Source organism: Belliella kenyensis, assembly GCF_022549675.1.
GTDB classification, from domain to species: domain Bacteria; phylum Bacteroidota; class Bacteroidia; order Cytophagales; family Cyclobacteriaceae; genus Belliella; species Belliella kenyensis.
In genome coordinates this window covers 1-57,671 of record NZ_JAKZGR010000010.1, presented here as the reverse complement: position 1 = coordinate 57,671, position 57,671 = coordinate 1, and the positions used below count along the sequence as shown (strand labels likewise).

The 57,671-nt window shown below is 38.2% G+C and carries 58 protein-coding genes and 2 tRNA genes; 20 read left to right on the top strand and 40 right to left on the bottom strand.

The genetic code is table 11. The annotated features are described in order from the left end of the window. Positions 1–17 precede the first annotated feature (17 nt). Together glmM and MM214_RS11730 are read left to right on the top strand one after the other, a co-directional pair. The gene (glmM, locus tag MM214_RS11735; protein ID WP_241295671.1) at positions 18–1,406 is read left to right on the top strand and encodes a phosphoglucosamine mutase; all 1,389 of its coding nucleotides are present in this window, start codon (positions 18–20) and stop codon (positions 1,404–1,406) included. A gap of 66 nt (positions 1,407–1,472) precedes the next feature. Continuing rightward, positions 1,473–2,615, top strand: a complete 1,143-nt coding sequence (locus MM214_RS11730; RefSeq protein WP_241295669.1) for a cysteine desulfurase family protein — start codon at positions 1,473–1,475, stop codon at positions 2,613–2,615. Between the two features lie 129 nt (positions 2,616–2,744). On the opposite strand, the gene MM214_RS11725 is transcribed toward MM214_RS11730, so the two are convergent. From MM214_RS11725 to MM214_RS11630, 20 genes are all read right to left on the bottom strand, one after another. Continuing rightward, on the bottom strand, positions 2,745–3,455 hold the full coding sequence (locus MM214_RS11725) for an SAM-dependent methyltransferase (RefSeq protein WP_241295667.1): 711 nt from the start codon (positions 3,453–3,455) through the stop codon (positions 2,745–2,747). 389 nt (positions 3,456–3,844) lie between these two features. Then, complete coding sequence (locus MM214_RS11720; protein ID WP_241295666.1) at positions 3,845–4,264, bottom strand: outer membrane insertion C- signal; 420 nt, start codon at positions 4,262–4,264, stop codon at positions 3,845–3,847. Positions 4,265–4,331: 67 nt separating this feature from the next. Beyond that, a complete protein-coding gene (locus MM214_RS11715) occupies positions 4,332–5,360 on the bottom strand; it encodes a Gfo/Idh/MocA family oxidoreductase (RefSeq protein WP_241295665.1) in 1,029 nt (342 codons plus the stop codon). Positions 5,361–5,365: 5 nt separating this feature from the next. Continuing rightward, complete coding sequence (locus MM214_RS11710) at positions 5,366–5,992, bottom strand: response regulator (protein ID WP_241295664.1); 627 nt, start codon at positions 5,990–5,992, stop codon at positions 5,366–5,368. Positions 5,993–6,021: 29 nt separating this feature from the next. Next, positions 6,022–6,786: a sensor histidine kinase gene (locus MM214_RS11705; protein ID WP_241295662.1), complete on the bottom strand. Its 765-nt coding sequence runs from the start codon at positions 6,784–6,786 to the stop codon at positions 6,022–6,024. 580 nt (positions 6,787–7,366) lie between these two features. Next, positions 7,367–7,564: a hypothetical protein gene (locus MM214_RS11700; protein ID WP_241295660.1), complete on the bottom strand. Its 198-nt coding sequence runs from the start codon at positions 7,562–7,564 to the stop codon at positions 7,367–7,369. A gap of 476 nt (positions 7,565–8,040) precedes the next feature. Next, entirely contained in the window at positions 8,041–8,439 is a 399-nt protein-coding gene (locus MM214_RS11695) for a hypothetical protein (protein WP_241295658.1), read from the bottom strand. A gap of 892 nt (positions 8,440–9,331) precedes the next feature. Further along, on the bottom strand, positions 9,332–12,313 hold the full coding sequence (gene secDF / locus MM214_RS11690; protein ID WP_241295656.1) for a protein translocase subunit SecDF: 2,982 nt from the start codon (positions 12,311–12,313) through the stop codon (positions 9,332–9,334). Positions 12,314–12,415: 102 nt separating this feature from the next. After that, positions 12,416–12,778, bottom strand: a complete 363-nt coding sequence (locus MM214_RS11685) for a hypothetical protein (RefSeq protein WP_241295654.1) — start codon at positions 12,776–12,778, stop codon at positions 12,416–12,418. Between the two features lie 89 nt (positions 12,779–12,867). Further along, positions 12,868–13,482, bottom strand: a complete 615-nt coding sequence (udk, locus tag MM214_RS11680) for a uridine kinase (RefSeq protein WP_241295653.1) — start codon at positions 13,480–13,482, stop codon at positions 12,868–12,870. A gap of 19 nt (positions 13,483–13,501) precedes the next feature. Next, positions 13,502–14,071, bottom strand: a complete 570-nt coding sequence (locus MM214_RS11675) for a non-canonical purine NTP diphosphatase (protein ID WP_241295652.1) — start codon at positions 14,069–14,071, stop codon at positions 13,502–13,504. Between the two features lie 355 nt (positions 14,072–14,426). Continuing rightward, positions 14,427–15,011 (bottom strand): precorrin-2 dehydrogenase/sirohydrochlorin ferrochelatase family protein, encoded by a 585-nt coding sequence (locus MM214_RS11670; protein ID WP_241295651.1) that lies wholly within the window; start codon positions 15,009–15,011, stop codon positions 14,427–14,429. Between the two features lie 489 nt (positions 15,012–15,500). Next, positions 15,501–16,280, bottom strand: a complete 780-nt coding sequence (cobA, locus tag MM214_RS11665; protein ID WP_241295650.1) for a uroporphyrinogen-III C-methyltransferase — start codon at positions 16,278–16,280, stop codon at positions 15,501–15,503. Next, entirely contained in the window at positions 16,277–18,379 is a 2,103-nt protein-coding gene (locus tag MM214_RS11660) for a HEPN domain-containing protein (RefSeq protein ID WP_241295648.1), read from the bottom strand. The genes cobA and MM214_RS11660 overlap by 4 nt, the downstream gene beginning before the upstream one ends. A 143-nt stretch (positions 18,380–18,522) precedes the next feature. Continuing rightward, entirely contained in the window at positions 18,523–19,779 is a 1,257-nt protein-coding gene (locus MM214_RS11655) for a sulfate adenylyltransferase subunit 1 (protein WP_241295646.1), read from the bottom strand. A gap of 249 nt (positions 19,780–20,028) precedes the next feature. Then, positions 20,029–20,928, bottom strand: a complete 900-nt coding sequence (gene cysD / locus MM214_RS11650; RefSeq protein WP_241295874.1) for a sulfate adenylyltransferase subunit CysD — start codon at positions 20,926–20,928, stop codon at positions 20,029–20,031. A 55-nt stretch (positions 20,929–20,983) separates the two neighbouring features. Continuing rightward, positions 20,984–21,688: a phosphoadenylyl-sulfate reductase gene (locus MM214_RS11645; protein WP_241295644.1), complete on the bottom strand. Its 705-nt coding sequence runs from the start codon at positions 21,686–21,688 to the stop codon at positions 20,984–20,986. Then, on the bottom strand, positions 21,663–21,935 hold the full coding sequence (locus tag MM214_RS11640; protein WP_241295642.1) for a DUF2061 domain-containing protein: 273 nt from the start codon (positions 21,933–21,935) through the stop codon (positions 21,663–21,665). Before MM214_RS11640 ends, MM214_RS11645 begins: the two co-directional genes overlap by 26 nt. Positions 21,936–22,011: 76 nt before the next feature. Then, a complete protein-coding gene (locus tag MM214_RS11635) occupies positions 22,012–22,428 on the bottom strand; it encodes an RrF2 family transcriptional regulator (protein WP_241295640.1) in 417 nt (138 codons plus the stop codon). A gap of 73 nt (positions 22,429–22,501) precedes the next feature. Continuing rightward, positions 22,502–22,900, bottom strand: a complete 399-nt coding sequence (locus MM214_RS11630; RefSeq protein ID WP_241295638.1) for a hypothetical protein — start codon at positions 22,898–22,900, stop codon at positions 22,502–22,504. Positions 22,901–23,136: 236 nt separating this feature from the next. Between MM214_RS11630 and MM214_RS11625 the strand changes: the two genes are divergently transcribed. The 3 genes from MM214_RS11625 to MM214_RS11615 all read left to right on the top strand — a co-directional run bounded on the left by MM214_RS11625 (position 23,137) and on the right by MM214_RS11615 (position 26,565). Beyond that, positions 23,137–25,317, top strand: coding sequence for a S9 family peptidase (locus MM214_RS11625; RefSeq protein ID WP_241295636.1), 2,181 nt, complete (start codon positions 23,137–23,139; stop codon positions 25,315–25,317). 292 nt (positions 25,318–25,609) lie between these two features. Next, on the top strand, positions 25,610–25,987 hold the full coding sequence (locus MM214_RS11620) for a hypothetical protein (RefSeq protein WP_241295634.1): 378 nt from the start codon (positions 25,610–25,612) through the stop codon (positions 25,985–25,987). Between the two features lie 83 nt (positions 25,988–26,070). Then, positions 26,071–26,565 (top strand): Clp protease ClpB, encoded by a 495-nt coding sequence (locus tag MM214_RS11615; protein WP_241295632.1) that lies wholly within the window; start codon positions 26,071–26,073, stop codon positions 26,563–26,565. A 494-nt stretch (positions 26,566–27,059) separates the two neighbouring features. Here MM214_RS11615 and MM214_RS11610 read toward each other — a convergent pair whose 3' ends face one another. From MM214_RS11610 to MM214_RS11590, 5 genes are all read right to left on the bottom strand, one after another. After that, positions 27,060–27,722 (bottom strand): phosphatidylserine decarboxylase family protein, encoded by a 663-nt coding sequence (locus MM214_RS11610; RefSeq protein WP_241295630.1) that lies wholly within the window; start codon positions 27,720–27,722, stop codon positions 27,060–27,062. A 92-nt stretch (positions 27,723–27,814) separates the two neighbouring features. Next, positions 27,815–29,092: a Glu/Leu/Phe/Val family dehydrogenase gene (locus MM214_RS11605; protein ID WP_241295628.1), complete on the bottom strand. Its 1,278-nt coding sequence runs from the start codon at positions 29,090–29,092 to the stop codon at positions 27,815–27,817. Positions 29,093–29,169: 77 nt separating this feature from the next. Next, positions 29,170–30,027, bottom strand: coding sequence for a phosphatidate cytidylyltransferase (locus MM214_RS11600; RefSeq protein WP_241295626.1), 858 nt, complete (start codon positions 30,025–30,027; stop codon positions 29,170–29,172). Then, positions 30,011–30,217: a putative signal transducing protein gene (locus MM214_RS11595; protein ID WP_241295624.1), complete on the bottom strand. Its 207-nt coding sequence runs from the start codon at positions 30,215–30,217 to the stop codon at positions 30,011–30,013. Before MM214_RS11595 ends, MM214_RS11600 begins: the two co-directional genes overlap by 17 nt. Further along, positions 30,201–31,151 carry a CPBP family intramembrane glutamic endopeptidase gene (locus MM214_RS11590; protein ID WP_241295622.1) on the bottom strand — a complete coding sequence of 317 codons (951 nt, stop codon included), beginning with the start codon at positions 31,149–31,151 and terminating at the stop codon, positions 30,201–30,203. The genes MM214_RS11595 and MM214_RS11590 overlap by 17 nt, the downstream gene beginning before the upstream one ends. A 38-nt stretch (positions 31,152–31,189) precedes the next feature. On the opposite strand from MM214_RS11590, the gene dusB reads away from it, so the two are divergent. Next, positions 31,190–32,179, top strand: a complete 990-nt coding sequence (gene dusB, locus MM214_RS11585; RefSeq protein WP_241295621.1) for a tRNA dihydrouridine synthase DusB — start codon at positions 31,190–31,192, stop codon at positions 32,177–32,179. Positions 32,180–32,243: 64 nt separating this feature from the next. Beyond that, on the top strand, positions 32,244–33,143 hold the full coding sequence (locus MM214_RS11580) for a DMT family transporter (RefSeq protein ID WP_241295619.1): 900 nt from the start codon (positions 32,244–32,246) through the stop codon (positions 33,141–33,143). Between the two features lie 118 nt (positions 33,144–33,261). Here MM214_RS11580 and MM214_RS11575 read toward each other — a convergent pair whose 3' ends face one another. The 9 genes from MM214_RS11575 to MM214_RS11535 form a co-directional block, all read right to left on the bottom strand. Then, a complete protein-coding gene (locus MM214_RS11575) occupies positions 33,262–34,338 on the bottom strand; it encodes a DUF3810 domain-containing protein (RefSeq protein WP_241295617.1) in 1,077 nt (358 codons plus the stop codon). 6 nt (positions 34,339–34,344) lie between these two features. Beyond that, the gene (locus MM214_RS11570) at positions 34,345–34,926 is read right to left on the bottom strand and encodes a NifU family protein (RefSeq protein ID WP_241295615.1); all 582 of its coding nucleotides are present in this window, start codon (positions 34,924–34,926) and stop codon (positions 34,345–34,347) included. A gap of 67 nt (positions 34,927–34,993) precedes the next feature. After that, positions 34,994–35,656, bottom strand: a complete 663-nt coding sequence (locus MM214_RS11565) for a porin family protein (RefSeq protein WP_241295613.1) — start codon at positions 35,654–35,656, stop codon at positions 34,994–34,996. Positions 35,657–35,663: 7 nt separating this feature from the next. Next, on the bottom strand, positions 35,664–35,867 hold the full coding sequence (locus MM214_RS11560; protein WP_241295611.1) for a hypothetical protein: 204 nt from the start codon (positions 35,865–35,867) through the stop codon (positions 35,664–35,666). 42 nt (positions 35,868–35,909) lie between these two features. Further along, positions 35,910–37,448, bottom strand: a complete 1,539-nt coding sequence (gene gltX / locus MM214_RS11555) for a glutamate--tRNA ligase (protein WP_241295609.1) — start codon at positions 37,446–37,448, stop codon at positions 35,910–35,912. Between the two features lie 227 nt (positions 37,449–37,675). After that, positions 37,676–38,047: a 50S ribosomal protein L19 gene (gene rplS, locus MM214_RS11550; protein ID WP_241295607.1), complete on the bottom strand. Its 372-nt coding sequence runs from the start codon at positions 38,045–38,047 to the stop codon at positions 37,676–37,678. 97 nt (positions 38,048–38,144) lie between these two features. Then, complete coding sequence (gene trmD / locus MM214_RS11545; RefSeq protein WP_241295872.1) at positions 38,145–38,825, bottom strand: tRNA (guanosine(37)-N1)-methyltransferase TrmD; 681 nt, start codon at positions 38,823–38,825, stop codon at positions 38,145–38,147. A 6-nt stretch (positions 38,826–38,831) separates the two neighbouring features. Beyond that, positions 38,832–39,362 carry a ribosome maturation factor RimM gene (rimM, locus tag MM214_RS11540; RefSeq protein WP_241295605.1) on the bottom strand — a complete coding sequence of 177 codons (531 nt, stop codon included), beginning with the start codon at positions 39,360–39,362 and terminating at the stop codon, positions 38,832–38,834. 14 nt (positions 39,363–39,376) lie between these two features. After that, the gene (locus MM214_RS11535; protein ID WP_241295603.1) at positions 39,377–39,937 is read right to left on the bottom strand and encodes a 30S ribosomal protein S16; all 561 of its coding nucleotides are present in this window, start codon (positions 39,935–39,937) and stop codon (positions 39,377–39,379) included. A gap of 213 nt (positions 39,938–40,150) precedes the next feature. On the opposite strand from MM214_RS11535, the gene MM214_RS11530 reads away from it, so the two are divergent. From MM214_RS11530 to MM214_RS11520, 3 genes are all read left to right on the top strand, one after another. Next, positions 40,151–40,222: transfer RNA gene (locus MM214_RS11530), tRNA-Arg, on the top strand. 34 nt (positions 40,223–40,256) lie between these two features. Beyond that, positions 40,257–40,508, top strand: a complete 252-nt coding sequence (locus tag MM214_RS11525) for a GIY-YIG nuclease family protein (RefSeq protein WP_241295601.1) — start codon at positions 40,257–40,259, stop codon at positions 40,506–40,508. Continuing rightward, positions 40,499–40,598: transfer RNA gene (locus tag MM214_RS11520), tRNA-Arg, on the top strand. The genes MM214_RS11525 and MM214_RS11520 overlap by 10 nt, the downstream gene beginning before the upstream one ends. Positions 40,599–40,626: 28 nt before the next feature. Here the strand turns inward: MM214_RS11520 and MM214_RS11515 are convergent. Continuing rightward, positions 40,627–41,316, bottom strand: a complete 690-nt coding sequence (locus MM214_RS11515; RefSeq protein ID WP_241295600.1) for a potassium channel family protein — start codon at positions 41,314–41,316, stop codon at positions 40,627–40,629. Between the two features lie 33 nt (positions 41,317–41,349). Next, positions 41,350–43,155, bottom strand: coding sequence for a TrkH family potassium uptake protein (locus MM214_RS11510; protein ID WP_241295598.1), 1,806 nt, complete (start codon positions 43,153–43,155; stop codon positions 41,350–41,352). Between the two features lie 277 nt (positions 43,156–43,432). On the opposite strand from MM214_RS11510, the gene MM214_RS11505 reads away from it, so the two are divergent. Both MM214_RS11505 and MM214_RS11500 read left to right on the top strand, forming a co-directional pair. Further along, positions 43,433–43,789 (top strand): RDD family protein, encoded by a 357-nt coding sequence (locus tag MM214_RS11505; RefSeq protein WP_241295596.1) that lies wholly within the window; start codon positions 43,433–43,435, stop codon positions 43,787–43,789. 12 nt (positions 43,790–43,801) lie between these two features. Beyond that, positions 43,802–44,041 carry a hypothetical protein gene (locus MM214_RS11500; RefSeq protein WP_241295593.1) on the top strand — a complete coding sequence of 80 codons (240 nt, stop codon included), beginning with the start codon at positions 43,802–43,804 and terminating at the stop codon, positions 44,039–44,041. A 72-nt stretch (positions 44,042–44,113) separates the two neighbouring features. Here MM214_RS11500 and metK read toward each other — a convergent pair whose 3' ends face one another. Beyond that, positions 44,114–45,367 carry a methionine adenosyltransferase gene (gene metK / locus MM214_RS11495; RefSeq protein WP_241295591.1) on the bottom strand — a complete coding sequence of 418 codons (1,254 nt, stop codon included), beginning with the start codon at positions 45,365–45,367 and terminating at the stop codon, positions 44,114–44,116. Positions 45,368–45,719: 352 nt separating this feature from the next. Between metK and MM214_RS11490 the strand changes: the two genes are divergently transcribed. Genes MM214_RS11490 through MM214_RS11480 form a run of 3 tightly spaced genes read left to right on the top strand, consistent with a single transcriptional unit; the run spans position 45,720 to position 47,573 of the window. Then, positions 45,720–46,166, top strand: coding sequence for a hypothetical protein (locus tag MM214_RS11490; RefSeq protein ID WP_241295589.1), 447 nt, complete (start codon positions 45,720–45,722; stop codon positions 46,164–46,166). 2 nt (positions 46,167–46,168) lie between these two features. Further along, the gene (locus MM214_RS11485; protein WP_241295587.1) at positions 46,169–47,362 is read left to right on the top strand and encodes a GTP-binding protein; all 1,194 of its coding nucleotides are present in this window, start codon (positions 46,169–46,171) and stop codon (positions 47,360–47,362) included. A 37-nt stretch (positions 47,363–47,399) separates the two neighbouring features. Beyond that, positions 47,400–47,573 (top strand): hypothetical protein, encoded by a 174-nt coding sequence (locus MM214_RS11480; RefSeq protein WP_241295585.1) that lies wholly within the window; start codon positions 47,400–47,402, stop codon positions 47,571–47,573. A 47-nt stretch (positions 47,574–47,620) separates the two neighbouring features. Here MM214_RS11480 and MM214_RS11475 read toward each other — a convergent pair whose 3' ends face one another. Then, on the bottom strand, positions 47,621–48,487 hold the full coding sequence (locus tag MM214_RS11475; RefSeq protein ID WP_241295583.1) for a mechanosensitive ion channel family protein: 867 nt from the start codon (positions 48,485–48,487) through the stop codon (positions 47,621–47,623). A 363-nt stretch (positions 48,488–48,850) separates the two neighbouring features. On the opposite strand from MM214_RS11475, the gene MM214_RS11470 reads away from it, so the two are divergent. After that, complete coding sequence (locus MM214_RS11470) at positions 48,851–51,370, top strand: zinc-dependent metalloprotease (RefSeq protein ID WP_241295582.1); 2,520 nt, start codon at positions 48,851–48,853, stop codon at positions 51,368–51,370. A 133-nt stretch (positions 51,371–51,503) separates the two neighbouring features. After that, positions 51,504–51,926, top strand: a complete 423-nt coding sequence (locus MM214_RS11465; protein WP_241295870.1) for a Fur family transcriptional regulator — start codon at positions 51,504–51,506, stop codon at positions 51,924–51,926. A 58-nt stretch (positions 51,927–51,984) separates the two neighbouring features. On the opposite strand, the gene MM214_RS11460 is transcribed toward MM214_RS11465, so the two are convergent. Next, positions 51,985–52,215, bottom strand: coding sequence for a hypothetical protein (locus MM214_RS11460; protein ID WP_241295581.1), 231 nt, complete (start codon positions 52,213–52,215; stop codon positions 51,985–51,987). Positions 52,216–52,383: 168 nt separating this feature from the next. Here MM214_RS11460 and MM214_RS11455 point away from each other — a divergent pair, with 168 nt between their 5' ends. Next, positions 52,384–52,863: a YcxB family protein gene (locus tag MM214_RS11455; RefSeq protein WP_241295580.1), complete on the top strand. Its 480-nt coding sequence runs from the start codon at positions 52,384–52,386 to the stop codon at positions 52,861–52,863. A 199-nt stretch (positions 52,864–53,062) separates the two neighbouring features. On the opposite strand, the gene MM214_RS11450 is transcribed toward MM214_RS11455, so the two are convergent. Beyond that, complete coding sequence (locus MM214_RS11450; RefSeq protein ID WP_241295579.1) at positions 53,063–53,566, bottom strand: fasciclin domain-containing protein; 504 nt, start codon at positions 53,564–53,566, stop codon at positions 53,063–53,065. Positions 53,567–53,946: 380 nt separating this feature from the next. Here MM214_RS11450 and rlmH point away from each other — a divergent pair, with 380 nt between their 5' ends. Further along, the gene (rlmH, locus tag MM214_RS11445) at positions 53,947–54,420 is read left to right on the top strand and encodes a 23S rRNA (pseudouridine(1915)-N(3))-methyltransferase RlmH (RefSeq protein WP_241295573.1); all 474 of its coding nucleotides are present in this window, start codon (positions 53,947–53,949) and stop codon (positions 54,418–54,420) included. A 182-nt stretch (positions 54,421–54,602) separates the two neighbouring features. Beyond that, entirely contained in the window at positions 54,603–57,395 is a 2,793-nt protein-coding gene (locus MM214_RS11440) for a M16 family metallopeptidase (protein ID WP_241295571.1), read from the top strand. The last annotated feature ends 276 nt before the right edge of the window (positions 57,396–57,671 follow it).

The window sequence follows — 57,671 nt, the reverse complement described above, 5'->3', positions numbered from 1 at the left end:
CTTTAAAAATCACCCTTGTGACTTTAATCAAATCAATTTCTGGTATCCGTGGTACCATAGGAGGGAAACCTGGAGAAGGCTTGACGCCATTGGATGTAGTGAAATTCACCTCAGCTTATGGGGCATGGGTTATTCAAAAGACTGGTAACGCAAAAGTAGTCATCGGTAGAGATGCCCGTATTTCTGGAGAAATGATCAACAAGCTGGTGTCAGCGACTCTCCAAGGCTTGGGAATTGATGTCATAGACCTTGGTCTTAGCACAACTCCTACTGTAGAGCTTGCAGTTCCTCTAGAAAAAGCTGGTGGCGGTATTATTTTGACTGCTAGCCATAACCCAATTCAATGGAATGCTCTGAAACTATTGAATGATAAAGGAGAATTTATCTCTGATTCAGAAGGTAAAGATATCTTAACAAAAGCTGAGCAAGATGATTTCAAATTCGCTGAAGTAAAAAAACTAGGGTCATATACCTTAATAGAGGATTACATCGACAGGCATGTGGCGCATGTATTAGATCTAGAGCTAGTAGACAAGGAAGCTATAGCTGCGAGAAATTTCAAAGTAGTAATCGACTGTGTCAATTCTACGGGAGGTATTGCCTTACCAAAGTTATTGAAAGCATTGGGTGTGGAGCATGTGGAAGAAATGTACTGTACACCAGATGGGCACTTTCCTCACAATCCGGAGCCTTTACCTGAAAACCTTCGAGATATTTCAGAGAAATTGAAAAAAGGAAAGTTTGATTTGGGAATTGTAGTAGATCCAGATGTAGATAGACTATGCTTCATCAATGAGGATGGATCTCCATTCGGTGAAGAATACACGCTAGTAGCAGTAGCCGATTATGTGCTTTCTCAGACTCCTGGCAATACCGTGTCCAACATGAGCTCAACCAGAGCACTTAGAGATGTGACTGAAAAAAGAAAAGGACAATATCAAGCAGCTGCAGTGGGAGAAGTCAATGTCGTGAACAAGATGAAAGAGACCAATGCTGTAATCGGAGGAGAAGGAAATGGTGGAGTAATCTATCCAGAGTCTCATTATGGAAGAGATGCTTTGGTAGGTATTGGTTTGTTTCTAAGCCACCTAGCGAAGTTTGGGAAATCGATCTCAATGCTTCGAGCAAGCTATCCTAACTATCATATTTCGAAAAATAAAATCGAGCTGACTCCTGAAATAGACGTAGATCAGGTCCTAGAAGCAATCAAAAAGAAATATGCCAAACATCCTATCAATGATATAGACGGTGTCAAAATAGAGTTTGACAAAGAGTGGGTTCATTTAAGAAAATCAAATACTGAACCTATTATCCGTATCTACTCGGAATCCGAAAGCTTAGCAACTGCCGAGCATCTAGCAAATAAAATAATATCAGATATCAAAGAAGTAGTCACTGCTTCATAACAATTGGGTTAGGTTTCGAAACCTAGCCCAATTAATCATTTATACCCAGCCCAAATATTACATATCATGAGAGTATATTTCGACAATGCTGCTACCACAGCTATGGATGAAAGGGTGATAGAAGCCATGATCCCATACATGAGAGAGCACTATGGTAATCCGTCCTCTGTGCATAGTCACGGAAGAGAAGTGCGAACAGCCATAGAGCGATCAAGGAAAAAAGTAGCAGAATTACTAAATGCTAGCCCAGCTGAGATTTTTTTCACTTCAGGAGGCACAGAAGCAGACAATACGGCTTTGATCTGTGGCATTCAAACTCATGGTATACAACACGCCATCACCACCCCTATGGAACATCATGCGGTATTGCATACTTTAGAGGAATCCGCAAAGAAAGGCATGGTAAAATTAAGTCTTGTAGAAGTAAATAATCAAGGAGAGATCAACTTAGACCACCTTGAAGATTTGCTCAAATCAAACCCACGAAGCCTGGTCTCTGTGATGCATGCTAATAATGAAATTGGGAACATCAATGATATTCATGCAATCGGAACATTAGCTCAAGAGTATGATGCATTTTTCCATTCTGACACTGTACAGACCATGGGGCATTATGCTCATGATTTGAAAACATTACCCGTAGACGCAATCGTAGCAGGGGGGCACAAGTTTCACGGACCAAAAGGATCAGGATTTCTATTTGTAAGAAAAGAGAAAAAGATCACGCCTTTCATATATGGAGGTGCTCAAGAGAGAAACATGCGTGGAGGGACTGAAAATGTCATCGGCATAGTTGGTGTGGCCAAAGCATTAGAATTAGCCTATGAGGACATGTCTAGCCACCGTAAGCATGTTGAAACGCTAAAACAAAGATTTATTGATCAGCTCAATGAAAATATACCTGGCGTAGCGTACAATGGACTTTCTGCCGATATGGATAGAAGTTTGTACACGGTACTGAACGTAAGCTTTCCGCCTTCTGAAGAAAACAGTGGCATGCTGCTATTCAACCTTGATCTCAATGGTATATCAGCATCAGGTGGGTCTGCTTGTAGCAGTGGGGCGACTGTCGGATCTCATGTATTGAGAGCTTTGGGAGCCAAAGCAGAGAGAGATTCTGTAAGATTTTCTTTTAGCAGGTTCAACACTACCGAAGAAGTAGATTATACAATCACAAAGCTTAAAGAGCTCTACAGTGTCATCGCTTGACTTGGTAAATTCAAAAAATAGATACTCATAAAACCTGACAGGTCATTTGATCAGAAAGTCAATGGTTACTTCTGTGTAATAAACACCTGTCAGGTTTTGATTCTTTAATATTTACTTTCATAGGCAATTCTAATTGCCAGCATAGATTACAAAAACAGTTGGAACTTTGTGAAGGTCTAGGTTTGCTTTTTTCCATTGTTGAATTGTTTTTGTCTGAATCATTTCATCCGAACCAGTCAAATTTTTAGCAATACAAAGTCGGGTATTGGGGTGTAGGTTGTTTTTCAAATCATCAAAAAGGGGGTTATTCCTGAAAGGAGTCTCCATGAATATTTGTGTTCGATTACTTTTGACAGAATCTGACTCAAGTGCCTTTATGGAGGCAATCCTACTTTTTTTATCAATTGGAAGATACCCGTGAAAGGCAAAAGATTGCCCATTGAATCCCGAGCCCATCAAAGCTAAAAACATAGAACTTGGGCCTGAGATTGGCACCACTTGAATACCTTTTTCATGAGCCCAAGCTACAGCAATGGCTCCAGGATCTGCAATTCCCGGGCATCCAGCCTCTGAAATTATTCCCATATCCTTACCCTCCAGTATTGGCTTCATCAATTCTTGAAGCTGTGGGGCACGTGTCTTCTTATTCAAGATTTCAAAATGCAAATCTTCTATAACTACTCCTATTCTCAGGCTACTGATGTACCTTCTTGCTGTACGAAGTTCTTCTACCAAAAAATATTGGGTGTTTTTGACGACTTCTTTGACCTGAGGCGACATGATATACTGAGAGGTATCCTCTGCCAGGCTAGAAGGTATGAGATAAAGCTTGCCTTTCATGCTACAAAGATGCGGATAAAATGCTCATAGATCAAATATTGATCCCTCTACTTGAAGTCTCCAGAAAACCTTAAATCTCTAATAATAGCTGATTTAAAATAACCCTTAGTTGACACTGATAATGTGAAAAAATACCAACACGCTTCTTTTACCGTGATATCCATTCATGAGCCAAATCGGATGGTTTAAGTCAATAATCATCAGTAATTAATAGAACAAATATCCAAACCAAGTTAAAAACACATGCTTTAATTACTGGTAATGCTCAGTATATACATTAAAAAAAGGTATTGAAATAACTTAACTATAATTCATCAAATAACCATAGCTAAGATATCTCAACACCAAATTGGAGACAATAAAACAATCTAAGTGTGTAATTTAGAAACTTACCTGAAAGTATATTTCATACCTATACCCGCCCTGAAGTAATTACCATATTCGGTAGGGAAAATAGGGGATGCTTCCAATAAAAACCCAAAGTTTCTTGTATTGGAAAATGGCTTTACAAGCACTCCCAAAGGAATACCAAGGTAAACTCCATCCCTGTTGCCCTCTGTACCTAAATGAAAACCACTGTAGAAGTTCACCTCATCCTTCTGGACAAAGTTGTACCCAAATGTACCTTCAATTCCGACTCTTCGACCTGTCGAAACCCTAGCCTCTCCAAACATTTTATTGTCTGGATCTGTACCGATAGATGCAAAAGTAGCAGAACTCAACTGTTGAACACCAGCGCTTATCTGGGCCCTGGATTCAGATACCACTGCAAAAAACAGTAGCATTGAAAAGAACATTAATTTTTTCATTGTGTTTGAATAATTAGTATGAACATCCCCTTTTCAAACACTTTGCCAAAAATGATCTTATTTTACATTAAATGACTATTTTTTGCCCTGATTCATTACTTTCAAAGGCAGACTCAATGATTTTGAGCACATTAATGGCCTCGTCCATCTTCACCATCAATGTCTCCTCACCTCGAATTGATTTAGCAAGATTGGAATAAAAATCCCTATAATCTCCTCTTTCAGTCTGAATAGGTTCAATTTTGTCAGCAAAGTAAACTTTACCCCATGCACTTGCATCCTCTACTCCCCAGTCATCACCTTTTGGCGCTATACCTGCCTTCAGTGCTTTTTCTTGTACATCAAGACCATACTTTATGTATGAGCCTTTATATCCTTGAAGCAAAAACTTAGGCATTGGAGCATTACTCAAAACAGATGCCGTCAATCTGACATAGGGCGAATCATAACCCAATATGATATCAAAAAAATCATCAGCTATGGCATTGGCTCTTTGGACCCTGATTTCAGCCTTTACCCACTTCGGCATTCCAAAAAGACACACAGCCTGATCGATCAAATGAGTACCCAAATCATAGGTTATCCCATTGCCTAGATTATCTTTTTCTCTCCAATTATCACTTATTTGAGGTCTAAATCTATCAAAGTGAGACTCAAAATGAACTAGCTTTCCCAATTTCTCTTCATAGATAAGCTTCTGAACTGTCTTGAAATCCCCATCGAGCCTCCTATTTTGAAACACAGACAAGACCCGCCCATTCTCTTTTGCGATGCGCTTCAAAATCATAGCTTCTTGGCTTGAAATGGTAACAGGCTTGTCTACCAAGACATGCTTGCCTCTTTCCAAACACAGTTTTGCTTGCTCAAAATGAAGGTCATTCGGTGTTACGATAACCATCAAGTCAGCTGCATCTGCCTCCAGAAGCGCTTCAAGGCTTCTGTACACTTCCACATGAGGATACTTTACTTTAGATTTTTGCTGAGAACGCTCCACTACAGCACAAAGCTCTAAATAAGGACATGCTTGAATTAAAGGAGCGTGTGTTTTTTCACCAACATTACCAAAGCCAACCAAGGCTGTTCTAATAGGATTCATAAAAATCAAATTACCATATCTGAAACTTTATTCAACAACTCCACTACAGAGTTGACTTTCAGTTTACTATAAATTTTTTTCCTGTGAGACTCAATCGTCAATTGGCTTAAATGCAGACTTTCAGCCATGTCCTTATTGGTCATTCCACTTTTGATGAGCTTTAAGATTTGCATTTCACGTTTTGTAAGTTCATAGCGCATCTTGAAAAGATCATCTACCGGATCTTCGACATTCTGCTTTATCGCCTTCTGAAAATTCATCACGTGGGAATTTTCATAAACCTCACGTATGGTATACTTCAACTCGTCAGGGTCTGCATCTTTGAGTACGTAGGCATCCGCTCCTGCTTTTTGACATTTTTTGAAGATAGGTTCTTCATCATACATGGAGAGCACTATGACTTTTGTGTTTGCAAACTCATTCTTAATAGATTTAATCACATCCTCTCCATTCATTATTGGCATATTCATGTCAGTAATGACCACATCTACAGTATTGGTTTTTAAGAAATTCATAAGCTCTTGACCATTAAAAAACACGCCTTCTACATGGAAGTCTTCCTCATCGTATAGGATACTTTCTATACCTTTTACAAACATTCTATGGTCATCAGCTAAAGCTAATCTAATCATTGGGTGATCAATTTTATCCAAAAGATAACTTAAATCATTGAACTTGGCAATTTAAGTTTGATTTGAGTACCTTTTTGTAATTCGGAGTTGATTAGTATCGTACCTCCTATCATCTCCATTCTTTTGCTCAAGTTGAGTAAACCAGAACCTTCACAGGAAGATCCTATTTCAAAACCTAGTCCATCATCTGAAACCAGTATTTGAACATGATCAGGAAAATAATGGATCTTCAAAATGATTAATGAAGGCTTGGCATGTTTGATTGCATTGTTGAGACACTCTTGAATCACTCTGATAAGCACGAGTTTTTTCGAATTATCAATTTCAAAAGCATGACCAATATTTTCGAATTCTACTTTGCAAAAGTCAAGTGCTTCTAGCTTAGCAAGTTCCCTCTTAATAAAATCATCAATACTAACATGGCTCACCCAGTCAAGGTTGAGAGATTTTGACAATCCTCGTACTTCCTTGATCACTTGATTGAGCAATGATTTAGCTTCTATAGATTTCTCGGGCTTGTTGCTACTGAGCGTCAGTTTGGTCAAAGAAAGCAATTGACCAATATTATCGTGAAGTTCGCGCCCTACATGGGTTAATGTATCCTCTTGGATTTCCTTCTCTACACGCAGCATAGTTTTGTCAAACTCCGATTGTAATGCGTCTATCTTTTGAATATGTTCTAGTTGACGTTTTCGATGAAGCAGAGCCATCAATACTATAAATGAACCCATCAGTAGCGTCAGGACAAATCCCAAAAGAATAATAAGAAATATACTCGGTGCTCCTTCTGTCATGATTGGTAATAAAGCTGCAGGTAAAAATACCTAATTTTTGCTTTGATAACAATTTCCCTAATTCAAAGTATCATTTGAATTCTTTTTTGAGAATAAAGGAAGGTATAATGCTATCCCCATACCTAGGTACATTGTCACTGACATGAATTGCACTAGACGGGTTAATAAGTAACTGAGAGACCTATCTAACTCTATTACAAAAGTTAACGAGGAAAAGTATAAAAACGTAGTCGTATAAAAAAGTAGGATCATTACCATAATCCAAAATACAGGATCAAACGAAAGCCTTTCCGAACTATAATTATCCAAAACAGAAACTCTAAAAAAATAGAGAAATGAAAAGAAAATAATCATCAAACTACCCAATGAAAATGATAAGGAATGAAAAGTATAAATACTCTCAAATAAAACAGTATAAAGAGTTCCCCAAATACCAAAAGCAACCATTCCTATTTTGATCAACAACTTTTCTCTCAATGAATGGAACACAACTAAGAAAAAAGTAAGAATCAAGAGTGTCTCTACATAGACAAAGAAAACATTGTATAAATACTGGTTATTGATTTTCCTTTACACCAATTTAAGTCAGCTGCCTATTGTTGATTCTAGACAGAATGGGCAGATAAAATACCAAACCCATACCTAAATACATTGTCATCGCCATGATCTTCACTAAATATCCTAGTGTAAAGCTAAACTCCTTATCTAATTCGATCACCATTAGAAATGATGAAAAGTAAAGAAATGTAGTAGCATAGAACAAAAAAATTAAAACCATCAGCCAAAATATGGGATTCAATGAAAGCCTATCCAAATTCTGTATTTCAAAAATAAAAATCCTGAAAAAATAATAGATTGAAAACAAGATGATCATAAAGCTCCCTATCGAGAAAGATATAGAATGAAAGGTATAAATATTCTCAATAAATAAAGCATAAACTAATCCCCAAGTAGCGAAAACAAGCATTGAAGCTTTTATTATTATCTTTTCTTTTTCTGAGTGAAATACTTTTAAGAAAAAAAACAGGATCAAAAGTGTTTCGAGGTAAACAAAAAAAATATTGTACAAATGAACATTGATCTTACCATTTCTTGCCATTAGAAACCCTGTAGTCTCTAATGAAATAGCCAAGCAAAGAATTGTAAAAATTGATTTGTGTTCTTTAACATAGTTGTGTCTTCTGAAGAAATGGGGGATGCTCAAGAGAAAACCCAACAGAATTAATCCAATATACAATTCAATTATTGACATCTTTACTCATTATCTTCTACAGTGCAATCAGGTGGGCATATCACGCCACCATTCCAGCCACCATCTTCTTCTGAAAACTTAACTTCTTCCAGACCTTTCTCTACCTTATTAGCTGGAACCAAAACTAGCGAAATTCTACCAATGTATGCTTCTTTTTTCTTGCAATCTTTAGGTAAGCAATTTATCGTTTCTTCATCGTATTGTCCAAAATACATCTTAAGACCACCGACTTTCCCACGCGGATCTGCATGAGCAAGAGCCGCTTCGATGGTCTCTCTATCAAACCAAACCCAATTAGTTTGTTCATTTATGGATTTCCCGTGAGAATTTATACCAGGATTATTGATTTTCCCGTGCTTTCTGTAATATGCTCTAAATTTTTTAAATGTTACTTTTTTCATTTTACTCTACTTTAGTGGTTTCAAGAAATACTTCTTGATTGATATTGAAACTTGATGAGCGGAACTAAAAAGGAGAACCCAAATGATAAATACATGAGAGATGCAATAAACCTATTGAACCCGAACAAGAGCTTTACATTTGCAACAACAATTTCTGGATAAAATTGGTAAGTACCAAATAGAACAATCGCCTCTATGTAAAAAAACAAAATAGTAGTAACTATCCAAAAATGTGGCACTTCAAGTAGATTCCTGTCTGCATACATTTTCAATGTCAATACCTTATATAAAAAATACATGGACAAAAACACTATAAATATGGCAAAAGGCAAAAAACTAAAATATTGAAAGGTGAAAATAATATTCTGGTAAAAAATCGAATTAAATAAACCCCAAGAAAAAAATAAAATAGTCACCCATCGAATAAGTTTCTTTTCACGCTGGGTAAGTTGAAAAGAATAAAAATAAAAAATCAATAAAAGCGATTCGACATACACCCACCCTATGTTATACAACAACGAATTATTGATACTTCTACGAGAAGTATAATATCCTGCAACTTCCATTATTGATACTAAAATCAATATGATCAAAATAACATTGTGATTTTTGAATTTTGGTTTGTTTTTGACTCCCCAATAAAAAAGTGAAGCAAAAAGGCCCATGCCTATGCAGATAAGATAAAAAACCATAGTTCATATGTTTATTACCTCAAAGGTACGAGCAATCGACAGCCTAAAAAATACCCTGATCAGGGTATTTTTTTAAGGATATCGTAACAATTTCAAGATTTCTTACTTGAAAATTGACATAAATCAAGAAAGGGAGTCCTTCTGGACTCCCTTTCTACTGTCTAATATCTTTGACCTGATAAGATCAAAACTTATAATTTTTACGCTGGTTTTTTAGCACTTTCAGCATTTTCACTTTCTATCTCTCTCTTCATCAAATCCACCACTACTGGAGTAGCGATATATATAGAAGAGTAAGTACCCACAACGATACCGACCAACAAAGCAAATGAGAATCCTCTAAGCACTTCTCCACCAAAGATCAATAGTACAAGTACTACGACCAAAGTAGTGAACGATGTAATCAATGTTCTAGCCATGGTCTGATTGATGGCATCGTTGAACATTTTCACGAGCTTAGATGTACCTCTATTCTCAATATTTTCCCTGATTCTGTCAAATACAATCACCGTATCATTGATAGAGTAACCTACTACTGTCAAGACTGCTGCAATAAATACTTGGTCGATCTCAAAAGTGGCACCTAATGCACTTGCAATAGCAAAAGCTGCAATCACAAAGAACACATCGTGGATCAAGGCAATGATCGATCCTAAAGAGAACTGCCACTTACGGAATCTTAACAAAATGTATAAGAAGATTGCAATCAAAGCGAAGAACATCGCTTCTGCCGATGAATTTTTGATATCATCAGCAACTGTAGCGCCTACTTTAGAAGTACCTGTAATAGAAAACTGTCCATCACTCATGTTTTCGGCATCTCTAGTATAGCTCAATCCAGTAACTGTAGCTATACCTTCTCTTACTTTCGTTTCTACTTCGGCATTTGAAGCATCATCATCTTCATTGATCAAGTAAGAAGTAGTTACTTTCAAAATATTGTTTCCACCAAAGGTCTTCACTTCAACAGATCCATCAAACTCACCATCCAAACCTACTTTCAAATCTGAGGTAGCGACTGGCTGTGTAAACTCAACGATGTACGATCTACCACCTGTAAAATCTACCCCAAACTTAAGCCCATTGATCAAGGCTACCGCCATACCAATGATGATGAAACCAGTAGAGAAGAGGTAAGCAACTTTACGCTTACTCAAGAAATCAATGTTCAACTCACTCAAGACATTTTTCGCCAATGGTGAAGAGAAAGAGATACTTGCTTTGTCACCTTTTCCTTTGCTCATCCAGTACACAATCACTCTTGTGATAAATACCGCTGAGAAGAAGGAGGAAGCTATACCGATCATTAATACGATTGCAAAACCTTTCACTGGACCTTGACCCAAAGCATATAGGATAGCACCAGTCAAGAATGTAGTCACATTTGAATCTAGAATTGCAGAGAATGCTTTTCCATAACCTTCGTTGATCGCTGCTAGCAAGCCTGAACCATTACGTAGCTCTTCTTTGATCCTCTCAAATATCAAGACGTTTGCATCAATCGACATACCTATGGTCAATACAATACCTGCAATACCCGGAAGGGTTAGTGCAGCGCCAAGCTGTGCCAAGATACCCAAGATAAAGAATACGTTGAATACCAACGCTGCAATAGCCACAAATCCACCTTTGGAGTAGTAAGCTACCATGAACAACACTACCAATACCAAGCCCGCGATCATAGAAATCACACCTTGGTTACTTGCTTCTTTACCTAATGTAGGCCCCACAAACGCCTCTTCTACAATCTTGGTAGGTGCAGGCAAGCTACCTGACTTAAGGATGTTCGCCAAATCTTTAGCTTCATCCAAACTGAAGTTACCTGTGATTTCAGATTGACCAGAAGGAATTTCACCTTGTACAGTGGGTGCGGTATATACATAATCATCAAGTACCACTGCGATTCTTTTACCAATGTTCTCACCAGTAACTTTTCTCCATTTTCTAGCACCATCTGCATTCATTTGCATGCTGACAGCTGGTCTAGATGTCTGATCCAAAGTTTGTCTAGCATCTGTGATCACATCACCTTCCATTAGGGCTTGGTCAGAGTTACGCGGTACTCTAACACCGTAAAGCTCCAATAACTCCATGTTATCACTTTTGGTAGGCTTCACTGCCCATAGGAATTTCACATCTCTAGGAAGCAAAGACTTCACATCCTCTCTCGCTAGGATTCTATTGATAGTCACAGTATCCCTCATTTCATAGACTAAGGCATAATTAGCTTTGGTCAATGCAAAGATTGGTGATACTTCAGATGAGAAATCTAAATCCTCATTGTCTGACAATTGTCTTTCAAGCTCTGAAGCACTGTCTTCAGCAGCCTCAGCATCGTCTGAATCCTCTTCTGTTTTTTCTTGAACAGGGGTTGTTTCACCTTTCTTGGCTTTAGTTTCAGCCACTAGCATTGAGTTCACAGCTTCAAGCTCACCTAAGTAATCATTGATCTCAGCAACTTCCCAAAACTGTAGCTTAGCCACTCCTTGAAGCAAGTTTCTCACACGTTCCTGATTATCCACACCTGGAAGTTCGATTTGAATTCTACCAGTTCCTTGGATTCTTTGGATGTTTGGCTGCGATGTACCAAATCTATCTACCCTTGTTCTCAAGATATTGAATGACCTTTCGATTGCATTCTCAATCTCTGCATCGATGATCCCTAAGATATCAGAGTCAGAAGATTCTAGAGAGATTCTTCCTCTATTAGCAGCGGTAGCAAATACTGTGTTAAGCTTTTTGCCTCCAGATTTAGCTTGCCAAGCATTATTGAAAAGATCTACAAATTTTTGATTCGAGGTTTTAGCAGCTTCAGTTGCTTCCTCTAGGGCAGCATTGAACATTGGGTCTTTACTGTTACCAGCAAGTCCTTTGACAATCTCCACTGGGGAAACCTCAAGGGTGACGTGCATACCACCTTGAAGATCAAGACCAAGACCAAGCTCAGTTTCTTTGATTTCTTTGTATGTGAATTTTGCACCCAAGAAGTTGTACACTGGCTCTCTGTAAATGGAGTCCAAGTAAGCTTGCTTCTTGTTGAAATCGACATTACCCACTTCATCAGTGGCATATTCAACAGCCTTTTGCTGGATGTTGCTTGATACAAATGTGAATGACAAGTAGTAAAGGCAGAGCGCCGTCACAATGACTGTCAAAAACACAATAACACCTTGGTTACGCATAGTAATAGTATAATTATAGATTGATTTTTTGAAATGGATAAATAGACTTAAAGCTACATCATGCAGATGAAGCTACAAAAGTAAAATGGAGAAGGTTGTTGCTTAGGGTGCGTTGGTAGAGATGATTCTTTCAAAAAGTACTTCCCTAAATGTAAGGTTACTTACAATGCTTAAATTTGAATTGAATGTGGAAATCCTCTCAAAATCAAGGATCTCATATATAACATAAAAAGTAGATTGGGCTATTGTGGTCACAAATGGAACCACTGCATCTACCGCTACATCTAAAAACGTTTGATTTGGATTAGATTCTTTGGATTCTTTTGATGACTCAGTCTTTGTTTGATCATCGCGAACATCACTAGGAAAATATTCCATTCCAGATACCAGCATGCAAAAAAACAGAACCATCACCAAGGTGATTCGCTGTCTAATTAGGCTGTATTTCTGATCTGATTGCTTCATTGAGGAACAAATATATGAAAAATTGTATATTTCAATCACTCCTAGGTTTTAAAATTAAATTAAATGCTTATTTAAACCCCTCAAAATGATCACATTCTAGCCCTCATGTAAGTTTTGATTACATCTAGTGCTTTTTCAAAACTCCTGTTGTTTGGCACAATGATGTCTGCATCATGCTTGAATGGTTCGATGTATTTTTCATAAGTTGGCATCACATGGCTCTCGTATCTGTACAAAACATCATCCAAATCATAGCCACGCTCTACTTTATCCCTTACGATTCTTCTTTTGAGCTTGATGTATTCTTTGGCATCTATAAATACTTTTAGATCAAGTAAATTGGCAAGCTCTGGGTAGTATAGTACAAAGATTCCCTCCACTACCACCACAGGGGAAGGAGCAAACTCTAATGTTTTTGGCTTTTTGTTGGGATTGTTAAAAGTATACTCTTGCCTGTAGACAGTCTCTCCAGCTTGAAGTTTTTTGATATCAGCAGCATATTCTTCAAAGTCAATTGAATTTGGGGTATCAAAATTATGTACTCCTTTATCATCAATTGGTTGCTGATGTCTGGGCTTGTAATAATTGTCCTGTGAAATCAGGCACACTTGATTGGGTTCAAATGAATGGAGAAGCTTGTCTAGAAAAAGTGTCTTCCCAGAAGCACTTCCTCCAGTAATTCCAACAATAAACGGTTTACTCATAAGGGACAAAATTAATGAATTATTTCAAAAACTTCACCAAAGCCTCTACAGCTTTACCTCTATGGCTTATTTTATTCTTTTCTGCCAAGCTCAATTCGGCAAAAGTTTTATCATATCCTTCTGGCCTAAAAATAGGATCATAGCCAAAACCTCCATCTCCTGTCCGCTTATCCAAAATAACCCCATCTACCTGGCCTTCAAAGCTATGCTCTTCACCATCCAAGATCAATGCTATCACAGTCCTAAATCTAGCCTTGCGATTTGAAACTCCCTCCAAGTTGCTAAGTAACTTGTCGATATTTCTCTCATCACTTCTAGGCTCACCTGCATACCTTCCTGAATATACTCCAGGAGCACCATCAAGTGCTTCTACCTCAAGACCTGTATCATCTGCAAAACAATCTACCCCATAATTATCCTTTACATATCTCGCTTTTTGGAAGGCATTGTGATCCAAAGTGTCCCCAGTCTCTGGTAATTCCTCTTGACAACCTATCTCTTCGAGCGAAACTATTGTAAAAGACGAACCTAAAGCAGCCTTTACTTCTTCTATCTTTTTCTTGTTATTGGTAGCAAAGCATATTTTCATTCGGTAAATTTAAATACAAAATCTTCGAGAGACAACTTAAAGCTTGACTCGTCCTAACCGATGACATCAAAACAATCATCTCAACTATCGAATTTTGAATCTCTTCTTGTCTTGACACTTGCCTCTTGCCTCTTGTGTCTTGTATCTTGTTTCTTGTGCCTTGTATCTTGTTTCTTGTGTCTAATCTCTCTGGGTTAAAACCCAGCACTAAGATGTCGGTAGTTCTTACAGGACTCATCAATTTGATTGTTTCTTTAACATATCTGACACTTGCTTCTGGGCTTGTCTTGCATCTTGGCTCTTAGCTTTTGTTTCTCACTCGTTTCTCGTCTCTAATCTCTCGCCTCTTCTCTCACTACCCTTTCTTCTCCACCAGCAAACCGGTAATTTCATTCATGGCTTTCACTTTATATTCAAAATCACCTTTGAGCGTATCGCGATATGCATTGAGATTCTCAAGCAAGTCGTCTACTTCTTCTGGGAGTACTTCTTCCAGAAGCTGTCTAAGTCTTTTGGCTGTTGTAGGAGATTTGCCATTGGTGCTTATGGCAATCTTCAGGTTTCCTTTTGTCACAATTCCCCCCAAATAAAAATCACATAGATTCGGTGTGTCGGCCACATTTACGAGAAGGAACCTCTCTTTAGCTTCATCACGAATTTGCTTATTGATTTCAGGAAAATTTGTGGCCGCAATCACAATGTGTTTGCCTCCAAGGTATTTTTCTTGATACTCATCCTGAATCAAAGTGACATTGGGTGCTGACTCCGCTATCTCCAAAAACTCATCATTGAATTCCTTAGAAACTGCTGTCACCTGAGCTTTAGGACTACTTTTGAGTAAAAAAGTCAATTTTTCAGTCCCCACAAACCCTCCACCAACTAGCAGAAAATTGAGTTCATGCGCTTTAAGGAAGATTGGATATAATTGATTTTTAGACATGAGATATGGGATGCTTGATAACTTGTCCGCTGTGGCGGTTGGGACTTTAGATTTTAGATGCTTTGCAAAGAGAGATCATTCTTAGAAATATCTGATTATACGCTTTTTTGCCAGTAACTTCAATTCATTGGCTCAATCGGTTCTTAATGGTCAATATCCATAAGTATCCAATATCAATTTATATCGGAAGTTAGATAAATCGGAATTTTGTAATGTTATTGGCAAAGTTCCGTATATCCATATAGAAATATGCCTTTGGCGAAATTTTTTGAAATAGAAATCGATGAATATTTGCCCTGGGATATTGAAATACAATCCAAGAAACTGGATAGAAATAAAAAAGCTTGAGAGCTAGGGTGAAGTATTTCTATCTTATTTCAATTTATTTCTACTGTATTCCAATAATATACCCCCCTAGGTTTGTGTCCTCACAAACCAAAACATCCACATATTGAAGAAATCGTATTTCCAGAAAATATTGCCAATATATCAAATTCTATTGACTTCAACGTTTACCACTTCACCATAAATCTCCTTCAGTCTATAGCTTTCTTTGACAACTTCACCAATGATGATAATGGCTGGAGCACCAATGCCTTCGCTCACTGCTTTTTCTTGGATATCACTGATAGTACCTGCGACAAGTTTCAGGTCTTTGGTAGTGCCACTTTGAATGATTGCTATAGGGAGATCAGCTTTGAAATTTTGCTTGTAAATTTGGACAATTTCAGCCAGTTTCTTTGTGCCCATCAGAACTACAACAGTTGCCGTGGATTGAGCTGCAAGTGCGATGTCTCTAGAGATCTCTCCTGAAGAAGTCGTACCTGTGATCACCCAAAAGCTCTCCGAAACACCTCTTTTGGTCACTGGTATGCCTACAGATGCAGGCACAGCTACAGAAGAACTTATCCCCGAAACAACCTCTGTGGGGATTCCGAAAGCTTCAATGTAATCTATCTCTTCAGATCCACGCCCAAATACAAATGGGTCACCACCTTTTAGCCTAACCACATGGCCATATTTTAAGGCGTATTCTACGCAAAATCTATTGGTATCTTCCTGAGGGCAAGAATGCTTACCTACTCTTTTGCCTACATATATTTTGATAGCCTTGTCGGGAGCATGCTTGAGCAAAGCTGGATCTATCAAGGCATCATAAAGGACCACATCGGCTTTGTTGATCGCCAAAATCCCCTTTAGCGTGATCAGTTCAGGATCACCAGGTCCAGCTCCTACTAGGGTTACTTTAGGTTTGATTTCATTTCTCATGCTTGTACTTCTTTGGCCCTGTAATCACTGATTGTGTCAAAAACCTGCTGTGCTTGAGCAAAATAACTCAAAGCAAATGTCTCTGAAGGTTCATTTTCTTTTATCTGATAGGTGATAGCTTCAATTGAAGCTCCCAAATCAATCTTTCCTGATTCAGTAAACACCTCATCATATTGTTTCAATATACTCGCATGTGAGTTGGTACTCACTCCTTCAGCGAGTAGGATAGCTTTTGCTGTATTTACAAGACCGGCATAAGTATGATAAATGGCATCCGACCAAGCTTTGGCTTGAAGACTCTCTTCAGCATTTGCTATCTTTTCTCTTGCTTCTAGCAAAAGGGTAGACACCAAATCTATAATCACTCCAGCACATTCACCTACGCCGATTTCTTTTACGTAAGGATCATTATTTCCCCAATCTATAAAATCACTCTCTACTACATCATCGATGCTAGCTATGTCTTTGAGAATTTCATAGAAATACATCTGACCTTGTCTATCATAATATGCCAAAAACGGCTCTGCTTCTTGTGCATTCGATTCAAAATCATCCAGTAAAATCCTCAAGGCTTGAGGACCTCTTTTACTTGGAATCTTGATCACTTTATCAGCAAATCTTCCCGTACCATCTCCGAGAGTTCCTCCACCTAGGAGAACTTGCAAAGCTGGAAGCACATTTTTACCGGCCTTGATAGACATACCTTGAAATCCAATTGAAGCCATATTATGCTGACCGCAGGCATTCATACACCCAGAAATCTTTATGGTAAGGTCTTTATTGTTGAGATATTTTGGATATTCTTTGAATATCACCTCCTCCAATATGGCTGCTGCTCCAGTACTGGAAGCGATACCTAGGTTACAGGTATCTGTACCAGGACATGCTGTGATGTCTCCGAGTGTATTATAACCCCTTTCTACGAAACCTAACTTTTTCAATTCCTGATAGAAAAATGGAATTTGCTCAATCCGCACGTCCCTTATCAAGATGTTTTGTCTTAAAGTAAACCTGATCTCATTATTTGCATGGTTTTTCACTAAATCAGCCAAGAGTCTAGCTTTGTCAGTATAAAAATCTCCCAATTTCACTTTTATACCTATCGCTACAAACCCTTCCTGTTTTTGCGGAATGATATTGGTCAATTTCCATTGCTCATAAGCCAATTCTACTGGCTCATCGACCTGAATGATTTCATTAGAAGGAAGTGCCTGAGCCGATTCATAGGCTGTGTGATCAATGGGGTAGGTTTTGAAAGGTAGGGATTTTTCTTCTTCTTGAACTAAGCTCAAAAAAGCATCCAGCCCAAGATCCTTGACCAAAAACTTCATCCTTGCCTTCATTCTTTTGGCTCTTTCACCAAACCTATCGAAGATTCTAATCACACTTTCTATAAAAGGGATTAACTTATCTGTTGGTAAAAACTCATATACTGCATCTGCATGTCTTGGCTGTGAACCAAGCCCTCCACCAAGAAGCACTTTGAAGCCTCTGACCTCCTTACCGTCAATATTTTTTATCTTAGGAATCACCCCAATATCATGAAGGTATGCAAGTGCTGTATCTTCGTCACTTGATGAAAATGCGATTTTAAACTTTCTCCCCATCTCTTGAGAGATAGGGTTTCTCAAGAAATACTTAAAAGTAGCATCAGCATAAGGCGTCACATCGAATGGCTCATTAGGATCAATCCCTGCCATTTCTGATGCTGTCACATTTCTTACTGTATTGCCACATGCTTCTCTGATGGTCACATCGTCTTTTTCAAGCTCTGCCCATAGTTCAGGGGTCTGATCTATTTTCACATAATGGATCTGAATATCCTGACGTGTCGTAATGTGTAGTCTTCCTGTAGAGTACTTATCTGATACTTCTGAGATTCTATGCAACTGCTCCGAACTCACCCTTCCATAAGGAAGCTTGATCCGAATCATCTGAACACCTGGCTGTCTCTGCCCATATATCCCACGGGCAAGCCTCAAGCTTCTGAATTTTTCATCATCAATCTTCCCATCCTTGAAAAGAGCGATTTTCTTTTCCAATTCGATGATATCTTTCTCTACTACTGGATTTTCTATTTCTGTTCTAAAGCTTTGCATCGTATTTTATTCAATAGGTTTTTTTGTTGTACAAAGTACTAGAGTACGATGTACTAAGTATTGTCAAATTGCTGTAGTAATTGATTTGTCAATTTGTAATCGAAATTTCGACGTCACAATCCAATATCTACCTTCTCAAATCCTCAATCAATAAACCCAACACTCACTGTATCAAATGATCCCTCATCGATAAGAATGAAGCTACCAGTTGATTTGTTCTGTAAATATGGGTCGAAGTGAATTGGCTTACTTAACTTGAAAGTTACCTTTCCAATGTCATTTAGTCTGAGCTGATCTACGGCTTCTTCACCGGAGAAGTCTGTATGAATCTTGGCTTGGATTTGATCCACTTTTGCCAAGACACTATTGACGCCATGTTGCAAGGTATATTTATCCCCTACTCTGAGAGGCTTGTTGTTCACTTGACAAATAGTTGCGATAATAGACTTCTCTGATTTTGGTAGCTCTGAAGACCTCACGATCATATCACCTCTACTTACATTCACTTCATTTTCTAAAGTTATCGTAACAGCTGAACCAGCTATGGCTTCTTCAATCTCATTTTCGAAGAAATGTATAGACTTGATTTTAGATTCAGTAAATGAAGGCAAGACAGTGATCAGGTCTCCCTTTTTCAGGTTGCCACCATATACTTTGCCTGCAAATCCTCTGAAGTCATGATATGCCTCCGTCTTTGGCCTGATCACAAACTGTACAGGGAATCTTGCAGTACTACTTTCTTGCAAATCGCTCGGCTCTAACACTTCCAAATGGTCTAGCAAGGTGTTTCCAACATACCAGCTCATCATTTCCGATTTTTGAGAGACATTTTCTCCCTTTAAGGCTGAGATAGGAATGAAGGTAATCTGATCTGCACTAAAATCACTTTTCTCTACCAAAGCTTCAAAATCTGATCTGATTTTCAAGTACACCTCTTCATCATAATCCACTAAGTCCATTTTGTTCACAGCAACGACTACGTGACTTAACCTTAGTAAATTACTGATGAAAAAATGTCTGTAAGTCTGCTCAATCACACCTTTTCGGGCATCTATAAGGATGATTGCTACTTGGGAAGTAGAGGCGCCAGTCACCATGTTACGCGTATATTCAACATGCCCAGGGGTATCTGCTACGATGAAATTGGTCTTATCAGTATTGAAATAGATATGAGCAACATCTATCGTAATACCTTGCTCACGCTCTGCTACAAGCCCATCTGTGGCCAAAGAAAAATCAAGGTAATCATAGCCTTTTTGCTTGCTATTTCTTTCTATCGCCTCAAGCTTATCCGTAGTCAATGAGCCTGTGTCATACAGCAACCTTCCGATGAGTGTACTCTTGCCATCATCCACAGAACCTGCTGTAGCTATTTTTATCAATTTTCTATTTTCAGTCATCTTAGTATCTTTTTCTAGCAAAACCCACAGAGAAGTAAAGTCTTGATTTTTGTAACACTTTACTTTCTATTTTTTGTGAGTCTTACATCCTTGTCTATCTTGATTGGATCTGTACCATTGTCACTTTGTCGCGTACTCTTGTTTCTTGGCTCTTGATTCTTGTTTCTAATCTCTCGTCCCTAATCTCTCGCTTCTCGTCTCTCGTCTCTCGTTTCTCGTTTCTAATCTCTCGCTTCTCGTATCTCGTTTCTAAAAGTACCCTACTTTCTTTCGCTTTTCCATGGCTGCTTCTGAGCGCTTATCGTCGATCCTAGCTCCTCTTTCCGAAATGGTCGATTGCCTGATTTCTTCAACGACAGCCTCCAAAGTATCGGCTTCAGACAGAACTGCTGCGGTACAAGTCATGTCTCCCACCGTTCTGAATCTCACCATTCGCTCTACTACTTCTTCCGAATGATCTCTATAGACATGCTGGTTTGCAGTCCATACCATACCATCCCTGAAGAAGACCTCTCTCTTGTGTGCAAAATATATGGAAGGAATCTTGATTTGTTCATTTTTTATGTATTCCCATACGTCCAATTCAGTCCAGTTAGAAATTGGGAACACACGTACATTTTGTCCTTGATGAATTCTACCATTGAGCATGTCAAATAACTCAGGTCTTTGGTTTTTTTCATCCCATTGACCAAAGTCATCTCTTACAGAAAAAACTCTTTCTTTGGCTCTAGCCTTTTCTTCATCTCTTCTTGCACCACCTATACATGCATCGAACTTAAATTCTTCTATAGCATCAAGCAATGTCGTAGTCTGCAAAGTATTCCTACTAGCATATCGACCTCTTTCTTCAGTGACTTTACCTTGATCTATAGAGTCTTGCACATTTCTCACAATCAGCTCTAAACCAAGCTCCTCAACTAATTGATCTCTGAATGCTATCGTTTCAGGAAAATTATGCCCTGTATCTATGTGTAAAAGTGGAAAGGGAATTCTTGCTGGATAAAAAGCCTTTTGAGCCAACCTCACTAAAGTGATAGAATCCTTTCCTCCTGAAAAAAGCAATACTGGTTTCTCAAACTGAGCCGCCACTTCTCTTAAAATGTGTATCGATTCAGCTTCTTTAGGGTTTGGTATATATTGATTTGACATGATAGCTAGTTTAATGTTTCGTTTCGGTTTGTTTAAATCCATTTCTCGGAAATTGTCATCTCGCATGAAGTCCGCACTCTTTTTTGGAATCTTCCCACCACCACCTTCCTGCTCTAGGATCTTCTCCTTCTGAGATCGCTCGTGTACAAGGCGCACATCCAATGCTGATGAAGCCTTTGTCATGAAGCGGGTTGTAGGGTATCTTTTTTTCATCAATGTATTGAAGCAGCTGCTCATAACTCCAATCTAGCAATGGATTATACTTGATGATACCATTAGTTTCATCCCATTCAAGTTTTTTCATATCGCTTCTGTTGGGGCTTTGCTCAGCTCTGAGTCCAGTGACCCAAATACTGTTACCCTTCAGTGCCCTTTGAAGGGGTTCTACTTTACGGACAAAACAACATGACTTTCTCTTTTCAACCGATTCATAAAACCCATTAATTCCTTGCTCTTTTACCAAGTGCTCCACTGAGCTTCTCTCTGGATATTTCAGATCTATCCTTTTTTTAAATTTGGTCTCGGTCCTTGCCACTAAGTCTAATGTCTCTGGAAACAATCTTCCAGTATCCAGTGAAAAAATATGGACAGGAATAAGGTTATCAGCAATCATCTGTGTGATCACTTGATCCTCCTGACCCAAAGAAGTAGAAAAAACTACTTTGCCCCGGAATAAGTCTGAAAGAAATAGTAGGCCTTCCTCTGGGGTTAGTCCGTCTATTTTTTCTCTTAAATCATGCAAGTTCTCTTGTAAGCTCATCTTTTTTAGGTTTTGTCAATTTCTCCCATACACGCTCATGGAAGTAATAAAGAATGATCTTGCTCATCACTTCTATAGATCCTATAGATACAGCCATCTTTAGCTGTCCGGTGATAAAATAGGATATCACGATCGTGTCTATCGTACCTACTAACCTCCATGAGATTGACTTCACAATACTCTTGAAGTTACTGTCCTTTCCTGTTTTATCTTCAAACCACTTTTTGATCGGTTGATCCAGAATCATAAGTATTTTAATTCATGATGAATTACAAAAGTATGTAAAGTCTATAAATAAAGTAGGGTAAATAGGTAAAAAAATTTTACTCTTTATCAAGAATATCTGCTAATGATTTGTTTTCCAGAACATTAAGCATTTCATCTCTTACTTGAATCATCACTTTATTTAAGCCGCATTTCCCTTCATCTTGACACTCAATACATGGTTCATAGTAATTCAAGCTTACGCAAGGTAGTAAAGCAATAGGACCATCTAGTAGCCTTATCACTTTCGATAGCGCAACATCCTTGGGTTCTTTGATCAGGTAATAGCCCCCACCTTTTCCTTTCTTTGAGCCAAGTATACCTGCCTTTTTCAACTCAAGGAGAATATTTTCTAAGAACTTATGGGAAATACCATATTCTGCTGCAATGTCTTGAATCAATACAGTCTTTTGATCTCTATTTTTACCTAAATAAGTTAAGGCATGAAAAGCATATTTGGTTTTTTTGGATAGCATAGTTACAAAAATAGTTTTTTTCTCTGAATTCAAAAGTAGGTTAAAAACTTGAAAACTTTACATTTAAATCATCCTACTTTATATTTGGCTTGATCGTAGGTTTACAAAATACAAGATACTTTTCCGGAAGATATTCTCTACCATACGATTTGATATCAATTGGATTACTTACATTTTTGAAGAAATCCAAGACAGACTCCTTCAAAAGCTGAATATCTCTATCCGATCCGATGCTTGAGGGGAGTACTTTAATGATACTACACTCGTCTTGATTCAAAAACAAAATGGTGTCTTGCTCCTCACAGAATTGATTCAAGCTACTTAGAGTAACATTTTCATCCAAATCAAAGGTCGCAACAAAATAAATCTCAGGGTAAAGTAAAAGAGATTGATTTATATCAAGTTGAATTTTTTCCTGTGAAAACGCCAAAAAACTTGAAAACACGAATAAAATCACCAAACATATCCTCATAATAAGATCCATTTGAAATTAAGACGATACTCGAGTTAAGAATGTCCCAAACTATTGGAAATGAATATAGTGGAAAAGTGCAGAAGTTGATCAAAAAATTTGATAAACGGACATAACAAAGACAATCCAAATTACAAATCACCCTCCCAAATGAATTGAGTTGGTTAAATTGAGGAGAATTCACTTTTTTTACATTGATTTAAGAATTGAACAAAATGTAAACTCAAATATTCAATATGATTCAAATAAATAAAATCTGGGCATTGGTACTGATGATTATGCTTTGCCATTCGACTATTGCACAACAGAAGAAAAAAGTAACGCTAGAAGATGTTTTCAAGTCAAATACATTTTCAGCGAAAGGAGTATATGGTATCAACTGGATGAAGGATGGACAGTACTATAGCTCATTAACTCGTACAGCAACTGGGCCTGTGGTAGTAAAAATCAATGTAGCCACAGGAAAGCAAGAAGAAACTCTAATAGATGGAGGGAAACTTGGTGTGGACTTTTCAAGCTATAGCTTCAATGCGGACGAATCTAAGGCATTGCTTGCCTCTGATATCGAAAGGATATACAGAAGATCTAGCAAAGCAATCAATCACGTCGTAGATCTCAAATCAGGCGACGCACAACTCCTTGTCAATGGAGAAAAAATCATGTATGCCACACTTTCTCCAGACAATGATAAAGTTGCCTATGTTCAAGACAACAACTTATTCATTGTCAATCTTTCTGATCAAAAAATCACTCAAGTTACCGAAGATGGAAAATGGAACCATATCATCAATGGTGCTGCCGATTGGGTTTATGAGGAAGAATTCTCTATGGCAAAAGCCTTCGAATGGTCTCCTGATGGAAAAAAAATCGCATTTATCCGATTCGATGAGTCAGAAGTGCCTGAATTCAATATGCAAACTTGGGGAAAACTTTATCCAGAAGACTACAAATTCAAGTACCCAAAGGCTGGAGAAAAAAATGCCGAAGTTAGTATTCATATCTACGATCTTGCTAGTAGCAAAACTGTAAAAGTTGATAGTGGTAAAGAGACTGATATTTATTTACCAAGAATCTATTGGACTGCAACCTCAAACACTCTGGCTTATATCAGACTCAACAGGCTTCAAAATCAACTAGATTTCCTAGCTGCAAATGCATCTTCTGGAGAGAGTAAACTCATCCTTCAAGAAAAGTCTGACACCTATGTGGATTTAGACTTCAACGACAATTACCATTTTCTCAAAGACGATAAGGGCTTTATCCGTACATCTGAACAAGATGGTTACAAGCACATCTATCACCACGACATGACAGGGAAATTGATCAAACAAATCACCGCTGGTAATTGGGAAGTAAGTAATCTTGTTGGTGTGGATGAAAAAGGAAAAAAGATATACTTCACTTCTACTGAAGCTTCACCTCTTGAAAGGAATCTCTATGTCATCAATCTAGACGGAAAAAATAAAAAGATCCTTACTCCAGCATCAGGTACACATAATATCAACATGAGCAAGGATTTCAAATATTATATTGCTACACACACTGAAGCTAATCGACCGGCTAGGATCACTTTAAATAACACAGCGGGAAAAGAACTTCAAGTACTAGAGGACAATCAAGAATTGATAGACAGACTGAGGAATTTTGCTATGTCTAGTAAAGAATTTTTCAATTTCGAAACTGTAGATGGCACTCCTCTCAATGCTTACATGATCAAGCCAGCTGATTTTGATGAATCTAAGAAGTACCCAGTGCTCATGTATGTGTATGGAGGCCCTGGCTCCCAAAATGTCACTAATAGCTGGGGAGGCTTAAGAGACTTCTGGCATCACCATCTTGCAACAGAAGGCTATATCGTAGTATGCGTGGACAATAGAGGCACAGGCGCAAGAGGAAGAGCTTTCAAGCATGCCACATATGCAAACTTAGGTGCATTAGAAACAGAAGACCAAATTGCAGGTGCAAAACACCTCGGCACCTTACCATTTGTAGATAAAGGAAGGATAGGAATATGGGGATGGTCATATGGTGGCTACATGTCTTCGCTTGCCCTGATGAAAGGAAACGAAGTTTTCAAATCGGCAATATCAGTGGCCCCTGTGACGACGTGGAGGTACTATGACTCAATCTATACTGAGAGATATCTACAGACTCCACAGCTGAATCCCTCGGGGTATGATGATAACAGTCCGATCACACATGTCAATAAACTGAAAGGCAATCTTTTGCTCATTCATGGTACAGGTGATGATAATGTACACTTTCAAAATGCTGTAGATCTGGTCGATGCTTTGATCAAAGCAGACAAACAGTTTGAGTCATTTTACTACCCCAATAGAAACCACGGAATATCAGGTGGAAATACGAGCTGGCACCTATATAGCATGATGACAGACTTTATCAAAAGAAAACTATAATCCTGTGAACCCTCGCAAACCTTTTGAATAGATAAATTCATTTTTGTCAATACATGTACCTTGGTGTCACATTTGGTCAAACTGACAGCATGTTTGCCCAAGACACCAAGGCACATTTTTTTGTTATTTTAAGTTTTATCCATATATTAAACAGTCAAATAAACATCCATGCTATACAAATGTTCCTCTGAATATAGGCAAGAATTGAAATTTGAGCTTTTTTTATTTAGTAATTTGATAAGAACCAAATACTTCAAAATCGCATAAAACAACAACCCAAAAGTAAGAACCAATGAGAGAGAGACTAAACACTTCCATACAGTCCATCAGCCTAGTACTTGTCATTGCAGGTTTAGCTTGGGTAGTATGGTCAGCAAGTACTACTATGCCTCAGATGCTAAAGTACTTACTGATCATCGTGGCACTCATTGAAAGTTTAAGTCTCTACTTAGTTGCAAAGGTATATCCAGAGAGCCACACCTCATTTAAAATGGGGATAATTGCTGCATTTTTGATTCTTATTGGCATCAAGACCATGCTACCTAGTATGTTTGTACCTCTTACCATTACTGCTTTTGCGATTAACTTTTTGTATAATTTCTACACCAACAACAAACGTAGACAAGGAGCATTCAAGAGAAGAGCTGGCAAAAGGATGAAAATCAGATAATTTTTTGTGCTGAAAAGTGCCAAAATTATTCTCGGCACATTATTTGATTTTTTACTTAAAATCAAATAAATATACCTGTCACTATGAAGCGACTCATCACCCTGATTTTATTCCTTTTTCCTATGATGCTGTTTGGCCAGGCCAAATTGGAAATGCTCATGCAAGAAAGGCAAAGTTTGCACCAACAATGGCAGCAATCTGAAAGTAAAAAATCGGGCATCTTTGGTAATAGAACAAAAAAAGACATGATCGAAACCAACAATTGGATGGAAAGGATCATTAGAAAAGATAATCAAATCATGGATGAGCTGAAAATGCTCAGTGAGATTCAAAAAACAGAAATCACTTACGAAAAAAACGATTATAAGTACATTGCTTCTAAGCAAGAACGTGAGATCGCATCATTGAAAAGAGCACTTGAAGACAAAGATTCAAATATACAAACAGGCAAATCTGGAAAAAGAACCTACGAATGGACTACTTTTATTTTTTTCCTGAGCACCCTTACCCTCGGGATTTTGTACTGGAAACAAGTGCTTAGTAAAAAGACTTTTCCAAATTGGCTTTCAAGGAAGTAAAAAATGGCAGGTGATTGGTTTGCAGAGTCACAAGCATTTCGATGATTTTGGCTTGTGGGGACACAAGCCAAGGAGAGAAAGGCACAAGCCAAGGCAACAATCAAATATCTAAATCTGATTATACGCTTTTTTGCCAGTAACGTCAATTCATTGGCTCAACAGGTTGTTAATGGTCAATATCCATAAGTATCCAATATCAATTTATATCGGAAGTTAGATAAGTCGGAATTTTGTAAGGTTATTGGCAAAGTTCCGTATATCCATATATCTAAAACTCGCAGACCTTTCTGGTTCTATTGACTACCAATAAATTATTAGAAATAATGGAGCGAAACCTGGAGGTCAATTAGCAGTATTAATTAACCGATTACAACATTCTCTTGCGGATTTTAGGAAAAAAAATCCCTCTTTAGATCATTTCTGACTAAAGAGGGATTTTAATTTTTTATGATTCAGGCTTTAGTTTAAATATGCCGAAAGAAAATAAAAAAAACTTAATTCTTAAGTTTGGCAATTGCTGTATGGCCGCCTTTGGTCTTTTGATCAATATCGACAAGTATCTCTGCATCTAGTGGTAAAAATACATCAACCCTAGAGCCAAACTTGATAAACCCAAATTCGCCACATTGCTGTAACGGACTACCTGCATCTACGTACCATTTGATTCTTCTAGCCAAAGCACCTGCTATTTGTCTTACCAAAAGTTCTGTCCCATTTTTTCCTTCAATCACCATGGTTGTCCTTTCGTTCTCTGTGCTTGACTTAGGGTGCCACGCCACCAGGTACTTTCCAGGATGATATTTAAAAAACTTTACAATCCCTGCAATCGGAGACCTATTGACGTGAACATTTATAGGCGACATAAAGATCGAAACCTGCCTTCTGCTTGAATTGAAATATTCATCTTCAATTACCTCTTCGATCACTACGACCTTACCATCTGCTGGAGCATATACCACGCCATCATCATTTCGTATTGGGACAAAGGGATTCCTGAAAAACTGCAATACAATCAAGTAAAGTATAACACTTCCTAATAGTACTACATTCAGCAACACCTCCTGCGAAGGCAAGTAGTAATACAGTCCATAATTCAAGATTGCTAAAATAATCAGCATCCAAAATAAAAGGGATCGTCCTTCTTTATGTATAGTCATGGTCTTATCGTAGATTTCAACGCTTAAAGAAAAAGGTGTGAAAGCTATACTTTCACACCTCAAATATAAGTAAACTTTCTATTTTTTTGATTTTAGAAGCCTCCCCTGAAAGTATAAGTCTTAGCAACTTTATCTATAGCCACGATATACGCAGCTATTCTCATGGGGACATCATATTTCACAGAAGCTTCATACACATTATCAAAAGCATCTTTCATAATCCTATCAGATCTTCTATTGACACGTTCAGCTGTCCATTTGTAGCCAAGTCTATTCTGCACCCATTCGAAATAAGAGACAGTCACACCTCCTGCATTTGCCAAAATATCTGGAACGGCCATGATGCCTTTTTCATTAATGATCGCATCAGCTTTGGCAGAAGTTGGTCCATTTGCACCTTCTACGATTAGCCTAGCTTTTATTTTATCTGCATTGGAGGTAGTAATCACATCTTCTACAGCAGCAGGGACCAATACATCTACATCTAGTAATAGCAATTCCATCGGATCAGATAACTTCTCTGCACCCTTGAAGCCTTCTAGGGTTCCATTATTATTATCTCTATATGCTATTGCTTCTTGGATATTGATACCATTCTCATTGTGATAAGCTCCAGAAATGTCAGAAACTGAAACTATCTTGAGACCTCTCTCCTCCAAAAGTAAAGCTGCCCATGAACCTACATTTCCAAATCCTTGTACAGCACAGGTGGCTTGAAAAGGATTGATTTTAAGCTTTTGCATCGCTGCTAGGGCAGAAACCATCACTCCACGACCTGTAGCTTCAGTTCTCCCCAAAGATCCTCCTAAAACCAGTGGCTTACCTGTAACTACTGCATTTACAGTCATTCCATGAGCTTTGGAGTATTCATCCATAAGCCAAGCCATTTCTCTAGGGCCTGTACCCATATCTGGAGCAGGAATATCCTTATCAGGGCCAAATACATCGATCATCGCAAGGGTATAAGCTCGCATCAATCTTTCGATCTCACCTTTTGACATCTCTCTAGGATTGCATCTTACACCTCCTTTTCCACCACCATAGGGGATATCTACTACGGCACATTTCCAAGTCATCCATGCGGCCAATGCTCTTACCTCATCAAGATGTACATCTGGAGCAAATCTAATCCCTCCCTTTGCAGGGCCTAGGATATTGGAGTGAATCACTCTAATTCCCTCAAACACTTTGATTTTTCCATTGTCCATCGTGATCGGTAGCGATACGATTACTTGCTTAGCTGGATTCTTCAAAACATTGTAAACTTCGTCAGAAAGTCCAAGTTTTTCAGCTGCGAGGTTAAACCTCTCCATCATTGACTCCAACGGATTCTCTGCATCCTTGATCGGAGCCGGTTCAATGTAAGCCATATTTGGGTTATTTATAGTTTAGCTTTTTGAATTACAACACAATATTAACGAGTATTTTCAATAAGATATAGGCATTTTTAAAAGATTTTCAAAAATGCTGCAATAAATGGGGCAGATAATAACAATCCATCAAATCTATCCATAAATCCACCATGTCCTGGCAGCATCCTACTGGAATCTTTGATCTCTATACTTCGCTTGAAAAGAGATTCTATGAGATCTCCATAAGTGCCAGCTATGATGATGATGGTCGAGATACAAAACCATTCCCAAACGGCAAGTGACATGAAATACAATCCAAGAAAGTAAGCAACAGCAAATGCAGCGGCAGCTCCACCTAAGAAACCCTCCCACGACTTCTTAGGAGATACCCTTTCAAAGAGTTTTGTCTTTCCAAATTTTGTTCCTGCAAAATATGCGCCTGAATCTGATGCCCACAAAATAAATAGAGAACCTATAATTACTTCATAATGGAAAGTACCATCTACCGAAAAAGCGGCCAAATTCAGCAATGCAAAAGGAACTGCCACATAGAATATCCCCAGAAACGTAAATGCCACTCCAGTGAAGGGTTTTTTATCGGACTTTCTGTAGAGTTTGATGAAAAAAACCAAGGAAGATAATGGGAAAATCAAGAAGTAGTATTTGTCTTGTAAATGTTGCATTTCTATCAGAAAAGATAAAGAAAATATCAGAATCCCAAGAAATGTCCCGAATGTTTTTAATGGCAGCATCCCATCAAGTCCTGAAAGCCGGTAGAATTCCATTTGGGAAAAGGCTAATATGACACCGAAAATTATAAAATACAGCCATTCACTATATACAGATCCAAAAACTATCAATGTCGCCCCTATCAATGCAGTAATAATGCGCTGAGCAAGGTTGCTGTAATTATTAATATTAAATCTTGATCTTAGCTTAAAAGGTGATCTCATTCTGGATAATTTTGGAAGCTTCGTGAAAATCTTGCTCAGGAACCATTACTTCTGAATAGCCATGGATTTTGTAAGCAGACTCTGTCTTATTGAGGATGTAAGCAGGAATGCCATGCGACTCCAATACACCTTTTACAATCTCAGCCCGCACTGGCGAGCTATCTTCAAATACTTTATTCCAGTTTTTCATGAGTTAAATTGGGTTTGTTTTTCTCAGAAAATAATTTCAAACTAATCACCAAAAGGGCCAAACCTCCAAGTGCCACAGGCCATGATGCTTGATCCACTTCCTCTATGTCAAAGTCGATTTTGCCCAGTTTGCCTAAATATACCAACACTATAGTGAAAGTATTGTTGAATATATGTGCTATAATCGGATATATCAAGCTTCCAGAATAACAATAAAGATAACCAAATATCGCTCCCAACAACATTCTTGGTAAAAAACCATAGAACTGCATGTGTATAGCTGAGAAAATAAAAGCTGTCAACCAAACACCAACGTGCATATTGCCAGTGTATTGGTGAAGTTTAGGCTGTAAAAGGCCTCTAAAGAAGAGCTCCTCTCCCAAACCTGCCAAAACTCCAATTACCAACACACCCATCATCAACTCTTGGATTGAATCAAAATCGGTAAGGTATATCGTCAGTGCCATCAGTTCGGCTTCCTTTTGTTGAAGCATCTTTTCAAACTCTGCCATGAACGAAGGGAATTGAAAATTGCCATTCAGATCGATCAAAAGGGTGTTGAACATCATTCCTCCGAGGATAACGAAAATCATGATGAGAAATGGGATGAACTTAAAGTTATCAAAATGTTGTTTGAATCCCATGTCAGCTTTGTCTACTAGCTTCGCTATGAGCAATGTGGCTGCTATAAACCCAAAGCCTGTTCCAATCCCTTGAATGAACAATATGGCCATTCGTCCATTAGGTGCAGTACTTTGACCAGTCATGACTTGGATGATCTCGGTAATTGATACTTGAAACAAAGGTATCACTAGTATCAAAGATAGTCCCTGAAGTAGAAAGAGGACTCCAATAGTAACCAATAAAGTAACGACCATGGACAATAACCAGTTACTTTTCTTGGCAATTGTAGATTGTGTTTTATAAATCTCCATAATTGCGGTAAATTTACACCATTAAATAGAATTGAGAAGTGGTAAAGATAGGAAACTTAGAATTAGGGGAATTTCCCTTGCTTTTGGCACCCATGGAAGATGTCAGTGATCCACCATTCCGCGCAGTGTGCAAAGAAAATGGTGCTGACTTGATGTACACAGAATTTATAAGCTCCGAAGGTCTCATCAGGGACGCTGCCAAAAGTGTGCAAAAATTGGATATCTACGATTATGAAAAACCCATTGGGATTCAAATTTTTGGTAATGAAATAGACTCCATGAGAGAAGCAGCTGCAATTGCCGCTGCCGCAAAGCCTGATATTCTCGACATCAATTATGGATGTCCTGTAAACAAAGTGGCTTGTAAAGGTGCGGGTGCTGGAATACTTTTGGACATAGACAAAATGGTCTCCATGACTGCCGAAATTGTAAAAGCTGTAAACATCCCTGTAACTGTAAAAACAAGACTAGGGTGGTCTCAAGACACAATTAGGATTGTCGAAGTAGCTGAAAGACTCCAAGATGTAGGTATCCAAGCTATCAGCATCCATGCACGCACACGTCAACAAATGTATAAAGGAGAAGCAGATTGGTCATACCTCAATCAGGTCAAAGCAAATCCAAGATTACATATACCAGTATTTGGCAATGGAGACATCGACTCACCGCAGAAAGCAAAAGAGTACCGAGAAAAATACAATGTGGATGGTATGATGATCGGTAGAGCTGCCATTGGATACCCTTGGATATTTAATGAAATCAAGCACTATTTTGCCACAGGTGAAATGCTTGAAGCTCCAAGCTTACAAGAGAGAATCAATGTAACAAAAAAGCATCTTGACTTCTCTGTACAGTGGAAGGGTGAAAAACAGGGCATATTAGAGATGAGAAGACACTACACAAACTATTTCAGAGGAATGCCAAATTTCAAACCATTCAGAACAGAAATGGTGACTGCTGAAAGTTATGAGCACGTTATCAAGCTTTTAGATCAAGTGGCAGAAGTATACGCTGATTATGAATTTTGATTCAAAAGTAATTACTTCTTATCACCCTACTCTAAATCGCCTAATTTACCACTAAAAAGTCTTCATGTCTCGAGATATCCAATCCGAAAACATCCTCAAAGCATGGGGGTTTTTAATTCTACTAGCCTTGATTTGGGGTAGCTCTTTCATTCTGATAAAAAGAGGTCTGGAAGTCTTTTCGCCAGGAGAAGTTGGAGCTTTTAGGATTGTATCTGCTGGATTGGTTTTGCTACCTCTCTCCCTCCCCAGGCTAAAATCTTTGAATAAAAAACAAGTCATTAACTTGATCATAGTGGGCTTGGTGGGAAGCTTTATTCCTGCATTTCTATTTGCGAAAGCACAAACACAACTGAGTAGCTCGTTGACTGGTGTGTTCAATGCCATGACACCACTCTTTGTAGTCATCATTGGAGCTATCTTTTTTGGAGCTCGCATTACCAAAAGAAACACTTTAGGACTATTTATAGCACTGATGGGAGTAGTGGTATTGTTGACTGTCAAAGAAGGAGTGGGCTTTGGAGCATTTTCAGAAATCAATGCTTATGCTTTTTATGTATTGCTGGCATGTATTTGTTATGGCATCAATCTTAATATCATCAAGTACAGATTTGTAGAACTTAAGCCTGTGGCGATCACAGCGATATCACTGCTGATGGTACTTCCAGCTGCTTTGATTTTTCTATTTGCGGCTACTTCTTTTTCATTCAAGATTGTCCATGTAGAGGGTGCTTTGGTTGCAGCTGGGTATGTAACACTTCTTGGTGTACTTGGTACTGCCATTGCATTGATCCTGTTCAACATCATGGTGAAAGTAGCGACTCCCGTATTTGCTAGCTCTGTCACTTATTTGATACCAATAGTAGCTATTATGTGGGGGTTACTTGATGGGGAAGTGTTGTTGACGGGACATTATATCGGGATTGTCGCTGTCATTCTAGGCGTATGGGTGGGAAATAGGGGATAAGGATCATACAATAACTATCTTTTTTTTGCTACCCTCAGCGTATTTATAGTTTGAAACATCATTTTGACGCAGCGCACATGATTCTTTCAGCTATCAAGGCAATAGCAAATCATAGATTTTATTCCTCCGATTTCAATCTTTTTCTCCAAGCAAAGGCTAACATAGGCAATTGCTGATAACTTAAGACACCAGCTTTTACTCCTTGGGTTTTTAGGAATAGATCATTTGACTTCCTACTTAGTTCCAAATTGATAGGCTTGTACTTGTCAGCATTTCTATTGATGGATGTCAGATCGTTCCGTATACCTACAGGTATAGTTCTGTAAAAGTGTGTATAGAGCGGCTTAGACATTCTATATAAGTCACTCATTTGATATCTTAACAACTTGAGCTGTGCAGAATATTGCAACAAAGGGTCATCACTATTTGAACCAATTACCCAAGCGATAAAGTTTGCTTCCCCTTCATCAGTGACTCCATAGCTATGTGCCATTTCATGAGCAATGGTGAAGGGTTTTTCTAAAGGATGTAAAGTAGGATCTATATAACTTTCACCTGTAAATGGGAAATAGATGCCTAGTATACCCATTTTCCGCATAAATCCAGCCGGATAAAACTCTTTAGTTCTGGGTTCTCCGGTGAAGTTCAATCCCAAAAGATAAAGGTGCTCACGCATATTTCCCCTCACCATACGCTCAAGCTCTGGGTATGGCATGATAGAGTCTATTGCTGTAGTATCTTCAGTAATTAACCCACGAAGTTGATGAACGAGATTTCGAGTTAGTTCTATTTCAGGAATCAATTCCTCTTCGGTCATTGCTTTTGGCTTCATGCCAATTTGCTCAAAAACTGGAACTCTGTTGTAATTATATCCCCATAGAACTAGGAAAAAAAAGACTATCGCTCCTAAAAAATTAAAAAAGGACCTTATACTGTAACCTAGCTTTGCTTTCCATCCTGATTTCTGAAATAGAAAATAGAAAAATATGCCTATAAAGAGGAAGACAGAGGCAATAAAAATGTACACGGTAGGAAAGGAAAATGAAGAAATGGACATATCTATGATATTCCTAATACCTGGGAAGAACTTCCTAGAGTAAATCTCCTCTGTCCTTTCAGGATTTCTAATAGCAAAATGCCTGATCACCAAGCTGATCAGGCCCAAAATTGCCCATGCCCAATTTCCCCTCAACATATAATACTACACCCCTTGTGCTTGAACTTCTTTTACCTCAGGAAGCATTCTGGTGAGTAAATTTTCAATACCTGCTTTTAAAGTGACCGTGCTAGAAGGACATCCTGAGCAACTCCCCTGCAAAAGGACTTTCACAATACCTTCTTGAAAACTATGAAAAACAATAGCTCCACCATCTTGCTCTACAGCTGGCCTAATGTATTCATCTAGGATACCTTTAATCTTTTTGACCACTTCAGAATCATTCTCGTCAAACAAAGGGTCTTCTTCAAAAGAAACCTTTACAGGTGCTTTTCCATCCTCTAGGAACTTCTTTATTTGATCTCTTACAATATCCTGGATTTCAACCCACTCTACTTCTTCCTTTTTAGTGACAGTGACAAAATTTGAAGCAATAAATACACGATCTACGGCGTCAAAATTAAACAACTCCTGAGCTAATGGAGAGTTCTCTGCACTTTGTAAATTTGGATAATCAAAACTAATCCCTTCATCCACGAGCATGAAGTTTACCACAAACTTCAATGAGTTTGGGTTTGGATTGGCTTCCATATAAATATTGGTAGGTCTTTTTTGTGCTTGTAACATAATTGAAATAAATCTAAACTGTGTGATATGATAACAGCAATTAGCCTGTTAAGTTCCCATGTGGCTACTATTCATTCTTCCATTTGGGTTTGACTACTTGAAACAAATAGCTCAGCGTAACCTCCAAATTGGTGGAAGTCATGTCAAATATCCTATTCTGAGCTTCAAGCCTATTAAAATCGTAAGAGAATCTCACTTCACCTGCTAAGGTGCTTTTTCCAAACAAATTGGAGAGCCCTGCTCCAGCGGACAAACCATACAAAATTTTATTTGGCCGATCATTTTCACCACCATAAGTTGGGATTAGGGTGGATCCTTCATACTCTCTTGACTCGTCAGAAGCACTCATCAAATATCCTACATGCGTACCTATTTTTATATGAAACCTACCCCTGTTTCCAAAGTAAAAATTGGACATGAGGGGTACTTTGATATAGTTGAGTCGAGATTGATTGGTCCTATCTAATGTGTCTCGCTGAGTATAGCCTAACTGAAGATATTGAATCTCAAGCTGAGCTCCAGCGTTTTTGGCCAAAAACTGCTCAATAACTAAGCTATAGGTCGGAGCTGTAACTCCTCCCACTCTCTCTGTCCTTGATCCAGGGCTGGCCCTATAGCTTACATTGGAAATAGAATAACCACCCCTGAAACCTACGCTGGTCTGAGCAGCAAGTTCATGAGTCAATAAAAGAAGTAAAATTACCCCCCAAAAAAACTTTAATTTTGGCATCTCAAAATCATTTCTTCTTCCCCTTTTTTATTTCAGAGATATCTTCTCTATCCTTCAATTTCTTGTCTTCAACGTTGTTATTAAGAAACTCGTTGAGTCTATCAATAGGAAATGAACTTGAAATTTCTCCAAAGGAATCTATATCCATTCTAAAGCCATCTAAGTCTTTATGTACTTTTGGTTTTTCTTCCTTTTTGGGTTTTTTTGCCATAACATCAGTAAGATAAAAGGGGGAATTGAATCCCCCGTTGATTTATGATTGAATTTTCAATGTATCAAGTGCATAGCTTATTCTGCTGATCAACTCTTCCCTGCCTATAATTTCAAATACAGCCATCAAGTCTGGGCCAGCTCCTACTCCTGTCACCGCTAGTCTTACAGCTTGCATCACTTTACCAAATTTTATATCATTTGCAGCTGCTGATTCTTCAAGCAATGCCTTTGCAGAGTCAGCTGTCAAAACTTCGCTCGAGCTCGATAGTTTTTCTTTGTAAGTTGTCAAGACAGTGACAGCTTCTTGGTTCCACTTCTTCGAGGCTACAGATTCGTCAAATTGCTGAGGTGCAATCAACATAAACATTCCCTCTTTCCAAAGATCAGTTGGGAATGTAGCCCTCTCTTTCATGATAGCCACAATCTGCCTGGCTTTCTCTTCACTTACGCTAAGCCCGTCATTTTCTACATCTTCTAATAGATAACGAGAAAGCTCTTGATCTGTTTTGGATCTTAGATATTGTTCATTGAACCACTTAGCTTTGTTAATGTCAAATTTGGTCCCTGACTTTCCTATTCTCTCTATCGAAAATGCTTCTATCAATTCCGCTAAAGAAAATATCTCTCTGTGGTCTCCAGGATTCCATCCAAGAAAAGCTAAAAAGTTCAAAAATGCATCAGGTAAATAGCCTGCTTGCTTGAATCCCATGGCTTTTTCTCCTGTACTAGGGTCTGTCCAATCCATCGGAAATACTGGGAATCCGTGCTTGTCAGCATCTCTTTTTGACAGCTTACCGTTACCGTCAGGCTTGAGTAGGAGAGGTAAATGCGCAAACTGTGGCATTGTATCTTCCCAACCAAAATATCTATACAACAACACGTGCAATGGCGCAGACGGCAACCATTCCTCACCTCTAATCACATGAGTAATGCCCATTAAGTGGTCATCCACAATATTTGCTAAATGGTAAGTAGGCATTCCATCAGACTTCATCAATACTTTATCATCGAGGGTGTTTGAGTGCACCATTACCCAGCCACGAATCATATCATTGAGTCTTACTTCTTCTTTTCTTGGGATTTTGATCCTGATCACATATGGATCACCTGAAGCCAACCTAGCCTTCACCTCATCCTCTGGCAAAGTCAAGGAGTTTTTCATTTGAGTCCTCGTGATAGCATTGTATTGAGGTGATACCACCCTAGCTGCTGTCAGTCTCTCTCTCATGGCATCAAGCTCCTCGGAGGTATCAAATGCGTAATATGCATGACCCTTCTCTACAAGATCCAGCGCATACTGCATATACATCGGCTTTCTTTCAGACTGTCTATATGGCCCACAGTCACCCGGAGACCAAGGGCTTTCATCTGGGGAAATGTTCAACCACTCCAATGCATTTTTGATATACTCTTCTGCACCTGGAACAAACCTTGTCTGATCAGTATCTTCAATTCTTAACAAAAACTTGCCGCCTAATTTGCGAGCAAAAAGATAGTTATATAGGGCTGTACGTACCCCTCCAATATGTAAAGCTCCCGTCGGGGAAGGAGCAAAACGTACACGTACTTCTTTGTTCATGATGATTATTTATACTTTTAATCATCCTCAGCAAGGATGATATGGATGCTTTTTTCAAAAATTAAACATACAAAGGTAATAAAATTTAAGTACAAAGCTTAGGCAAAAAAGAAGCATTATATCCAAACACCCACATCCCTTTTTGAATCACAAAACCTTGGTACTTCGGAAAACAAAAAAAGGAAACCCTTGCGAGTTTCCTTTCTTTTGTTGGTAATCTGGACTCATTAAGAGTCTTTTCTTACTCTGATCTTTTCTTTGATCCTTGCAGACTTTCCTTGACGACCTCTCAAGTAGAACAATCTCGCTCTTCTTACCTTACCTTCTCTCAACAACTCGATTTTCTCGATTGAAGGGGACAAGATTGGGAATATTCTTTCTACTCCGATTCCGTTAGATACTTTTCTTACAGTGAAAGTTTCACCATTGGAATTTACATTTTTCCTTTGGATCACAGTACCTTGGAACTGCTGGATACGCTCTTTGTTACCTTCTTTGATCCTAACGTGAACATTGATTGTATCTCCTGCCTTGAAAGAAGGGTATGAAGCTCTTACTTCCTTATATTCCGCTTCTACAAATTTAATTAGTTCGCTCATAGCTTTATATTTTATGTGCTTGTAGCAACTACTCCTTAGAGTAATCTTCTATTGAATTCTTTATATTATCGCATTATGCTGTCATCGCTTACCAAAGTTATTCCCTGTCTAGTAGATCAGGTCTTCTTTCCTTGGTACGGCGAACCGATTGCTCAAACCTCCAATCTTCAATTTTGGCTTGATGACCAGAGAGTAAGATGTCTGGGACTTCCATTCCATCATACGCTGCGGGTCTTGTATATACAGGCGGGGCCAATAATCCATCTTGAAATGAATCTGTCAAAGCAGAAGTCTCGTCATTGAGCACTCCTGGTATCAGCCTGATAATGGCATCCGCCAAAACAGCTGCAGCAAGCTCACCTCCTGACAAAACAAAATCTCCAATACTAATTTCCTTGGTAATGAATTTTTGTCTAACCCTCTCGTCTACACCTTTGTAATGACCGCACAACATCATCAAGTTCCCTTTCAGAGAAAGCTCATTGGCCATAACTTGGTCAAATGTAGCTCCGTCTGGTGTGAGATAGATTATCTCATCATAAGTCCGTTGACTTTGAAGTGCCTCGATACACTTGGCAATAGGCTCTATCATCATGACCATTCCTGCTCCTCCTCCAAAAGCATAATCATCTACTTGCTTCTGTTTGCCTATGGCATAGTCTCTAAGGTTATGAATTTGAACTTTTGCAAGTCCTTTTTCCTCTGCCCTTTTGAGAATGGAGTGAGAAAACGGCCCTTCCAATAGACCTGGGACGACAGAAATGATGTCTATTCGCATCATGGATCATTCCTCCAAATATATTTCAAGAAAGCCCTCCGGGAGCTGGCTGTAAACTTTTTTAGCAGCCTTGTCGACCTTTTGGATGATCCCATCCTGTATTGGGATGAGTACTTCTTTTCCTTTATGGTCTACTCCAAGTAAATCCTGTGTTTGAAGATCATAGATGAAATTTACAGTGCCTATGACACCTAACTTTTCATCTTCTACTACAAAACCAACAAGTTCATGAAAATAGTATTGGTCATCACCTAATTCTTCCAATGCTGTAAGAGGCAAGTAAAGTTGCGAACCTACTAGCTTCTCTGCATCATCCATTGAGTTATATTCCTCGAATTTGGCCAAAACTTTTTGACTTGGCTGAACTTCGAAATACTCAATGAAGAAGGGGACTAATCTGGACTTTTGCTCTATGAAAACATGCTCTAAGCCTTCATATGCCTCAGGATAATCCACATCCAGTACTACAGTAACTTCTCCATGAAGTCCATGAACCTTGGAAATATATCCCAACTGGAAACATTTATCTTTGTTCATGGCTATGATTGATTTTATGCTTGAGTTTCTTCGCTTTCTGAAGAGCCTTCAGCAGCTTCACCTTCAGAAGCAGAACCCTCTGCAGCAGAAGCTTCTGCTTGAGCAGCAGCTATGGCCTCTTCTTCTCTAGCTTTGATAGCGTCAAGTCTTGCCTGATTCTTCGCAGTTTCAGCATCAAATGCTTTCTGACGAGCCTCAGCTTTAGCTTGAGCCAATTTGTCTACTTTTCCAGATATCACTTGGTCTTTAGATGCTTTCCAAGCTTCATACTTCTGATCAGCTACTTCTTGAGTAATCGCTCCTTTCAACACACCAATCTGAAGGTGCTTCTGAAGCAAGATACCTCTGTAAGAAAGCATAGCTTTCACAGTGTCTGTAGGCTGAGCGCCGTTCAACAACCACTGGAGCGCACGCTCATTGTTGATGTTGATAGATGCAGGGTCAGTGTTCGGGTTGTAAGTACCCAATTTTTCGATAAAGCGTCCATCACGTGGAGCTCTAGCATCAGCTACTACTACGTCATAGATGGCTAATCTTTTTCTACCTCTACGCGCTAATCTGATTTTAACTGCCATATTTTATTGATATTTAGTGTTTTGATGGATCCCGTCCATCTTGATTTTTGGACTGCAAAGATATGTCTTTTATCTTGAATCTCACAAGTTGTCAGAAAATTATTTGCATTGATGACAATTTTTGACTTAAATTAGCACTCCTAAGGTTTAGAAAAGTCATTGTTTTAAGATTTTCAAGTAGTTATAGAGAAAGACTTCACCTTCAAACCCCATGGCTGCGTAGTTCAATGGATAGAACAAGCGTTTCCTAAACGCTAGATCTAGGTTCGATCCCTAGCGCGGCTACTATTATTTGTATCAGAGGAATTTTTCTACAAACATGGATGATGTTTACTACACATACGTTCTTAAAAGTCGAGATTATGACTATTTTTATAAGGGTCATTGCAAAGATTTACAGAAAAGATTGGCTCAGCATAATGCAGGAATGACTAAATCTATAAAACCTTTTATTCCTTTTGATATTGTGTATTTTGAAGAATTCAAAACTCTAGAAGAGGCAATTAAAAGAGAAAAATACTTCAAATCTTCTAGAGGCAGGAAATTCTTAAATAAAATACTCGATGCGTAGTTCAATGCCCGCCCGGATGACTCCAGTCGGACGGGGATAGAACAAGCGTTTCCTAAACGCTAGATCTAGGTTCGATCCCTAGCGCGGCTACTATTATTTGTATCAGTTGTAAAATAGGTTAATCTGTCAAATTCAGAATCGTATTGATATCCTTGATATGCCCAAAAAGTAGCAGAATATCCCCTTCTTCAATCACGGTATTGGCTGTGACTACTCCAGTAACCTTCTTAGATTTTGATTTTACTCCGAAAATATTCAACTTCTCTTCCATTTTAATCAAGCTCAAGATATTGATGTTATAATCTTGTCTAATTTTTGTCTCTGAAATGGTCAAGCCCACATACCTTTTTGGCGTCTGAACTTCAATGATGTTATAATCATCAGACACATCTAGCGAATCAATAACCCCTTTCATCTGAAGGCTTTTAGCCATACGCTCTGCCGAATCCTCTTCAGGATGCAGAATTTCATCCACACCAATGGCTTTGATTACTGTTTCATGTATTTTATTGATCGATCTGCTTATCAATCTTTTTATGTTCAACTGCTTAAATATTGCGGTTACCATAATCGATGCCCCAAAATCCTCTCCTATAGCAATAATCACCACATCGGCATCTTTGCAAGGAAGATTTTTTACAGCCTGAGCATCTGTGGCGTCCATGACAACAGCATGCGTGATCTTATCTTTTACCGCATCTACCTTGTCCTCACTACTGTCTACACCGATCACTTCGTGACCATACGCAGTGAGTCTAGCGGCTAGATGTCCGCCAAAATTCCCCAGTCCTACAATGATATATTTCATTTTTACAGCTATATTTTTTACCCTGTTAAATCATTAAGTGATGAAAACCCCTTCTTCTGGATACTTATATCTTAACGTTCTAGCTTTTTGTATGAAAGCAATTAAAACAGTCAAAGTACCAACCCTGCCTAGAAACATGATGATGGATACGACAATCTTACTTCCTGTAGATAAATCCCCTGTAATGCCAAGGCTAAGACCCACCGTAGAAAATGCAGAAAATATTTCAAAAGCTACACTGATGAGTGGCAATTCAGGATCCAAGAGTAAGACCAAAAACACCCCCAAACCAATTACCAGAAAAGAAAGCAAAATCACCGCAAACGCCTTTCTTAACGTCTCATTACTTATTTGCCTTTTAAATACTTCCACTCTATTTTTCCCTTTGGCTATGCTGATAGCATTTAGAACTGCCACAGCAATTGTACTGGTTTTCAATCCACCTCCAGTCGAACCAGGTGAAGCTCCTATCCACATCAATATCAAATAGATGAGCACTGTTGGCATGGCTAGCGCAGACATATCTACTGTATTGAACCCTGCTGTCCTTGGAGTCACTGAACCGAAAAAGGCCGTTACAAATTTTCCATATCCTGAAAGTCCTTTCAATGTATGCTCGCTTTCAAAGATCCAATAGGTAACAAATCCTACAACAAGCAAGATCATCGTTGTGTATACAATCAACCTGATATTGACATTGGCGACCCTAGGTATATGTTTATAATCTTCTTCTCCAGTGATCAATTTTTTGGTCCCAACTAGCACGTGTTTCAAGTAAGTATAGTATCCCAACACTACTGGAAAACCTATACCACCCAAGATAATTGCAAAGGAAATAATCAGGTGTACAGTATACTCTTCTCTAAATCCTGCTTCATATAAGCCATTCCCTAGCGTTGAAAATCCAGCATTACAAAACCCCGATATGGCATGAAATACAGAAAAAAACAATTGATCCCCTTTGTTTTCAAACAAATTGCTATCAATTATCGAAGAGATCATCAAAGCTGCAACACCCTCAGTCAATAAAGTAAATAGAATTATTTTTAGTAAGGTGGAATTGATCGCACCGATATTTTCCTCATTGATATAATCCTTGAGAAACAACTGGTTTTGAAGAGAATAAGAGCCTTTAAAAAAGAATCCAAAGAAGGATGTAAAGGTCATCATCCCTAATCCTCCAATCTGAAAGAGCATCATGATGATAAACTGGCCTAGAAATGTAAAGTCTGATGAGGTATCCAGCACAATCAGTCCTGTCACACAAACAGCAGAAGTTGAGGTAAACAAAGCGTCTATGAAGCTGATTCCGCTAACTGTCGCATTAGGAAGGGACAATAGGACTGTACCGACTAAAATCACCAACAAAAAGCTAAGAATAAAAACCATAGCTGGATGTATTCTCAGCTGATTGGCATTCAAGGCCAATTTACTCAGCTCAATCAAAAACAGCACAAAGACTAGTAAATTGACAAAGAATGCCTTGACTTGCAGATTTCCGATTGTCAAAGTATTATCTAATTCAATGATTTGAAAATTTACTAGTGAGGCAAAGACTAGAAAAAGAATAATACAGATTTCTACAAAAAGCCTCGCCAATCTAAACTTCTCCGCTTTTGAAAACAGCCTTACGATATACCCAAATGACAAAATTAGTAAAAGAGAAAAATACAATTTGCCAACTATTCCACTGTGAACTTCTTCCCTAAAACCCAAATCAAAAACTAGTATAGCGAATGCTAATATGCTAATGGATTGAATTATGGTATTATTCAATTCAAATAATTTCCGGATCTTTAAGATCCTTTCATCTGGACTTGTGAAAAACTTACTTTCCATATCTTTAAAGAATCGGAAAGGTATTAAAATAGAAATAAAGAGAAAAAATTTTCATATCAACTTTAAGAAAAAACAATCAAAGATTAAAAGAGACATCTTGAAAAAGGATAATCTCATTTTAGATAAGCTTCTTTTTAGTTGCATAGTACCCAAAAACGGGTAATATCGCTTTCGATCATATTCTGCACATTTAAATCAACTCAAAATTTAAAAACACGCAATCTCTTTTAGGTTAAAAAAAATATTGATATGTTAGCATTTCAAAATATTCAATCCAATGAATTTCAAATATAGAATTGCAAACTTCTTCATAGACATGGGTTGCTATTTGATTTTTTCATTGGCTATTATATTCTTGACCAAAGAAATTATCGATGTCTCTTATGTAAGAGATATACTTCTTGGTGTTTACTTTCTATATTACTTTTGTTCTGAGCTGTTTTTTGGTAAAACCATTGGAAAAGCCTTTACAAAAACAAAAGTAGTGGATAAAAACACCTTGGGTAAACCTAAGTTCTATCAAATCTTGATCAGAAGCTTGTTAAGAGGATTGCCTTTTTATTTCATATCTTATTTCATTACTGAAAAAGGTCTGCATGATCACTTATCGCAAACTATATTAATCAAATCATAAACTAAAAATCAAATGAAAAAAGCGTTAACAAACATTCTTTCCATGCTATTGATAGTTGCCACGCTTTCTAGCTGTGCAACAGTATTCGGCGGACCAGTTACTGAATACCAAAGAACCAAGCCAGGACCAGGAGAGCCTCAGAGGCAAGTTAGGGTTGGTGCTTTAGTGGCAAATATCCTCTTGTTTATGCCAGGCTTGATTGTAGATTTTGCTACAGGAGCGATATACAAGCCAGAGAGCAAAGTAAACTAATTATCTTTCTTCAAATAAAACAAAAAATGCGGCTATTAAGCCGCATTTTTTGTTTTATTTAGATCATTTGATTTAAATCTCAAATGCTTTTTTAATCTTATCTACATAATCCAGCTTTTCCCAAGTGAATAATTCCACATCCAAATCTATAGATTTTCCATCTGGTGTGAAAAATGTCTTGCTAACTACTTCATTTTCTCTGCCCATGTGACCATATGCCGCAGTCTCTTCATATATTGGATACCTTAGCTTAAGTCTTTGCTCAATAGCGTAAGGGCGCATGTCAAACAATTCCTCCACTTTTTTAGCAATCTCTCCATCGGTAAGATTCACCTTTGCTGTACCATAAGTATTCACATAGATTCCCATAGGCTTTGCTACGCCAATCGCATAGGAAACCTGCACGAGCATTTCATCAGCAATTCCGGCTGCCACCATGTTCTTAGCAATATGTCTGGTTGCATAGGCAGCTGATCTATCTACTTTGGAAGGATCTTTTCCCGAAAATGCCCCTCCACCATGTGCACCTTTTCCTCCATAAGTATCCACGATGATTTTTCTACCTGTCAATCCAGTATCACCATGAGGTCCTCCGATCACAAACTTGCCTGTGGGATTGATATGATAGGTAATGTCTTCTGTGAACAAAGCCTGAATCTCTGGAGTCAGCTGAGCTTTCACTTTTGGAATCAATTTGGAAATCATGTCCTCTTTGATCTTTGCGAGCATTGTAGGTTCATCAGCAAAGTCATCATGCTGGGTAGAAATCACAATTGCATCAATTCGCTGTGGCACATTATCATCAGAATATTCAATGGTCACTTGGGCTTTTGAATCAGGTCTCAAATAAGCAATTTCATCATTTGATCTTCTGAAAGCTGCAAGCTCCTTTAGTATCCTGTGAGAAAGATCCAAGGCCAAAGGCATGAAATTCTCAGTCTCTTTGGTTGCGTAACCAAACATCATCCCTTGATCTCCAGCTCCTTGCTCTTCTGGAGAAGTTCTGTCTACACCTTGATTGATATCTGGAGACTGCTCATGAATGGCTGACAATACACCACATGAATTCCCGTCAAACATATATTCACCTTTGGTATAGCCAATTCTATTGATTACATCTCTGGCAATTTTCTGCACATCGAGATAGGTGTCTGATTTGACTTCACCTGCCAAAATAACTTGACCTGTGGTTACCAATGTCTCACAGGCAACTTTAGATCTTGGATCAAATGCCAAAAAGTTATCAATAAGAGCGTCAGATATCTGGTCTGCTATTTTATCTGGGTGACCCTCAGACACAGATTCTGAGGTGAATAAATATGACATATTTTTTGCTGTTTTGAAACGAAGCGTAAAAATACGGTTTAGTAATGAAATAAAAAATGCAGAGATTTGTCAAATGGTAAATACAAGAATAATTTTAACCAGACCCAAATTTTCATTGACAAATTGACGTTATTATAAAATGCAGAATCTGAGGTAACCTTATAATCTTTCAAAAATTAGTAGATATTGACATAAAATAAATTTTTGCAACATTGTTGCATTTAATAAAGTAATATTATAGCTTTGCAACCATATCATTCATATAGTGTTCTCTTCATTCGAATGATGATGGTTGACAAAAAGACTCTAGGTTCTGCTTAGGGTCTTTTATCAAACTTTAAAAAGGACACTTATGATAAAGAAAACTTTGACATTCATAGTAGGACTTGTTCTCTTGAGTGGTATGATTAGCCCTGAGCCAGACATGTGGGCAATTTTCTCAAAGACACGGTTTATTGAAAAACTAAACAGGGAATTTGGGATGTATTTCCTCTATCCAAAATTCCCCGATGAACTCAAGGCTTTGGAAGGAAAAGTAGTCACCGTATCAGGATTTTACATACCCTTAGAGATGAATGCTTCAAACATAGCTGTACTATCAAAATTTCCACAAGCAGAATGTTTTTTCTGCGGTGGGGCTGGACCAGAAAGTATAGTAGTTGGCTACTTGAAAAAGAAACCGAATAGAAAAATCAAAACGGATGAAATCGTTAAAATCAAGGGTATATTAAGGCTCAACGAAGATGATATTGAAGAGCTGAACTTTATACTCCAAGATGCCGAAATCATCTTAGACTAAACATGCAAAAGAAACTTCCTGTAACTGTACTTAGTGGATTCTTGGGGGCTGGAAAAACAACCCTTCTAAACCACATTCTCCATAACAAAGCTGGTCTCAAAGTAGCAGTCATTGTCAATGACATGAGTGAGATCAATGTAGATGCAGAACTTGTGAGGCAGGAAAACACTTTGTCCCGCACAGAAGAAAAACTCGTCGAAATGAGTAATGGTTGCATCTGTTGCACCTTACGTGAAGACTTGATGATTGAGGTGGAGAAACTTGCCTCTGAAAATAGGTTCGACTATCTCATCATAGAGAGTTCAGGTATTTCAGAGCCACTTCCAGTGGCTCAGACATTTAGCTTTATAGATGAAGAAAAAGGCATAGATCTATCCAAGTTCAGCAGGCTAGACACACTGGTGACGGTTGTGGATGCATTCAATTTTTACAAAGATTTTGGAAGTGCCGAGACTGTACACTCTAAACAGCTCAATGAAGACCCAGAAGACAACAGAAGCATCGTAAACTTGCTCACAGATCAAATCGAATTTGCCAATGTAATCTTGATAAACAAAGCTGACTTGGTAAGTGCTGATCATCTAGCAGAGCTTAAAGCCATACTGAACAAGCTAAATCCTGGTGCCAAGGTCTTAGTGACACAAAATAGCATCGTTGCCCCCGAAGAAATTCTCAATACAGGCATGTTTGACTTTGATGAGGCATCCAACTCCGCAGGATGGATTGCAGAACTAGAGAACGAACACCTACCAGAGACGGAAGAGTATGGCATCTCTTCATTCGTTTTTAGAAGTAAAGTTCCATTTCATCCACAGCGCTTTTGGGATTTTATATCTTTCAATTGGCCAGGAAATGTAATCAGAAGTAAAGGGTTGTTTTACATCGCCTCGCGCAAAGATCACGCTTTGTCATGGTCACAAGCTGGCGGATCGGTGAAAGCTGAGCCAGTAGGAGTGTGGTGGGCAAGTATGCCTTTCAAAGATAGAACGAGATATGCATCGTATATTGACAACAGAAGATTTATTGAAGCCAACTGGGACAAAAACTTTGGTGACAGAAAAAACGAAATAGTCATCATAGGTCAGCACATGGATCAAGAAAAAGTCCAGAAAGAGCTGGAGGATTGCTTGCTTAATAGAAGTGAAATCAAAGATTATTTGAATGGTAAAAAATTTACAGACAATTGGCCAATATAAGCGTCACCTTTATCTGTAAAACACGTTCAAATAAAGTATGAGCAAAAAGAAGAAAGAAAATAAAGAGGAGAAAATTGCTGAGGAATGGGACTTGGAAGAAGGATTTGGAGGTATTTCTCCGGATATATCCCTCACTCAAGGGATAGGATGTGCCAGAACTTCAAAGAAATTAAATAAAGGTAAACCTGAGGATTCTAAGGAATCAAAATAAAAAAAGCTATCCATTTTGGATAGCTTTTTTGCAATATTCGTTCATTATCAATCCTTCTTTGCATCAGACTGCTCTCCAGGTTTGCCTTCTGGGTAGTAGTGATTGACATCTCTTTGAGGGAATGGAATTTCTATATCATTGGCTTCAAACGCCTCCTTCAGAGCTTCCATATTGTCCCAATATACTGGCCAAAGGTCTCCTGCATCAGTCCAGCATCTTACCACTAAGTCCAAAGAACTGTCTCCAAAGCTTGTAAATTTGACCACTGGCTCTGGATCAGCATGTATCCTTTCATCTTTTTTCAACACATCCAAAATCACAGATCTTGTTTTTTTGAGGTCAGTGCCATACGCAACTCCTACTGCCATTTCCACTCTCCGTGTAGGCTTTTGGGAAAGGTTAATGATCGAGTTATTAGCCAAAGCACCATTTGGAATTGTCACTACTCTATTGTCAAAGTTTCTGACTTTTGTGTACAAAATATCAATAACTTCCACTGCTCCCAATGTACCCTGAGCTTCTATGGTATCTCCTACTTTGAAAGGCTTGAAAATCAAAATCAAAACCCCACCAGCAAAGTTAGATAGAGACCCTTGCAATGCCAAGCCAATTGCCAAACCAGCAGCACCCAAGATTGCTATAAAAGAAGTAAGCTCCATCCCAAGCTGTGTAGCAATAGTGATGAAAAGAATAATATACAGGATTGCTCTAAATAAACTCGTCAGAAAAGAAGTGAGCGATGCATCAATATCATATTTCAAAAAGAGATTCGTCAATCCCCTCATTAAGAAATTGATAATGTATTTACCAATAAAAAATGTGATCAAAGACCCAATGATTTTAGGACCATAGTCAAACAAAAAATCCACAAATTTTGCCTGAATTACATCAATCATGTCTAAATTTAATTCCATAATTACGATTTTTTACAATTTAAAATTTAATTAAGTTCAAAGGTTTAAGTTTTCGAAAAACTGAACGCAAAATGAATTCGCAGTGCAAAATTAAACAAAAATCTTGCCTCAAAAACAAGATCCATTTTTGATTCAGCCAAAACTTAATAAAACATACTTTATGAATGCTCCAAATTGCAAATATAAGATTATCTTAAGACCTAAAAATTAGCATTTATTCCCCAATAGTTTTTTCTATAAAAATCGACTTCGAGCCACCTATTGAATTGAAGCACCGCTTGTCAAATTTAAACTCAAGCCTTCACACAAAAATTAAAATTGAGGCTTAACTTCAAAGTTAAATTTATGTCAACTAAAATCTATATGAAGAATTATACCCTCACCAAAATCCGTCAAGGATTCATGGGAGCGCTAGTATTGGGTTCATTGCTCTTTGCACAAGACACAATGGCCCAGAAGAAAAAAAACAAGGCTTCCTCCACCCCACCCACAGAAACAAGTACTTCCCAAAAACCTCAAACCACCAAATCTGGCCCAAAACCATTTCAAGAAGTAATTACCTCCAAAGCCAAATCTAAAGAAGGCCTATTCAATGTTCATGAGCTAGAGGGTAAATTTTTTTATGAAATCCCTGAAGAAATGCTTGGTAGGGAGATGCTCATCGTCACCACCATAGCCAGAACTGCCGAAGGAATCGGATATGGAGGAGAACGTACAAACACCCTACTCGTGAGATGGGACAGAGACAAAGACAATGTGCTGCTGAGGGTAGTTTCATACACAAATACTGCGGCGGATTCACTGCCTATAGCAATAGCAGTAAAAAATTCAAACTTAGAACCAATCCTTCAAAAGTTTGATATCAAGGCATTAGCTAAGGATGACAAAGGGGTAGTGATTGAAGTCACCGATCTTTTCAGCAAAGATGTACAGGCTCTTGGCCTACCAAAAAACAACAGAACACAATACAAAGTCACTAGACTAGACACTGACAGGTCATACATCGACAGAATAAGCACATTTCCAATGAACATCGAAGCTCGCTATGTCATGACATACGCAGCTACTGACCCTCCTTCCAATTCAAGCACTGGGCTGATCACCGTAGAGATGAATTCTTCGATGGTTCTACTCCCTAAAGAACCCATGATGAAAAGGCTTGCTGATAGACGTGTTGGCTGGTTCAGCAGATCTGTTGTAGATTACGGTTTGGATCAGCAGAAGGCTACTTCCCAGAGATTTTTGGACAGATGGAGATTAGAGGTCAAAGAAGAAGATTACGAAAAATACCGAAATGGTGAACTAGTAGAGCCTAAAAAGCCGATCGTATTCTACATCGACCCAGCCACTCCAAGTCAGTGGATACCTTACCTGAAGCAAGGAGTTGAAGATTGGCAGGCAGCTTTCGAGCTAGCAGGCTTCAAAAACGCCATCATTGCAAAAGATGCGCCCACTAAAGAAGAAGACCCCGATTGGAGTCCAGAGGACGCAAGGTATTCAGTAATCAGGTATTTTGCTTCAGATATACAAAATGCATATGGACCTCACGTATCTGACCCAAGGTCTGGAGAAATCATAGAGTCTGATATCGGATGGTATCACAACGTAATGAACCTGCTAAGAAACTGGTTCTTTATACAAACAGCAGCCGTGAATCCAGAGGCTAGAGGTGTAAACTTCCGAGAAGAAGTGATGGGCAGATTGATTCAGTTTGTATCCTCACATGAGGTGGGTCATACATTGGGACTACCACACAATTTTGCTTCTTCACATGCTTATCCAGTAGACTCACTGCGCTCTGCTACCTTTACAGCTAAGTATAGCACTGCCCCTTCTATCATGGATTATGCCAGATTCAACTACATCGCACAGCCAGGTGACAAGGACGTAAGCCTCATGCCAAACGTAGGCCCATATGACAAGTACTCAATCATGTGGGGTTATAAGCCTATCCTCGATGCCAAGACTCCAGAAGATGAGCAACCTATTCTGGATCAATGGATATTGGAAAAAGCTGATGACCCAATCTACAGATTTGGTCGTCAAGGAAATAATTACGATCCGAGTACACAGAGTGAAGACCTAGGAGATGATGCCATGAAAGCATCAGACTATGGAATCAAAAACTTGAAAGTCATCCTACCAAATCTTATACTTTGGACAGCAGAAGAAGACAAACCTTACAAAGATTATGCTGATCTTGAAGAGATGTATGGACAGGTTATCGGACAATACAATCGGTACATGGGTCATGTGAGAACCAATGTAGGTGGTGTGTATGAACTATACAAATCAACTGGTCAAGGTGAGCCAGTATATGTTCATACAGACAAAGTGACACAAAAAAGAGCAGTACAATTCCTAAACAAGGAGTTATTTTCCACTCCGACATGGTTGATGGATCAAGAAATAATTTCCCGAATTGGAGATTTTGGAGCAATTGAAAGAATCAGAGCTGTACAAGTAGGAACTCTCAATGGTATCCTAGACTGGGGCAGGCTCGGCAGAGTAATCGAAAATGAGGCATTGAATAGTAAAAATGCCTACAGTATGCTCGAATTGTTTGATGACCTAAGGGGAGGTATTTGGACAGAATTGCCTTCTGGCAAAGCTATAGACATTCATAGGAGAACTTTACAGAGAGCACATATCGAAAGACTTGAATACCTAATGACCAATGATGAGCCAAATTCTCCAATGACGAGAAGATTTGGTCCTGTGATCAATGCTTCCCAGTCCGATATCAGACCAATAGTAAGAGGAGAGCTCAAAACTCTCCAAAGGCAAGTCTCTTCTGCAATTGGAAAAACCTCGGATAGGGCATCAAAACTTCACCTTGAAGATGCTTTGGAACGTATCAAGCTTATCTTAGACCCAAAATAAAATCAAGCAAATCATGACTTATCAAAAGGCTACTGGGAATCCAGTAGCCTTTCTGCTTATGCTGTAGGGTGAAATTGTGGTAGAAAGGAAAATTATCTCTATTTTTACCTATTCAGAAAATGTACCTAAACGCATGGCTATTTCTCCATTGAAAATATTACAAGATCATGATCTTCGCGTAACAAGCTGCAGACAAGAAGTATTGAAAACTTTTTTAGACAAAGATGCGGCACTTTCCCACGCAGATTTAGAGTTTGTTCTAAAAGACGATTTTGACAGAGTGACTTTGTACCGTACTTTGAAAACTTTTTTGGAAAAAGACCTCATACACAAAGTACTTGATGATAGTGGTGCTACTAAATATGCCCTATGTTCGCATGACCATACCAAAGGAGACCATCATCACGACCATGAACATGTACATTTCAAATGTGAAAAATGTGGAAAAACCATCTGCCTGGAAGACTCAACATTACCGAAAATCAAACTTCCAGAAGGTTTTATTAATAAGGAAACGAATCTTTTGATTCAAGGAATTTGCAATAAATGTAACTAAGAATAAGTTAGGAGATATAAAAATAGAAAACTTTCTCTACAGCTTCATTTGATTTAAATTAGAACTCAATTGTTGCTTGATCAGATTTGGATTTTTCTAATTCCGAATACCATATCACACCTGGAGGCAAATCAATCTTTGGCGGAGTATAATCTTCTACTCCCCCTTCTCCATCTTCGCCTTTATTTTTACCTTTTTGAGCATGAGGTTTGGTAAGTGTAGCTACAATATATATCAGCACCACATAGGCGAGTCCGAGGAGAATTAAATCGACTAACAGGCTACTCATATTTGCGAAAATTTCCCTTAAGTTATGATATATAGTTCAAACTTTCAATCATTTGACAAGAACTATTTCAAATTTATTCTATAAACCGTAAAAATTGCCAAAGGTTTAAGCTTTAGCTTGGTAAATATCAGAGATCATCGGATATTTGCACACTGAAAAATTAGCATAATGATAGTAAAAACAAAAAAATACAAACTTGAAGCTGGTACTTATATAAAAATGGGGCTGGTCAATGTACTCAAGGAACAATGGTGGGTAATTCTGATTGCTATTGCTATTGGATGTGGGTACTTATGGATCCCATCCTGGTGGTGGATAAGCATGGCTATATTGGCCTATATCCTCTATATTCTTTTTTGGGTCATTCAATTTACTGGAGTCACTCAAATGGAGCAAAACAAGGTAATGTTTGAGAAGCTTGCTTATGAAATAGATAGCAGACAAATCCTAATGAAACTGAATGCAAAACAAGGTATGCCTGTGAACTGGGGGATGATCAAGAGTGTACAACAGACAAAAGATGCGTTCGTTCTAGTCATGTCCAAAGCTCAATTTATTCACCTTCCTTATAAAATTTTCAATTCTGAAAATGATAAAAGATTTGTAGAAACTATCCTTAAAAGGAAAGGCTACATCAGTGAATCTTAAGGTATAGAAGTAAATACTTGGCATGCTTTATTGAAAAATTGTTAGCAATATCTCGAATTTTACAAATTCCAACTATTTATCAAAAAGCTAACGCTACTATTTAATAGTATTCTTAAATCATTTTCAGGTATAAATCAATAAAAAAGGCCTTTTTGCTAGAGAGAAGGCCTTTTTTATTGGTAATTTTCAAAATCTCATATTACATAGATGGCATGATGACTGAGTCAATCACATGAACTACACCATTTGAAGCTTCAATGTCAGCTGTAGTTACAGCAGCTCCATTTACTTTTGCTTTTCCATCTTTCAAAGATATTTTCACATCTTTTCCCTGAGCAGTAGTTGCTGTCATACCATCTTTTAAGTCTTTTGAGTAAACTTTTCCTGGTACGACATGATATGTTAATATTTGCACCAGCTGATCTTTGTTTTCAGGCTTCAGAAGTGTCTCTACTGTTCCTGCAGGTAGCTTTGCAAAAGCTTCATTACTTGGAGCAAATACAGTGAAAGGACCATCTCCTTTGAGTACATCTACCAAGTCTCCAGCTTTTACAGCAGCCACTAGTGTAGAAAGAAAATCAGTCTGTGCGGCCAAGTCAACGATGTCAGCATCAGCTGATTTTAAACTTGAGTCATTGTTTAGAGTGAATGCTGTGGTTGTAAAAAAAGCAACCATCAAAGCAAATGCTAGTAATTTTTTCATAGTTAAATAGTTTTTGGTTTATGGCTTATAAATTCAAAAAGGCAGTACTTTGTTTATCAATCAGTTACATTTTTTTTCAAAAAAAAACAAAAGTGACAAAAAAGTCACACACAGCTCTATTAATCAATCGTTCATGTATTTTTCGAAGAAATATTTTTAATTAAAACAACATCCTGACAACATATATTTCTAAAAAGACAATTTATAATAAATATGCCACCTATTTATTTTCATTTTAAAAAGAATACTGAAATGGCATCATCAATAAATAATAAAACATAATTGCAATGAAAAAATAGAGAAAAACACTGAAAACTCCTGAATCGAAACATTCAATATAAGATTATCATTTTATTAAAAATCAAAAGTAACTTTGCATCATGCAAATCAAGCTCATAGCAGTAGGTAAAACAGACCACAAATCAATTGTCGATTTGATCGATGAATACACCAAACGTGTAAATTTTTATATCAAATTTGAGTTGGAAATCATTCCAGATTTGAAAAATTCTAAATCACTCTCAGAGCTGATTCAAAAAGAAAAAGAGGGCGAGCTCATCTTGAAAAAAATCCTACCATCGGATGAGTTGATACTTTTGGATGAGCATGGTAAGCAATACAGTTCAATAGATTTTTCTAATTTCATGCAAAAAAAGATGAATGCGGGGTTAAAGCAACTCATCTTCGTTATCGGTGGACCTTATGGTTTTTCAGAAGCAGTTTATCAAAGGTCAAACGGAAAAATATCCCTTTCCAAGATGACATTTTCACATCAAATGGTACGCCCTTTTTTCATAGAACAGGTATATCGGGCATATACCATATTGAGAAATGAGCCATATCATCATGAATAGAGAAGTGATCTTTTATTTGTATAAATGTTTCCTACAGTCTAGCAATGGACAATCATATCCTATTGTATCAAGAAATCTGCATTCATAATCAAAATGATAAGAATTAACACATTATAACATTTCATTTTTCCAAATCTAAAGTTGATATGATATTTTACCAAATGTTTGAATTTACAAAAATTATGAAAACAAAATATACGTTGATTTTGATAGGCATTTGGCTAATAAGCACTTTACCTAGTCTCGCACAAAATGATGTCCCTCTAGATTCTCGTGTGAGAACTGGAAAATTAGCCAATGGACTGACCTACTATGTGCAGCAAAATCCAAAGCCTGAGAAGAAAGTAGAACTAAGACTTGCCGTCAATGTAGGGTCCATTTTGGAAGAAGATGACCAAGCAGGTTTAGCTCATTTTACGGAGCACATGGCTTTCAATGGAACAAGAAATTTTGAAAAAAATGAACTGATAAGCTACTTACAATCAATTGGTGTGTCATTTGGTGGTGATTTGAATGCTTATACAGGTTTTGATGAAACAGTCTATATATTACCTATACCTTCAGATGATGAGGAAAAACTTAGGAGCGGATTTATGGTTCTAGCAGATTGGGCTGGGGGCGTACTGATGGAAGAAGATGATATCGATGGAGAGAGAGGGATAATTGTAGAAGAATGGCGAACAGGCCAAGGTTATAGCCAAAGAATCAGGGACAAATTTTTACCTGTATTACTTCATGATAGCAAATATGCAGATAGACTTCCTATCGGAAAGATGGATATAGTCGAAAACTTCGAATACGAGACAATCAGAAGGTTTTATAAAGATTGGTATAGGCCAGATCTGATGGCAGTAGTGGCAGTGGGTGATGAAGATCCCGACAAATTAGAAGCTTTGATTCAAGAATTCTTTTCTGGACTAGAAAATCCAAAAGATTCAAAAGAAAGGCAATCTTTCACAGTGCCAGAGCACGATGAAACTTTCGTAACTATCGCTACTGATCACGAATCACCCGGGATACAGATTCAGCTGTATTATAAGCATAAAGCTCTACCTACCAAGACGGTAGAAGATTACAAAAACATTCTAAAGAGGAGATTGTACAGTGGCATGCTTAGTCAAAGGTTGGATGAAATCAGGCAAAAGTCCGATGCACCATTCATCTATGCAGGAGCAGGATATGGCAATTTTGTAAGAGATCTAGACTATTTCTCAACTTCTGGGGCAGTGGCTCCAGGCAAAGCGAGTATAGCCATAAAGGCACTGATAGAAGAAAATGAGCGGGTAGCTCAATTTGGATTCACCGATCAAGAATTAGAAAGAGTCAAAAAATCCTTGATGAATTCAGCTGAAAGAGCTGCAAAGGAGATGAACAAAGCGGAATCAGGATCCTTGGTAGGCAAATATGTATCCCATTTCCTTGAGGGAAGCTTTGCAGAAGATCAGCAGTGGAGATATGAGTTCTACCAAGAAGTAATGCCTCAAATCAGCCTGGAAGAAATCAATGCTTTGGCCAAAGTGCTTGTAAGAGATGACAACAGGGTCATTGTGATCACAGCTCCAGACAAGGAAAAAGAGAACCTGCCAAGGGAAGAGGAAGTGCTAGCACTCTTTGATGCGGTAGAGCAGATGCAACTGACACCATACGAAGAAAAACTATTGGCTGAAGACCTCATTACTGACCTACCAAAAGCAGGTAAAATAACCTCTTCAGAAAACATAGCATCTGTAGACATACAAGAGCTGACCCTATCAAACGGAGCAAAAGTATTTATCAAATCTACTGATTTCAAAAATGATGAGATACTTATCAATGTGATTGGAAAAGGAGGCACATCATTGTATGCCGATGAAGATCATTTGACTGCTAGCAATGCTGGTGTGATGGTCAATGTCATGGGTATAGGAGATTTTTCTCCAACAGATTTAAAAAAAGTAATGGCTGGAAAAACTGTGTCTTTGACGCCTAATATCAGCACATATTCACAATCTATATCAGGGGTGACTTCACCAAAGGATCTAGAGACCGCCATGCAGTTGATGCATTTATACTTTTCAAAACCACGCAAAGATGCTGAGCTTTATGAAGTATATAAAGCCAATCAAAAGACACAACTTGAAGGAGCGCAAGCCAATCCAGATTTTCAATTTTCAAAAGCTATCAATAAAATCCTGGCAAATGGTCATCCAAGAGCTAGTGGAATATTTGACCCAGAGGATTATGATCAAATTGATATTGATAGAGGTCTAGAAATCTATGCAGATAGATTTTCTAACGCTGCCAATTTTGAATTTTTCTTTACAGGAAACATTGACCTAGCTACTTTCAAGCCTTTGATAGAGCAATACATCGGAAGCCTACCTGGCAATCCAGACCAAAAAGATGAGTTTGTAGATTTAGGTATCCGTAGACCAAGAGGTAAAAAAGAGAGAATCGAAGTGGGCACAGATGAAAAGTCTCAAGTTATTATGTTTTTCTCAGGCGAAACAACTTACGATCGCAAAAAAGCAGCTGATATCAGCTACTTAGGTGAAATCCTTACGATCAAATTGATCGAAAACCTTAGAGAAGAAATTGGTGGCGTCTATGGTGCTGGAGCAAGTGGAAGCATGAGTATTCAGCCTGTAGACAATTTCAGTTTTTCTATCCAATTCCCATGCAGTCCAGATATGGTGGACAAATTGACGGAGGCAGCTTGGAAAGAAGTGAGAAAGATACAAGAAAACGGCCCGACAGAAGATGACCTTAATAAGGTAAAGGAAAAAAGAAGAATAGCTTATGAGGAAAATCTGAAAAGGAACAATTTTTGGAATGGTCAAATGTCAGCTATAAGAACTTATGGATTTGAATGGGAAAGCATCCTAGACGGTAAAGCTTCCATAGAAGCTGTAACGGCCGACCGTATTCAAGAAGCAGCGATAGCTTTCCTGACACCTGAGAATTTGCTTGAGATCCAGCGGTTCCCTGCCAAATAAAGTGTTTCTAATCTTAACTTACAAAAGAAATAAATATGGATATACGGAACTTTGCCAATTACATTCCGATATATCTAGGGCTTATTGGAAAATTCGTCAGGAATTAGAAAGTAGGGTTTAAACTAAGCTCTACTTTCTTTTTTTATGTATTTGACCCTTGATCCACGAGTCAATTTCGGATTGAAAAAGTACAATTTAGGATTAGTTTTTGTATGAAAATGACTCGGATTTTCCGTATGGACACACCTATCCCAATAAGTTGCTTTTTGGATGCTT

What these genes read in the sequence shown, in the direction of transcription:
- MM214_RS11645 (WP_241295644.1), bottom strand. Translation starts at nt 21,688, where the DNA reads ATGAGCTTACAAGAGAACTTGCATGATTTAAGAGAAAAAATAGACGGA.
- MM214_RS11605 (WP_241295628.1), bottom strand. Translation starts at nt 29,092, where the DNA reads ATGGCTTACATTGAACCGGCTCCGATCAAGGATGCAGAGAATCCGTTG.
- MM214_RS11490 (WP_241295589.1), top strand. Translation starts at nt 45,720, where the DNA reads ATGATAAAGAAAACTTTGACATTCATAGTAGGACTTGTTCTCTTGAGT.
- MM214_RS11595 (WP_241295624.1), bottom strand. Translation starts at nt 30,217, where the DNA reads ATGAAAAACTGGAATAAAGTATTTGAAGATAGCTCGCCAGTGCGGGCT.
- trmD (WP_241295872.1), bottom strand. Translation starts at nt 38,825, where the DNA reads ATGCGAATAGACATCATTTCTGTCGTCCCAGGTCTATTGGAAGGGCCG.
- MM214_RS11590 (WP_241295622.1), bottom strand. Translation starts at nt 31,151, where the DNA reads ATGGAGATTTATAAAACACAATCTACAATTGCCAAGAAAAGTAACTGG.
- MM214_RS11685 (WP_241295654.1), bottom strand. Translation starts at nt 12,778, where the DNA reads ATGAAGCAATCAGATCAGAAATACAGCCTAATTAGACAGCGAATCACC.
- MM214_RS11725 (WP_241295667.1), bottom strand. Translation starts at nt 3,455, where the DNA reads ATGAAAGGCAAGCTTTATCTCATACCTTCTAGCCTGGCAGAGGATACC.
- MM214_RS11695 (WP_241295658.1), bottom strand. Translation starts at nt 8,439, where the DNA reads ATGAAAAAAGTAACATTTAAAAAATTTAGAGCATATTACAGAAAGCAC.
- MM214_RS11730 (WP_241295669.1), top strand. Translation starts at nt 1,473, where the DNA reads ATGAGAGTATATTTCGACAATGCTGCTACCACAGCTATGGATGAAAGG.
- MM214_RS11570 (WP_241295615.1), bottom strand. Translation starts at nt 34,926, where the DNA reads ATGTTACAAGCACAAAAAAGACCTACCAATATTTATATGGAAGCCAAT.
- MM214_RS11525 (WP_241295601.1), top strand. Translation starts at nt 40,257, where the DNA reads ATGGATGATGTTTACTACACATACGTTCTTAAAAGTCGAGATTATGAC.
- MM214_RS11440 (WP_241295571.1), top strand. Translation starts at nt 54,603, where the DNA reads ATGAAAACAAAATATACGTTGATTTTGATAGGCATTTGGCTAATAAGC.
- rplS (WP_241295607.1), bottom strand. Translation starts at nt 38,047, where the DNA reads ATGAGCGAACTAATTAAATTTGTAGAAGCGGAATATAAGGAAGTAAGA.
- MM214_RS11620 (WP_241295634.1), top strand. Translation starts at nt 25,610, where the DNA reads ATGAGAGAGAGACTAAACACTTCCATACAGTCCATCAGCCTAGTACTT.
- cysD (WP_241295874.1), bottom strand. Translation starts at nt 20,928, where the DNA reads ATGTCAAATCAATATATACCAAACCCTAAAGAAGCTGAATCGATACAC.
- MM214_RS11625 (WP_241295636.1), top strand. Translation starts at nt 23,137, where the DNA reads ATGATTCAAATAAATAAAATCTGGGCATTGGTACTGATGATTATGCTT.
- MM214_RS11565 (WP_241295613.1), bottom strand. Translation starts at nt 35,656, where the DNA reads ATGCCAAAATTAAAGTTTTTTTGGGGGGTAATTTTACTTCTTTTATTG.
- MM214_RS11455 (WP_241295580.1), top strand. Translation starts at nt 52,384, where the DNA reads ATGATAGTAAAAACAAAAAAATACAAACTTGAAGCTGGTACTTATATA.
- MM214_RS11670 (WP_241295651.1), bottom strand. Translation starts at nt 15,011, where the DNA reads ATGTCTAAAAATCAATTATATCCAATCTTCCTTAAAGCGCATGAACTC.
- MM214_RS11465 (WP_241295870.1), top strand. Translation starts at nt 51,504, where the DNA reads ATGGCTATTTCTCCATTGAAAATATTACAAGATCATGATCTTCGCGTA.
- MM214_RS11600 (WP_241295626.1), bottom strand. Translation starts at nt 30,027, where the DNA reads ATGAGATCACCTTTTAAGCTAAGATCAAGATTTAATATTAATAATTAC.
- metK (WP_241295591.1), bottom strand. Translation starts at nt 45,367, where the DNA reads ATGTCATATTTATTCACCTCAGAATCTGTGTCTGAGGGTCACCCAGAT.
- MM214_RS11675 (WP_241295652.1), bottom strand. Translation starts at nt 14,071, where the DNA reads ATGAAAATATGCTTTGCTACCAATAACAAGAAAAAGATAGAAGAAGTA.
- secDF (WP_241295656.1), bottom strand. Translation starts at nt 12,313, where the DNA reads ATGCGTAACCAAGGTGTTATTGTGTTTTTGACAGTCATTGTGACGGCG.
- MM214_RS11580 (WP_241295619.1), top strand. Translation starts at nt 32,244, where the DNA reads ATGTCTCGAGATATCCAATCCGAAAACATCCTCAAAGCATGGGGGTTT.
- MM214_RS11700 (WP_241295660.1), bottom strand. Translation starts at nt 7,564, where the DNA reads ATGGTTTTAATTTTTTTGTTCTATGCTACTACATTTCTTTACTTTTCA.
- MM214_RS11470 (WP_241295582.1), top strand. Translation starts at nt 48,851, where the DNA reads ATGAAGAATTATACCCTCACCAAAATCCGTCAAGGATTCATGGGAGCG.
- MM214_RS11705 (WP_241295662.1), bottom strand. Translation starts at nt 6,786, where the DNA reads ATGACAGAAGGAGCACCGAGTATATTTCTTATTATTCTTTTGGGATTT.
- MM214_RS11535 (WP_241295603.1), bottom strand. Translation starts at nt 39,937, where the DNA reads ATGGCAGTTAAAATCAGATTAGCGCGTAGAGGTAGAAAAAGATTAGCC.
- rimM (WP_241295605.1), bottom strand. Translation starts at nt 39,362, where the DNA reads ATGAACAAAGATAAATGTTTCCAGTTGGGATATATTTCCAAGGTTCAT.
- MM214_RS11505 (WP_241295596.1), top strand. Translation starts at nt 43,433, where the DNA reads ATGAATTTCAAATATAGAATTGCAAACTTCTTCATAGACATGGGTTGC.
- MM214_RS11660 (WP_241295648.1), bottom strand. Translation starts at nt 18,379, where the DNA reads ATGCAAAGCTTTAGAACAGAAATAGAAAATCCAGTAGTAGAGAAAGAT.
- MM214_RS11630 (WP_241295638.1), bottom strand. Translation starts at nt 22,900, where the DNA reads ATGAGGATATGTTTGGTGATTTTATTCGTGTTTTCAAGTTTTTTGGCG.
- MM214_RS11510 (WP_241295598.1), bottom strand. Translation starts at nt 43,155, where the DNA reads ATGGAAAGTAAGTTTTTCACAAGTCCAGATGAAAGGATCTTAAAGATC.
- rlmH (WP_241295573.1), top strand. Translation starts at nt 53,947, where the DNA reads ATGCAAATCAAGCTCATAGCAGTAGGTAAAACAGACCACAAATCAATT.
- MM214_RS11500 (WP_241295593.1), top strand. Translation starts at nt 43,802, where the DNA reads ATGAAAAAAGCGTTAACAAACATTCTTTCCATGCTATTGATAGTTGCC.
- MM214_RS11560 (WP_241295611.1), bottom strand. Translation starts at nt 35,867, where the DNA reads ATGGCAAAAAAACCCAAAAAGGAAGAAAAACCAAAAGTACATAAAGAC.
- MM214_RS11710 (WP_241295664.1), bottom strand. Translation starts at nt 5,992, where the DNA reads ATGATTAGATTAGCTTTAGCTGATGACCATAGAATGTTTGTAAAAGGT.
- MM214_RS11720 (WP_241295666.1), bottom strand. Translation starts at nt 4,264, where the DNA reads ATGAAAAAATTAATGTTCTTTTCAATGCTACTGTTTTTTGCAGTGGTA.
- MM214_RS11480 (WP_241295585.1), top strand. Translation starts at nt 47,400, where the DNA reads ATGAGCAAAAAGAAGAAAGAAAATAAAGAGGAGAAAATTGCTGAGGAA.
- MM214_RS11485 (WP_241295587.1), top strand. Translation starts at nt 46,169, where the DNA reads ATGCAAAAGAAACTTCCTGTAACTGTACTTAGTGGATTCTTGGGGGCT.
- MM214_RS11575 (WP_241295617.1), bottom strand. Translation starts at nt 34,338, where the DNA reads ATGTTGAGGGGAAATTGGGCATGGGCAATTTTGGGCCTGATCAGCTTG.
- cobA (WP_241295650.1), bottom strand. Translation starts at nt 16,280, where the DNA reads ATGAGAAATGAAATCAAACCTAAAGTAACCCTAGTAGGAGCTGGACCT.
- MM214_RS11635 (WP_241295640.1), bottom strand. Translation starts at nt 22,428, where the DNA reads ATGCTATCCAAAAAAACCAAATATGCTTTTCATGCCTTAACTTATTTA.
- MM214_RS11640 (WP_241295642.1), bottom strand. Translation starts at nt 21,935, where the DNA reads ATGATTCTGGATCAACCGATCAAAAAGTGGTTTGAAGATAAAACAGGA.
- MM214_RS11715 (WP_241295665.1), bottom strand. Translation starts at nt 5,360, where the DNA reads ATGAATCCTATTAGAACAGCCTTGGTTGGCTTTGGTAATGTTGGTGAA.
- MM214_RS11615 (WP_241295632.1), top strand. Translation starts at nt 26,071, where the DNA reads ATGAAGCGACTCATCACCCTGATTTTATTCCTTTTTCCTATGATGCTG.
- udk (WP_241295653.1), bottom strand. Translation starts at nt 13,482, where the DNA reads ATGAGTAAACCGTTTATTGTTGGAATTACTGGAGGAAGTGCTTCTGGG.
- MM214_RS11450 (WP_241295579.1), bottom strand. Translation starts at nt 53,566, where the DNA reads ATGAAAAAATTACTAGCATTTGCTTTGATGGTTGCTTTTTTTACAACC.
- gltX (WP_241295609.1), bottom strand. Translation starts at nt 37,448, where the DNA reads ATGAACAAAGAAGTACGTGTACGTTTTGCTCCTTCCCCGACGGGAGCT.
- MM214_RS11475 (WP_241295583.1), bottom strand. Translation starts at nt 48,487, where the DNA reads ATGGAATTAAATTTAGACATGATTGATGTAATTCAGGCAAAATTTGTG.
- MM214_RS11515 (WP_241295600.1), bottom strand. Translation starts at nt 41,316, where the DNA reads ATGAAATATATCATTGTAGGACTGGGGAATTTTGGCGGACATCTAGCC.
- MM214_RS11460 (WP_241295581.1), bottom strand. Translation starts at nt 52,215, where the DNA reads ATGAGTAGCCTGTTAGTCGATTTAATTCTCCTCGGACTCGCCTATGTG.
- MM214_RS11655 (WP_241295646.1), bottom strand. Translation starts at nt 19,779, where the DNA reads ATGACTGAAAATAGAAAATTGATAAAAATAGCTACAGCAGGTTCTGTG.
- MM214_RS11610 (WP_241295630.1), bottom strand. Translation starts at nt 27,722, where the DNA reads ATGACTATACATAAAGAAGGACGATCCCTTTTATTTTGGATGCTGATT.